Raw genomic sequence first — 44,210 nt, 5'->3', positions numbered from 1 at the left:
CAAGCGGTCTTAGGAAGACAAAACATTCTACCAACTCCTTGGCTCACAGAACGACATGGCTACGATCCGACTTTCAGGGACAGCGCCGGCCGCACGGGCGTCGGAGAAGTACCGGGCGGCGAAAAAATCCGCGCGGCGCTCGAGCAATCGCGCGCACTCGTCGTCGGCCAGCCGCTCGGCGCTTACAGCACCGTGCTCGAATCGGTGCGCGCGCAACTGTCGGCGGTCGACGACGGCGGCCGCGGCCTGCAAACCTTCGATTTACGCATCGGCGTGCATGCGGTGACCGCCATCGAAGCGGCACTGCTCGATCTGCTCGGTCAATATCTCGGCGTGCCCGTGGCCGCGTTGCTCGGTGAAGGCATCCAGCGCCGGTCGATTCCCGTGCTCGGCTATCTGTTCTATATCGCCGACCCCGGCAAAACCGACTTGCCGTATCTGCGCGAAACGGACCCGCGCGATGCATGGGAAGCGGTGCGCCGCAACGTGGCGCTGACGCCCGAGGCGATCGTACGGCTCGCCGAAGCCGCGCACGAACGCTACGGCTTCAACGACTTCAAGCTGAAGGGCGGCGTACTGCACGGCGACGCCGAAATCGAAGCGGTCACGGCGCTTGCCGAACGCTTCCCGCAAGCGCGTATCACGCTCGACCCGAATGGCGCCTGGTCGCTTGCCGAAGCGATCCGCCTGTGCCGCGACCGGCACGACGTGCTCGCCTATGCGGAAGACCCGTGCGGCGCCGAAAACGGCTTCTCGGGCCGCGAGGTGATGGCCGAATTCCGCCGCGCAACGAATCTGCCGACCGCGACGAACATGATCGCGACCGACTGGCGGCAGTTCACGCATGCGCTGCGTCTGAATGCGGTCGACATTCCGCTCGCCGACCCGCATTTCTGGACGATGCGCGGCTCGGTGCGCGTCGCGCAGACATGCGCGGACTGGGATCTCACATGGGGCTCGCACTCGAACAATCACTTCGATATTTCGCTTGCGATGTTCACGCACGTCGCGGCGGCCGCGCCGGGTCGCATCACCGCGATCGACACGCACTGGATCTGGCAGGACGGGCAGCGCCTCACGCGCGAACCGCTGCCGATCGAAGGCGGCCAGATTGCGTTGCCGCAGAAGCCCGGGCTTGGCATCGAGGTCGATCATGCGCGTCTGGAAGAAGCGCATCAGCTGTATCTGAAGCACGGACTCGGTGCGCGCGACGACGCGATCGCAATGCAGTATCTGATTCCAGGGTGGAAATTCGATAACAGGCGGCCGGCGCTGGTGCGCTGAGTCCCGGCAGTCTTCCGGGCGGAGGGGCGGATCTCGCCCGGTGCCCGGGGTCGGCGAAACGTTTTCTGGTTGCCTCCAGCTGGCGCGTGTTCCGCATGTCTGCGGCGCGCGCCTTTTTTTGTCCGGAAGCAGGCCCAGCGTTGGGCATCATGGCGACAGCGCCGGATAAGAACAAGCGACCCGCAGCCTTGCGCTGCGGGTCATCGCGATGATGTACCGCGCAACGGCCTCAGTGTTTGTAGCCTTGGCGCGCGAGCAGTTGCCACGCGCCATCGCTTTGCTTCTGCCACACCGTCAGCACATCGAAGTCGACGTCGGCGAGCTTGCCGCCCGAATCCGTCGTGCCGTTCAAATGATCGCGAATCACGGCATCGTTGCCGGTCACGGTCGTCACCGTCTTCGTCAGATCGATCCGCTTGTAGCGCGTCTTCCCGCTCGCGATCGTATCGATGAACTCGGCCTGGCTTTGCACCTTGCCGTTCGAATGACCGTAGGTCAGCGTGTCCGCCGTCAGTGCCTTCATTTGCTGTGCATTGCCGGCGATCATCGCCGCGCAAAGGCGGTTCATCGCATCGTTCACCGCGGTTTCGTCCGCGGTGTTTGCCCATGCGCCCGAACAGGCGAGTCCTGCCGTCAGCAGCATCAACAGCTTTTTCATGATTATCGAGTCCTTATGTCGTTGTGTCGTTGGTTTGCGATTGAGCGCAAAGCGCAGCGCACCGCGCCCGCCGGTTAGCGCGCAGCCACCGAGCGCGTGAGCACCATCCGCCTGATATCGCCGACTACGAACAGGTAGCAGAGCACCGCGACCACTGCGTTCGCCCCGATAAACACGAGCGCCGAATTGAACGAGCCGGAACCCTGCACCAGGTAGCCGATGACGATCGGCGTCGTAATGCCGGCCACATTGCCGAACGCGTTGAAAAGCGACGCGCACACGCCGCCCGCTTCGACAGGCGCGGTATCCGACACCACTGCCCAGCCCAGCGCGCCGATGCCCTTGCCGAAGAACGCGGCTGCCATGATCGCGACGACGAGAAACTCCGAATCGACGTAGTTGCACGCGATCATGCAAGTGGACAACAGCATGCCGAACACGATCGGCGTCTTGCGCGCGAAGCTCGCGCTATGCCCGCGCTTGAGCAGCGCATCGGAAATCACGCCGCCGAGGAACCCGCAGACGGCCGGAATCGACGCAACGAAGCCCGCCTTCAGAATCGACATATGGCGCTGCTGGACCAGATAGATCGGGAACCACGTCAGAAAGAAGTAGGTGAGGGCGTTGATGCAGTACTGCGCGATAAAGATGCCGAGCAGCATGCGGCTCGCGAGCATCTCGCGAATCGACGCGCCCATCGGCACCTCGGCGGGCTGGTTCGCGTGCGCGGCGAGGCTCGCCGCGCCTTGCGTTTCGCGCGTTTCGAGATCGACGAGCGCGCCGCCCGCTTCGATGTAGTCAAGCTCGGCGCGATTCACGCGCGGATGATCCTTCGGCGCATGAACGGCCTTGAACCAGACGCCGGTCATCGCGATGCCGAGCACGCCCATGGCGATGAACACGTACGGCCAGCCGAACTTGTGAACGATCCAGCCCATGATCGGCGTGAACAGCACGGCGGCGAAATACTGCGCCGCGTTGAAAATCGCCGCCGCGGTGCCGCGTTCCGCACGCGGAAACCATGACGATGTCATGCGGCTGTTGCCCGGAAACGCGGGCGCTTCCGCAAGGCCCATTGCGAAGCGCAGCGCGAACATGACGGTGACCGCCGACGCCGCGGCGAGGCCCGCGACAAGCCCCTGCGACAACGTGAAGATCGACCACGCGAGCAGGCTCAATGCATAGATGCGCCTTGTGCCGAAGCGGTCGAGCAGGCGTCCGCCCGGCAACTGGCCGATCACGTACGCCCACGCAAACGCGGAAAAGATATAGCCCATCGAGACCGGCGTGAGACCGAGCGCGTGCTGCATCGAGTTACCGGCGATCGACAGGCTTGCGCGGTCCGCGTAGTTGATCGTCGTGATGAAGAACAGCATGAACAGGATGAACCAGCGCACGCGGGTACGGCGGTCGTTGCCGGCTAACGCGTTGACCGCCGCCACGCGATTCGATGCGGCGATGGCGGCAGTCGACCTCGTGGCAGGCGAGTCTGACGGGTGGCCCAGCGGCGTGTCGGTATGCAAGCGCCTGGCTTGATCGATGTCCACTCATGTCTCCTTCAGATTTGTTCTTTGTGATAAGTCATCGTACAACAAATGCAATTATCATGCGTCACCATACGAAATTAATCATCGGGTTTACCCGTGAAATTTAGTGATTTCGCGCCGTTACATCGTCTATGTTGCTTCTCAGGTCGACGGACAAATCGATGCGTATATATGTCATCGTACAAGATCCATTGATCTGCAAAGCACGCGACGCGCGGCAAAATCGCGGCGACGCCTATCGGTTCCGCATGACAGCCGTCCCTTCTTCACGCGTGCTTTGCTCGTACGGCAGACGCTGCGTCCGTTCGCTGAACAACGCGCGTCAGCGTGAACCCGGAGCAGCGATTCGCGACGAGCGCTTCGTCAATCGCGAATGCCTTGACGTGCTTTGCCTGCACTCGAGGTATCGTCTAAAGCACGCGGAATATCCCCCACGGTCAAGCGTTAAACGGGATGAGGGCCGCGCGACACCACGTCGCAAGCGTCGCTCATTACCCCCGTTTGCACCATTCCGGTGGTCTGGATATCGCTATGTATTTCATTGCGTTCACCGCGCTGGCGGTGCTGTTCGTGATCGTCTGCTTCTGGCGCGAGCTTGCACCGGGGCTTGCCTGGCTCGCGCTGCAATATCACACGTCGCCGGAAGTGCTATCGACCTTGTACACGGGAGGGGACACGCATGTCGACGAAGCACGGCAGCGGGCCGCCATAAGGGCCGAGCAGGAGCTGCGTGTCGCGCAGGCGCCGCTCGTCGAAGAAGAAATCCGTGCAGGAGTCGAGAAAGACCTGCAGGCGAAGCAGCACGCTGCGCGAAAGAGGGAAACCGAACCCGTCTAATCGTTGCATGTGCAACGAACCGCGCGTGTAACGCAATCCGCAAGCCGAAGTTCAGCGTTTTCGACCGGCTCGCGTTTGCCGTGGCGGCGCAAGATTTTTGCGGCCCCGTTCGGCAAGCGCCGGCGCCAGCATCTCAAGACAGAAATCGATAAATGCGCTGACCTTCGCCGCCTGATGGCGACGCGACGGATAAAGCGCATACAGCGGAAAACGCTCGTCCTGCCATTCGCGCAGGATTTCCTTGAGCGCGCCTGCCGCCATCAGATGTTCGACACCGAGGTCCATGATCTGCGCGATGCCGGCGCCGGCCGTGCAACTGCCTAGCATCGTATCCACATCGGAAACGAGCAGCCTGCCGTTTGCCGGTATTTCAATCATTTGCCGGTTACGATAAAAAACCCATTCGAAAGGCTTCGAGGTCACCGGGTTGTAGAACAGAATCCGCTCATGTCGCGCGACGTCTTCAGGCCGCTGCGGCACGCCGCGCTCGTCCAGATAGCGCGGCGCCGCGACCGTCAGCACACGCGTGTCGAGCAGTTTGCGCGCGACGAGTGTCCCTTCAGGCGGCGGGCCAAAGCGGACCGCGAGATCGAAGCCGTCCGCGACAAGATCGCCGACCGCGTCGCGCATGATCAATTCCAGCGTCAACTCGGGGTAGCGGCGCAGCAGCTCGGGCAACCGCGCGGCGAGTACTGTGCGCGAGAAGAACGGATCGATATTGACGCGCAGCTTGCCGCGCACCGCGTTCGCGGCGCCCGACGCGGCGATCGCGGCTTCCTCGATGCCGATCAGGTGCGGACCGGCCGCTTCGTAAAGGCGCCGGCCTTCGTCGGTCAAGGTCTGCGAGCGCGTCGTGCGGTCGAGTACGCGCACGCCGATGCGCTTCTCGAGCCGCGAAATGGCGCGGCTCACTCCGGAAGGCGACAGCCCGAGCGAATCGGCCGCGCGCACGAAGCTGCCGGTCTCCGCGACCGCGGCGAGCACGGTCACGCCTGACAGCAGTTTTCCATCGAGTCCCATATGCGGTGTGTCAGTTTTGAGCGAATTCGTGATTTTAATCATCGCTCATTTGAACCGCTCGTACTTTATTCAACGGTTCCGAAATGCGACAGTGGCGCAAGCCGTGGTCCGGCCCCGCACTGATGTGCTCGCATGCGAACCCGCATCGAAGCGAAACGCGCAGACCGCGCCGCCATTCAAACACGCGCTCTTCGTCACAATCTTCGCCACCAAGGGACAACGATGGAACCGATCGACACGATTGAAACTCAGGGCATCCGCATGCCTCGCCTCGGCTTCGGCACCTTCCGGATGCCGGGCGCCGACTGTCAGCCCGTCGTCGAAAGCGCGCTGGCGCTCGGCTACCGCCATATCGACACGGCGACGATGTACGAAAACGAGGACGCGGTGGGCGCCGCGCTCGCAAGCGCGAACCTCGAGCGCGACAACCTGCACATTACGACCAAGGCCTGGCACGACAGCCTGCAGCCGGACGCGCTGCGCCGCTCGCTCGATACGAGCTTGCAGCGCTTGCGGCTCGACTACGTCGACCTGTTCATGGTGCATTGGCCATCGCGCGACATGAACCTGCCGGCCGTGCTCGAAACGATGCAGGCGCTCAAGGAAGAAGGGCGCACGCGCGCGATCGGCGTCTGCAACTTCACGATGCCGATGCTGAAGACCGCACTCGACGACGTACGCGCGCCGCTCGCCTGCGTGCAGGTCGAATATCACCCGTTCCTGTCCCAGGCGCGCCTGCTCGACTACTTGTGTCCGAAGCAGATTCCGCTGGTTGCCTACGCGCCGCTCGCGCAGGGCCGCGCGGCAAGCGACCCGGTGTTGGCTCGCATCGGCGAAAAACATCAGGCAACGGCCGCGCAGATCGCGCTCGCCTGGCTGCTCGATCAGGATGGCGTCATTGCGATTCCGAAGGCGAAGCGCACGGAAAGCCAGCAGTCGAATCTTGGCGCGCTCAAGATACGACTCGACGACGAAGACCGTCGCGCGATCGCGGCTTTGCCGAAAGACCAGCGTTATGTGTCGCCGCCGTTCGCGCCGAAGTGGGATGCCTGACGCGCAGCCGATACGCGAGCGTTGACGGATTACAACAACCGGAAGCACGGTAAGACTTGCTTTCGGCGACGCGCTTCAAGTAACGTGCACGGTAATTTGAACCCTGCGTGGCATGCAGCGGTCATTAGACACAAGGCCCCGCGAGTCTTTAGAAAAATCAGCGCAACTCGCGGACTTCGTGAACCGTGTCTTGAGGAGGAAAGCGCGCATGCACCGTCGCCGATTTATCGCCGTTACCCCCGTGCTGGCCGCGTCGGGCGCGCTTGCGCTCGCCGCGTGCACGACCACGCCGCCATCGTCGGATGCTTCGCCGCAGGCTAATGCAGGCAGACGCCGCACCATCGATGCGGACGTCGACGCAACGATGACGCGCCTCTATGAAACCGTGAAAGGCTCGCGCGAACTCGTCGCGCTGTCGGTTGGAATGCTCGTGTTTCCGCGCGTGATTGCGGCCGGCTTCTGGTTCGGCGGCCAGTATGGGCAAGGCGCGTTGCGTGTCGGCTCGCAAACGAGCGGCTATTACAGCATCACGGCCGCTTCGTTCGGGCTGCAGATCGGTGCGCAGTCGAAAGCGGTGGTCCTGCTCTTCATGACGAAGAATGCGCTCGACGAATTCGTCCGCAGTCAGGGCTGGGCCGCCGGCGTCGACGCGACCGTCGCGCTCGTGAAGATCGGCGCGAACGGCAATATCGACACGTCGACGGCGACGAGCCCTGTCGAGGCAATCGTCATGACGAACGCCGGCCTGATGGCCGGCGTGTCGCTCGAAGGTTCGAAGATTTCACGGCTGATCATTTAAGCGCGACGCCGTTCAGGCGCACCACGTGGCGCCGATCGCATCCGCGACGGCGACGGCGCCCGATTGCACCGCGCGCACTTCTTCGAGGCCGAGCGCATTGCCGCCAATGCCCCAGTCGCCCGGTTTCACGTCCTCGATAATGACCCAAGTGATGGGCCGCAGTCGCTCGCCCTCGAATTCAACCATCACATCGGTCAGTTTTTTGATCAGCTGACGTTTCTGTTCGGGCGTAAATACGCCCTCGATTCCTTTGACCGTCACGAGCGGCATCGCAAACCTCCTTGTTTCGGGCGTAGTAGGGAGAACGGTGCGGGAGCCGGCGCCCGAAGCTTCCGCACACGGCGTTCGGTACGAAGCCGCTGCGAACGCCGCCGTCAGCCGAGTTCGTCGAGGAATTCGATCAAGGCCGCGTTCACTTCGCGCGGTCGCTCCTGCTGCGTCCAATGGCCACAACCGGACAGGATCAGCGAGCGACGCAGCAGCGGCACGCGTTGCGCGAGCGTCGCGAGCACTTCGCTCATGCCGTCGAAATGCAGGACAAGGTCGCGCTCGCCTGCGATGTAGAGGGCCGGCACCGTGATCTGCAGGCCGTCGAACGGCGCGAGCAGCTCCTGGTTGCGGTCGATGTTCCTGTACCAGTTCAGCCCGCCACGAAAGCCCGTATGCGCGAACTGCTCGGCGTAATAGTCGATGTCTTCGTCGGTGAGCCACGCGGGCAGCGCGGGCGCGTCGGGCAGCGCCGCCGCCATCCCGCCATTGCGCGGCACCATGCCGAAACGGTGCGAGCCGCCATCGTCGCGGGGCGTCGCCTGTCTGTCGCCGCTCAACGAGTAGAGCATATTGCGCACGAAGCGGCGCACGTCGCGTTCGAGGTCCGCTTCGGCGACGCCCGGCTGCTGGAAATAGAGCTGGTAGAACATCTCGTCATCGGTGCGCGGAAATCGCGTCGACGGATGAACCTTGGCGCGCGGCCGGAACGGCACGCTCAGCGCGACGACACCGGAGAAGCGGTCCGGACGCAGCAGCGCCGCGTGCCAGGCGACCGGCGCACCCCAGTCGTGCCCGACGATCACGGCCTTGCCGACATCGAGCGCATCGAGCACGCCGACCACATCGCCGACCAGATGCAGCATCGTGTATTGCTCGATCTCATGCGGGCGATCGGTGCGCCCGTAACCGCGCATATCGACCGCGATCGCGCGAAAGCCTTCTTCTGCAAGCACCGGAATCTGATGACGCCACGAGTACCAACTCTCGGGAAAGCCGTGGCAGAGCAGCACGGCCGGGCCGTCTCCCTGTTCAACCACGTGAATGTTGATGCCGTTCGCGTTGACCGTTCGATGAATGAGTTCCGACATGGCGTGTGCTCCTCCGAGACTGGATGGCGTACGCGTTCGAGTAGTCGTGTGCGTGCGCCTTACGCGAATGGACCGCGTGTGTCCAAAAAACACTGGAGTACGCTTGCTTATTCCGATCCGGTCTGGACTAAAGCTGCGAACGCGGCGCTCAGGCAAGCGTTCGGGCACGCGCAGGCAAGCATAGCGGCGCGAAATCGCCTGAATGCGTTCGAGCCGGTTTGAATCGGTTCGAATCAGTGTGGATTCGTTTGACAATGACGCAACCGTCATCGGGTGAACCGTATGCCGAATTTTTCGTTTTCGATCGATGGTGAGCATTTCCTGCTCGACGGCACGCCGCTGCAGATTCGCAGTGCCGAGATGCATCCCGCGCGCATTCCAGCCGAATACTGGTCGCATCGCATCCGGATGGCGAAAGCCATGGGCATGAACACGATCGCGCTTTATGTGATGTGGAATTATCACGAGACGAATTCCGGCGCGTTCGACTTCGAGAGCGGCAATCGCGATATCGCGGCGTTTATGCGCGCCTGTCACGCGGAAAACATGTGGGTGCTGCTGCGGCCTGGCCCGTATGTCTGCGCGGAATGGGATCTGGGCGGCTTGCCGTCCTCGTTGCTGCGCGAGCCCGGCATGCGCCTGCGCACCGATTCCGCGAGCGAGCCGCGCTATATGGCCGCCGTGGCCGGCTATATTCGCGCGCTTGCGGCGCGCATCGCGCCGCTGATGGTTGCGGCCGGCGGACCGATTCTGATGATTCAGATCGAAAACGAGTTCGGCTCGTATGTGAACGACCCGGTGAACGACCCGGTGAACAACCCAACGAGCAACCCAACGAGCAACCCGTCGGGCAACCGCGCTTATCTCGACGAGATCCGCGCGCTGTGGGTCGACTGCGGCATCGCAGGGCCGTTCTATACCGAAGATGGTCTGGCGCAGCTGCGGCAGAACCGCACGATAGTCAGCGGCGGCGCGATCGCGCTAAGCAATGGCGATGCGGCCCAGATCGACGCCGCGCGGCACGCTTTTCCGGGCGTGCCGGTGATGGCCGGCGAGGTTTATCCGGGCTGGCTCACGCACTGGGGCGACGCGGCGATGCAAGGCACGACCGTCGACCTGTCCGGCACGCTCGACACCTTCATGCGGCGCGGCCTGTCGTTCAACCTGTATGTCGCGCATGGGGGCACGAGCTTCGGCTTTTATGCCGGTGCGAATCTCGATCCGGCGAATGGCGAGTATCAGCCCGACATCACGAGCTACGACTACGCGGCGCCGATCAACGAGCAGGGCGTCGCGACGCCGAAGTTCGTCGCCTGGCGGAACATCGTCGCGCGTTACCTGAATGAAGCGTTGCCTGACATTCCACCGGCGCCTCCGACCATTGAACGCCGCGGGCGCGATGCGTTGCAGCCTTGCCTGTTCGCGTCTCTTTGGGACAACTTGCCCGACGTACAACAGGTTGAGCACGCGGTAGACGCGGCGGCGCATCGGAGCGTCGTTGAACCGCAGACGTTCGAGCAGGCAGGACAGGCCTTCGGCTTCGCGTTGTATCGGCATGTGCTGCGGCGTGCGGAAGTGGGTAATTTGCGCGCGACTGCGCTCGACACCGGTTGCATTCGCGACTATGCGACCGTGTTCGTCGATGGGCGCTACGCGGGCGCAGTGTCGCGAGCGCGCGTGCATGCGGCGCTTGCGAAACCGTTGAACGTCGCGCACGGCGGCGTGGCGCTGCCGATGTCGCTGCCGTTTGTGTCGAAACCGTTGGAACCACCGTCGCGCGGCCGCGATGAGAACCAGGCCGAAGCGGTACTGGACATCCTCGTAGAGGGCATGGGGCGCGTCAACTACGGTGGCGGCGACGCGATGCTGGACCGCAAGGGTATTGTCGGCGACGTCGTGCTGCGCGATGCAGCCGGCGTTGCGCACACGCTCGCGGGCTGGGAGATGTTCCCGCTGCCGATGGACGATGTCTATATCGCGAATCTGCGCGGTGTGTGCTCGAACCCGCGCCGAAGCGGTCTGTTCTTTCGCGCAAGCTTCGGACTCGACACGCCTGGCGACACGTATCTCGACATGAGCGCGTGGACCAAAGGCGTGGTCTGGGTCAACGGCCACAATCTCGGCCGCTATTGGCAAATCGGCCCGCAAACGAGACTGTTCTGCCCGGCGCCGTGGCTAAAGCGTGGCGAAAACGTCGTCACGATCTTCGATCTGCATCAGACCGATGCTCGACCGGTCGAATTGAGGCGCACGCTGAGCTAGCGGTCCGGCTCGCTGCCCGCTGCCAGGTGTACCCGCCGGCCGGAGCAAGCGGCTGTAACTCGAGCGTTAGCACTTCGAACGGCGCGAGATCGATGGTTGGCGGACAATCCGCATCGATCTGCGAAATTGCGGCCATGCGGCTGTTTTCGGACCACGGCGTGCACGCCGCGAAGCGCGCCGGCAGACCGGCCGGCAACTCCAGTTGCGCGCGCAAATCGAGCACCACTGGGCGTGGGCGGCTATCGGGATTGCGCAGCGTGACAATTGCCCTCGATGGCGTCCACGCGGCCCAGCCGTAGACATCGAGCTCGTCGGGCGCGCCGCCGATCCAATGATTGTCGCGCAGCACGACGGCCGCGCCGCGCGCCCATATTGCCGCGGCGGCAAGCGTGTCCCATGCGCGGCCGCCGAGCAGCGAGGGCGTGACGTAGAGTTCCTGCAACTGCGTGCCGCTGCCGAAAAACGACCGCACATCGTGCACGAAGTCTTCGCCGTCGCTTGCATCGAGCCGCCTGTTTTCCTGCGCGCAGATGATGCCGTGCAGCATCAGCGAATCAAGCGGAAAGAGCGGACTCGCGAGCACCACGTTGCGGTAGATCTGCGTATCGCGATAGGTGATCCACTGCTCGCGCTCGCTGCCCGTGCCTGCAAAGCCGAAGTCCTCACCGCCGCGCCAGATCGTATCGGCATGGCGCAACCAGAACGGCGACGGCAGGGTGCCCGTCGACAGGTTGATAAAAGCGTCCGGCGCTTCGCGGCGAATATCGCCGATCAGCTCGATCGCCGCGTCCCAGTCGCTGTCGAAGCGGCTCCCCGGGAACACGCGATTCGCGTTGCCGGTGCCGTCGAACTTGAAATGACGGATGCCATGCCGGCGTACCAGATCCATCGTCACCTGATGAAAGCGGCGATAGTAGCGTTCGCCCGATAGCGCGAAGCGATTACCCACGGTTTCGAACCCGGCCGCCGCGCCGCGTGCGACGCGTTCGTCGCGCGGCGGGCCGTAGCCGCCCCAAGGCGATAGCCAGACGCCCGGCGCCGCGCCATAGCGCGCGTCCGCGTCGCGCAGCGGCTCAAAGCCGTGAGGAAACGCGTTGCTGAATGCCCAGCTGCCGCTGTAGTCGTCCCAGCCATCGTCGAACATAAAGCCGTCGATCGTCACGCCACGCTCGTCGTGCAGCGCGTGCCCGATGGCGGCGATCCGTTCGAGCGCCTGCGCTTGCGTATAGCGTGTCAGGTAACCGATATCGAACCACGAGTTGTAGTGCAGAAACGCGCGCGACGGATGCGCGCGCTCGCGTTCGAGATAGCTGGCGAAATCGCGGCGCAATTGCCCGTCGCGAGCGATGCCGGCAACCGTTGAATACACAACGGTCTTGCCCGGCTCGATCGGCAGCGCGCGTGCGACGTAAAAGCGCAGGCCGGTGGTCTCGCGTGTCAGGTCGCTTTGCGAGAGCGGATTTTCGCAGCCGAGATAGAGGTTGCCGACGCAAACAGGCGATCCGTCCACAATTCCGGTCGCGCGGGCATCGGATGCTTCTGTTTCGAGCAGCGAAACCGCATGCACATGCAGTGGTTCGACCGTCGCGCCAATCGCCAGATGCATTCGCAAATAGGGCGAGCCTTCGTGCTGCTCGACGCTCCATTCAATGCGCAGCGTACCGGCTACGTCTCGTAGCATGGCGGTGACGCGGACACCCGCAATCCTGCCGGCAACGCGCGACGCAAGAGGGTCGACAGGAAGCGGCTCGCAGCGCAGCGGCGCGATCGGTAGCAGGTCGGCTAGCCGCAGCGCGCGGCGGTCGGCGAAGCTCAACGTAAACGGCTCGGCGATGCGCAATGTGCGTGCGTGAACGCGATCGGCGAGCTCGAATGCGTGAAAGCGCTCGTCGTCGATGCGCCATTGCAGCGCAAGCGCTGCGTTGCCGAATGTGTGCCGGGCGCCCTCGATTCGCAGGACTGGACATCCGGGATCGGAGAAGTCCGTGGGGTTCGTCTGCATCGGAGCGCCTCGCTGGTGTCGACGCGTCCATCTTGCCACGGCGCCTCGAGCCGCTGCGGTTTATGGGACGCGAACGAATCATGCCGCGCGGTCATCAATCAAATGACTGTCATGCTATCGCGTAATGGCCGGCATTTCACCAGAATGGGTTTCAACGCAGCTCGCTCTGCATAACCTGAGGAAAGTGAAATGTACGCGATCACCGGAATTACCGGGCAAGTGGGCGGCGTCACCGCCCGCGCATTGCTCGCTGCTGGAAAGGACGTTCGCGCGGTTGTGCGCAACCGCGATAAGGCACAGGAATGGCAACGCGCAGGCTGCGAAGTCGCCGTCGCCGCGATGGATGACGCGCTCGCGCTCGAGCGCGCATTCAGCGGCGCCGAAGCGGTGTTCGTCCTGCTGCCGCCAGTTTTCGATCCGTCGCCGGGTTTTCCCGAGTCTCGCCATACGATTGCCGCGCTGCGCGAGGCACTCGCAAGCGCGCGGCCACAGCGCGTGGTGTGCCTCTCGACCGTCGGTGCGCACGCGACCGAGGAAAACCTGCTGACGCAGCTTTCGATCATGGAGCGCGAATTCGGTCAGTTGCCGATGCCGGTTGCGTTCCTGCGCGCCGCATGGTTTATGGAAAACACCGCCTGGGACATTGGGCCGGCAATGGAAACGGGCGTGATCGCAAGTTATCTGCAACCGCTCGATCGCGCGATTCCGATGGTGGCGACCGCCGATATCGGGCGCGTGGCTGCGCAACTGCTGCAGCAAACCTGGAGCGGCCGCCGCGTCGTCGAACTCGAAGGTCCCGGGCGCGTGTCGCCGAACGATCTGGCTGCGACGCTCGACGCCTTGCTCGGACGGTCCGTGATTGCGCAAGCCGTGCCGCGCGACACGTGGGAAGCGGCATTTCGCGCGCAAGGCATGCGCAATCCGTTGCCGCGTATGCAGATGCTCGACGGCTTCAACGCGGGATGGATCGACTTCGAACATCAGACGATCAAAGGGCGCGTCGATCTGCGTCTCGTGTTGAGCGGCCTGATCGAGCGTGCCGGCGGACGCACGCGCTGAAGCCTGAAGGTTCATTGGCGATGCGCTATGCGTACTTGCTGCGAAGCGGGCATGCGGGGCATTTGCTCGCGCATGTCTCTCAATCGATATCGGGGAAGTGGCCGACCCGTCTGGTTTCCTGAACGTCGCGCATGTGGCAAGCGCTGAGCATTGCGCACGGCGGCTGAATCGGGATTCCACCCTTGCGAAAGGCAGGTTGTTGGGGAACTGTCGGGTGGTGCCCGATACACTGTCGCTTTGTACGCCATCTCCCTCGCACGCTTTCAATGAACCCACGATTCGGCGCGATATCGACTGCGCTTGCCGCCGCTGCATTATTCGGTGCCGCCACGCCCCTGGCGAAAGTGTTGCTCGGGGCGATGTCGCCATTCATGGTGGCCGGGCTCTTTTATCTCGGCAGCGGCGTCGGGCTCTCGGCGATCGGCGTCGCGCGATGGCTGATAAAGCCTTCCGATGCGCGCAACAGCCATCGCGAAACGCGTGCTCCGGCCGGCTCGATCAGTCCGGTTAGTCGTGCCGAATTGCCGTGGCTGCTCGGCGCGATCGCCGCGGGCGGCGTCGCGGGGCCCGCGCTGCTGATGCTCGGCCTCTCGAGCACGCCCGCTGCAACGACTGCGTTACTGCTTAACCTCGAAGGCGTATTGACAGCCGCGATCGCGTGGGTCGTGTTTCGCGAGAATGTCGATATTCCCGTGTTTCTCGGCATGGTTGCGATCGTCGCGGGCGGTGTGGTGCTGTCCTGGCAGCCGGGCGAGACGGCCGTCCCGTTCGGCGCGCTGCTGATTGTCGGTGCGTGCCTGTGCTGGGCGATCGACAACAACCTCACGCGCAAGGTTTCGACCAACGATGCGATGGCGATCGCCCGTGTAAAAGGGTTGATCGCGGGCCCGGTCAACCTTGCAATCGCATTCGCGACCGGCGCTTCGTGGCCGCCGGCAGCGACGATAGCCGCCGCGATGGTGACGGGCCTCGTCGGTTATGGCGTGAGTCTCGCGCTATTCGTCGTCGCGCTTCGGCATCTCGGTACGGCGCGCACGGGCGCCTATTTTTCCGTTGCGCCGCTTTTCGGTGTCGTGTTGTCGCTGCTGCTATGGCCCGAGTGGCCGCATGTCGCATTCTGGGTCGCCGCCGCGCTGATGACGATCGGCATTGTTTTGCATATGCGCGAGCGGCACGAGCACGAGCATACGCACGACTGGATCGAGCACACGCATCGGCACGTGCACGACGAGCATCATCAGCATGAGCACGCGTTTCCATACGAAGGCAACGAACCGCATTCGCACAGGCACGTGCACGCGCCGCTCACGCATTCACACGCGCATTTTCCCGACGTGCATCACAGGCATCGGCACTGAAGCGCGCGAACGTAGCAAGCGCTCGAGCATGACGGCGCCTTCGGCGCCGCCCGCTCAACTACGCTTCACCGCGCGCGACAGCAGATGATCGATCGAGATCGCACCGGGCCCCCATGCGGCAATGCCCAATGCCATCGCTGCCCACGTGATGTGAATGGGCCAGCCGTCGGGTACGGTCAGTTCGATAATGCAGGTCATGAGCAACAGGCCAAGCGCCGCGAAGCGGGTGCCGAAGCCGAGCACCAGCAGCACCGGAAAACCGACCTCGCCGCATGCGGACAGAAAGGCGAACACCGCGGGCGCAGGAAACGGATACGGGCCGCCGGGCAGATGCAACTGGAATTCATCGGTGAAGAGGTCGATCGCCGTATCGTTCAGTTGCAGGAATCCATGCCATTTGAGAATGCCCGAGCGCCAGAACGGCACGGACAACGCGAGCCGCATTACGAGTTGCGTGAGCCAGGGCCGCGCCAGTTGCCGCACGAGGCCGCTCGCCTGGCCGATCTTCGTTGCCACGCAAGCTGCAAACGCGGGCTTTGCGTTTTCCAGTTCGGACATCGTCCTCAATCTCCACGTTGAATGGCGCTCAATACGCCGGATGTGATCATCCCGTTCAGACTGGACGGGAGATCGAAAGAAGGCGCGGCATCGAAGGCCGCCGCGACCGCGGCGCCCAACGATTCGCCTGCGATAAGCGCGTTCAGGAACACCGCGCCGCCATCGGGCAGGCGCGACACGATCACGTCGTGTTCGGGCCGCGTCACGAGCGCATCCTCGCTTGTGCCCGCATCGAGTGGTTCAAGCGGTTGGTCGGGGCCGTCGCGCCGGTTCATCGCGAAGATCGCAACCGCCGCGTAAGCGGAACGCACGACGCGCGCGGCCGGATGCGGCGTGAACCGCAGTTCGCCCAATTGCGCGGGGTCGATGCCTTCGAAGATCCGCATCGGCAGAACCGGCAGGTCGGCCGCATGATAGGCATCGAGCCACGCGCGTTCGATGCGCGCGACGTCCGCGAGCCACGGCATCGCTTTCGCGTATTCGTACTGCTCGATAAAGCCGGGAAAGTCGCGGCCGTATTCGAACAGCAGAGGCGAAACCGGAGGCGTCGCGCGAATGTGAAACCGCGCCATTGCCCTGAAAAAATCGACACCGGTAATGCGCTGCACGGCCGGATAGATTGCCGCGAGCGCGTCGATCAGGCTGACCGTGACGTTGTTGCGATAGACGTTGTAACGCTTTACGACGCCTTTTTCTGCGTCTTTCCCTGTGTCTTTCTGCACGCAGCCCGTGACGTCCAGTGGCGCCTGCACGTCGGGGTTCGTCAGGCCGCGCGCGAAGTCCGCTGCAAACCCCGCTGTGCGCATGTTGCGGCACTCTTCAGACGTCATCGAAGCGATCCGGCGTAACCGGAATCCGAGGCGGTTCCATGAGCTCCCTTGCTGCGAGTGCCTGCGCTCGTAGCACGGGCCACGCGGGGAGCTTGCTGTCCCATTCGATAAGCGTGGCGGTCGGGCCGATGCGCTCGATGACGTTTTCATAGAGTGTCCACACGGGATCGGCGACAGGGCCGTCGTGACTGTCGATCAGCAGACGCTCGTCTTCGTCGTCGAGCTGCTCGGCGTGACCGGCCAGATGGATCTCGTCGACATGGTCGAGCGGAAATGCATCGAGGTAAGCCGACGCGGAGTGACCATGATTCGTTGCCGACACGAATACGTTGTTGACGTCGAGCAGCAGCCGGCAGCCGGTACGGCGCACGATTGCCGCGATGAATTCGGTTTCGCTCATCGTCGCCGATCGAAAGGCGACATAGGTCGATGGGTTTTCGAGCAGAATCGGCCGCGCGATCGCCTGCTGCACTTCATCGATATGCCGGCACACGCGCGCGAGCGTGTCCTCGGTGTACGGCAACGGAAGCAGGTCGTTGAAGAACGTGCCCGCATGCGTGGACCACGCGAGATGTTCGGACACGAGCGCGGGTTCATAGCGCGCGACGAGGCCGCGAAAGCGCGCAAGATGCTCGCGGTTCAACGGCTCGCCGCCGCCGATCGACATGCATACACCGTGAATCGAAAGCGGATAATGCTCGCGGATGGCCGCGAGCATGCGATGCGGAGGGCCGCCGGCGCCCATGTAATTCTCCGCGTGAACCTCGAAGAATCCATGTTTGACACCGTCGGCGAGAATAGCTGCGAGATGCTCGTGCTTGAAGCTCGTGCCGACCCATCCGGCAGTCTCCGACGTCAGGTGACGGGGCCGCATGTCTGCGCGCATGGCCTGGGTGCCAGTCGATCCGCTCATCACAGTCCCCGTTCCCGATGCTGTCGATCAGGACTTGATCGGCGTCAGCGAGCCGTGATTGCCGGCCGGCGTAACGATGTTCGTGCACGTGCCCGCCGGCGTGAACTTCCACGAATTGCCCTGGAAGTCCGTCGTCGACGTACCTTGACACGTCGTGCCGGGACCTGCCGCGCAGTCGTTCTGTCCTTTCAGTGCGACGCCAAAGCACTTCTCCTTGTGAGCAGCCGTTGCCGCGCTGACTTCAGCCTTGGTGAGCGGCTCCGCGTGAGCAGCCGTTGCGAGCAGGGTAGCGACTGCGCTTGCGAGCAGGGCGGAACTAACAGCGGTCTTCTTTGCAGACATTGACATCTCTCCATTGAGTTGGACTGGCGTACCGCAATGGGTACGGTCGCCGATATAAGCAGGAGCTCGTACGATTGCAGTGGACCTTGCTTGGTCCCCCGGATCGGGCGTTCTCCTGATGAGGCCTTTAGCGAACCGCCCGAACGCACGCGTTCATTACAGGTTCGCATCGCCACACCTTGCGCGCCGCCCGCTTTGAGCGGCGCAATGTTGTAACCGGTAATCGCCCCTTGCATGGATGGGCAATTGACCGTTTATTTTTGACATGCTTGTAAAAATTGATCGATAATATCCGGACGTATAGTCGGAGATAGCAACGAACGAGGCATCCCGCGCTCACGTTGAACGGGGTATGAAATTCATCGCAAGCCCGTTCATGCAATAGCGCAGCCCGGTCGGTTGTGGCCCGTCGTCGAACACATGGCCGAGGTGCCCGCCGCACCGGCTGCAATGAACTTCGGTGCGTGTCATGTGAAAAGAATGGTCGGTGTGAGTCGCTACGGCGTGATCGAGCGGTGCATAGAAGCTCGGCCAGCCGGTATGGCTATCGAACTTGGTGCGTGACGAAAACAGTTGTAAAGCACAACCGGCACAGGCAAAAACGCCTACCCGGTGTTCATCGTTGAGCGGGCTCGAATACGGTCGCTCGGTCGCCGCTTCGCGCAGCACCGCGAATTGCGCGGGCGTGAGCAGGTCGCGCCATTGCGCTTGCGTGTGCACGACGTCGAAGTGTTCGTCGGCGGCGGCTTCATCGGCTGCTGCAGGTTCGTTCGATTCGGCCGGCGTGCCGCCGGCCGCACCGGGCAGCACACCGGCCAGCGCCCGCCACTGCGTGAGCGCGGCGAGCGCCGCAAGCGCGGTGGTTCCCGCCAGAAGAACGCGTCTACGGTATTTCAAGGCAGCCTCCGTACAGATCGGGCCGTCGTCCGCGTGTGGAACGTCCGTGCCGTTTCGAACATGTGGTGAGACTAACGGCTGCCCGGTGTCGAAGTCCTCACGGAAAGTTAAATTTATCGTGATAACTGCGCATCCGAAAGCCTGCACAATATCGCCGGTCGTCACTGTTCCCGTTCACATCCATGGCTCAAGCAAAGCGCGTTCTGATCGTCGAAGACGATGTCGATATTGCCAACGTGCTGGGTCTGCATCTGCGCGACGAACTCTACGAGGTCGTGCACTGCGCGAACGGCGACGACGGTCTGCGCCTGTTGTCGCAGGGCGGCTGGGATGCGCTCGTGCTCGATCTGATGCTGCCGGGCGTGGACGGCCTCGAAATCTGCAAACGCGCGCGCGCGATGGCGAGCTATACGCCGATCATCATCATCAGCGCGCGTTCGAGCGAGGTGCATCGCATCATCGGTCTCGAACTCGGCGCTGACGATTACCTTGCAAAACCATTCTCGGTACTCGAACTGATCGCGCGGCTCAAAGCGCTACTGCGCCGTGTCGACGCGATGGCGAAAGACTTGCGCACCCAGGCCGGCATCCGTACGTCGTTCGGGCTGTCGATCGATCCGTTGACGCGCGACGTCAGCATCGATGGCAGGCGTGTCGAACTCACGCCGCGCGAATTCGATCTGCTTTACCACTTCGCGAGCCACCCGGGAAAGGTCTTTTCGCGCATGGATCTTCTCAATACGGTGTGGGGCTACTCGCATGAGGGCTACGAGCACACGGTCAACACGCATATCAACCGGTTGCGCGCGAAGATCGAAGCCGACCCGACCGAACCGGTGCGCATCGTAACTGTCTGGGGGCGTGGATACCGGTTCGACGCGAACCCTGCATCGCAGGCGGGCAGCGGCTCGACCGGCGCCTGAAAGCCTCAAACGTAGCGAGAAAGGACACGAACGTGAATCTGTCGCAGCGCCTGTCACTGGTGTTTTCCGCATTGCTGCTCGCGTGCTGTGCGGTATCGGCAGGGCTGCAGATTCGCGCGAGCGATCTGCACGACCAGCAGGTTATTCAGGGCGTGTCGCGCGATCTCGCGTCGCATATCGCGCAGAACGGTCCGTTGATCGACCGGAGCGGACCGCGGGCCGACATGCTGCGCGCGCTGTTCAGCCAGTTGATGGCGGTGAACCCGAGCGTCGAGGTGTATCTCCTCGATGCAAATGGCGCGATCAGGGGCGACGATGCGCCGCCTGGTCATGTGAAGCGCAATCATGTCGACGTGCGCCCGATACGGCGCTTTCTTGCCGGCGATGCGCTGCCGATTTTCGGCGACGATCCGCGTAGCGTTTCCGGCCGCAAGGTGTTCAGTGCTGCCGCATTGCCCGGTGCGAACGGCGCGACGGCCGGTTACATCTATGTGGTGCTGCTTGGCGAAGCGCATGACAAATGGGCGGCGCGCATCGCGAGAAATGCCGTTTTGCGCACCACGCTGTGGTCGATGACGCTCGTCGCGCTGGCCGGCCTGATCGCCGGCCTGATTGCGTTTCGCCTGATCACGCGGCCGTTAGGCCGCCTGACGGAGGCGGTGCGCGATTTCGATGCCGGCGATGAAAGCGGCGCCGCGGCCAAACTGTCGTCGCTCGGCCTGTTGTCCGCGCAGGGCCGTGCGCGCGGCGAGATCGCGATACTCGAACGCGCGTTCCAGCAGATGTCGAACCGGATTGCACAGCAATGGCGCGAGCTGACCTACCGCGACCAGGAGCGTCGCGAACTGATCGCGAATATCTCGCACGACCTGCGCACGCCGCTGACGTCGTTGCATGGTTATCTCGAAGCGCTGTCGTTGAAGTTCGATCAGTTGCCGCAGCTCGAGCGTCGGCGTTATCTGAGCATTGCGCTGCTGCAAAGCGCGAAAGTAGGGCGCCTCGCGCAATCGCTATTCGAGCTCGCGCGGCTCGAGCATGGCCAGATCCAGCCTGCGCCCGAAGCGTTTTCTCTTGCGGATCTGCTGCAGGACGTATTCGAGAAGTTCGGGCTTGCCGCCGAGGCCCGCCGCATCAGTCTGCGCGCGCAGATTTCGACGCGTTTGCCCGACGTTTACGCGGACCTCGGCATGATCGAGCGCGTGATGACGAATCTGCTCGACAACGCGATCCGTCATACACCGGAAGGTGGAACGATCGAAGTCGAACTCGCCTCCGCGAACGGCAAGGTCATGGTGACGGTCAGCGACACAGGCCGGGGCATCCCGCCGGAACTGCGCGACAGCCTGTTTCAGCGGCCCGTCAACGTGGGTGGCGCACAGCGTGTGGGCGGACTGGGCCTGCTGATCGTGCAGCAGATTCTGCACTTGCATCGCAGCGCCGTTGCGCTCGTCGATCGCGAGGGGAAGGGCGGCACGTTCGTGTTCACGCTCGATACGGCGGTGGCGACTGCGGAGCGCTAGCGCGATAGTCAGGTGTTCCAGGCGCCGCATGGATTCGGGTGTGCGGCCCTCAACGAGCGGAACATTGCCGGACTTCAGAAGAGCCGCTTCGATGCGGGTGCGCATTGCCATGTCGGCGCGGCAGCGGAATAGATCGCGGCTTCGTCGTAGAAACGGTAGTCGCCGGTCAATCGATCAAGCGTATGCGTTTCGCCGTTGAATGCCGTACCCGACTGATCGCGCGACTGCGTGGTCCATTTGATTTCCGTGTCGGACACCTCGGCACGTGTACCGTTGACCGTATCGGCGTCGAGGTCGATAGCGAGACTTTGCGATACACGCTCGCCTTGCACGGTCGCATTGCACAGGAGTGAGAACTGATGCCGTGCCGCAACCGGTGCGGGAGTCCCGGCTTGCGCCGACGCCGGCGCTTGCACGGGCGCCGGTGCTTGCTCCGCTGCCTGCTGCCGCGCCGGCTCTGGTGTGGAAGCGGCCACCGCGGCGGCGGCAGCCGTCTCGTCGGGCCGCTTCACTTCGTAACCGGCAGCCTTGAGAACGGACATGGCCTGACCGACATCCATCGCCGGCTGCGCTTTTCCCGCGCTGCAGTCCTTCACATCTTCAGCGCGACGCTCGCAGCCGCTCAAGAGAACGGACGCAACGACGACGAAAAGCGCGACTTTATGCATGGCCTACCCCGAAGGCTCGTTGTACGTTGCGGGTCGAACCTGCGGTCGACTCAGATCAGATACGGGCTGCGGTCCTTGACGTTCCTGATCCACGCGGGAGGACGCGCATGGCCGCTCCAGGTGGCGCCCGTTTTCGGGTCGCGGTATTTCGGCGGCAGTTTGCCTTTTGCCTGAACGCTGACAGTCTGCTTGCGAGCGGCCTTGCCGTCATCGATCAGAAAGCGCGTGCGGTCCTTAACTCCCGCAATCCATCGCGGCGGCCGCGCGTGGCCGCTCCACGTTTCACCGGTGGCGGGGTTCATATACTTCGGAGGCAGCTTGCCTTTGCCTTGACCCGAGGCACGCGCGACATTGCCTGCGCGCCGCGGAATGCGACCATCGCCACGCTTTTCGCCAAGATGCGCCGCCACATCGGCGACCGTCAGATCGTGCTTCTCCATGATGCCGCGAATGCGCTCGATCACTGCCGAGAGCTGTTTTGTCGCGGCTTCTTCGGCCTGTGCCCGCAAGCGTTCAATCTTTCTCTGGATTGTTTCCAGCGTGGCCATCGTCTTCTCCGTACGCAAATGGCCGCACTTTGCCACAGAACATGCTCAAAGCGCCATCTTTTGTTGGCTGCTTCCGGCCAGCCACATGATTGAAACTCAAAGGGCCTCGTGACAGAGCGTCATCATTCTTTGCACCATCGTGCTCGCCTCGTTGAGCTCCATTTCGTCGGTGAAGAGGGCCGACACGCTCGATAGGCGCACCGCTATGCCCGCGTTTTCGAGGTCGTCGCGCGCGATCTTCAGCGCAAGCTGACCGATATGTACGCGCTCGAGCCAGCGCATTCTGGTGTCGTTCTTGCAAAGCCATTGGCGACAGCATTGCACGACATGGTCGACGCGCCACTCCTGGGTCAGCGCGTACGAAGCCGCGGCAACTGCGACGAGGAAACACAACAGCTCCGCTCGCGCAGGGGTCGCCGGGGTCGATTCGGTGAATTCGCGTTCCATTTCAGTTGATGTCCCTATTTTCCGCTCCGCATTCGGGCTTCATGCACGGATACAGCTTGCGCCCGGCACACGACACATGCGGACGTCGATGCGAGATTCAATCGGCTAATGGTAGCAGCAAGTATTGAAGCGACGCGCCAATTACGGCTGACCGCGCGTTGAACTCAGTAATTTTTCCCGGCGTTTATACGCTGTTTGCTTGCGGCGCATTCGCCTGACGGTCGCTGCGATCTCGCGATCGCATCACGTCAATTCCTGAAACATACCGTGTGGACTGCCGCGCCGCACCTAATCTGCAATGCGGCTTCGAAGGCACTACACTTGCTCAATCGACCTGGTTGCCCGCTGCGGCATCTGGTGTGCCGCAGCACACTCTGATAAGGGAGTCGTCGCTTATGTCCTCTGCACCGAACCTCGATCGCCTCGCCATCGACACCATCCGCACGCTGTCGATGGATGCCGTCCAGAAGGCCAATTCAGGCCATCCCGGCACACCGATGGCGCTAGCCCCGGTCGCGTTTCATCTATGGCAGAACCATCTCAGGTATGACCCCGACGCGCCGAACTGGCCGAATCGCGACCGCTTCGTGCTGTCGGTCGGGCACGCATCGATGCTGCTGTATTCGCTGCTGCATCTGTACGGCGTAAAAGAAGTCGATGCGCAGGGCAAGCCGACCGGCAAGCCCGCGGTGTCGCTCGACGACATCAAGCAGTTCCGGCAGCTCGACAGCAAAACGCCGGGCCACCCGGAATACGGCATGACGACCGGCGTCGAAACGACGACAGGTCCGCTTGGCCAGGGACTCGGCAACAGCGTCGGCATGGCGATGGCCGCGCGCTGGAAAGAAGCGCACTTCAATCGGTCGGACGCGACGCTGTTCGATTATCGCGTCTATGCGCTATGCGGCGACGGCGACATGATGGAGGGCGTCTCGCACGAGGCCGCTTCGCTCGCGGGTCATTTGCAGCTCTCGAATCTGATCTGGATATACGACAGCAACCGCGTGACGATCGAAGGACATACCGATCTCGCGTATAGCGACGACGTCGAGGCGCGTTTTCGCGGCTACAACTGGAACACGCTGCACGTCGACGACGCGAACGATGCGGCCGCGTTCGAATCGGCACTGCAAAAGGCTAAAGCGACAACCGGCCGGCCGACGCTGATCGTCGTGAAAAGCATTATCGGCTGGGGCGCGCCGCATAAGCAGGACACCTCGGGCGCGCACGGCGAGCCGCTCGGCGAAGAAGAAATCAGGCTCGCGAAGCGTGCCTACGGCTGGCCCGAAGATGCGCAATTCCTCGTGCCCGACGGCGTCATGGATCACCTCGCGAAGGGCATGGGTGCGCGCGGCAAAAGCGCACACAACGAGTGGCAAAAGCGTTTCGATGCATACGGCAAGCAGTATCCTGAACTTGCAAAGGAATTGTCGCTGATGCTCGAATCGAAGCTGCCCGATAACTGGGACGCCGACATTCCGACCTTCGAGGCCGACCCGAAAGGCATCGCCACGCGCGAATCGTCGGGCAAGGTGCTCAATGCGATCGCACAGCGTATTCCATGGATGATCGGCGGCGCGGCCGACCTCTCGCCGTCGACGAAAACGAATCTGAAGTTCGAAGGCGCGGGCAGCTTCGAGCACGGCAGCTATGCGGGTCGCAATCTGCACTTCGGCATACGCGAGCATGGCATGGGCGCGGTCGCCAATGGCCTCGCGCTGTCGGGCTTGCGGCCTTATGCATCGACGTTCCTGATTTTCAGCGACTATATGAAGCCGCCGATCCGCCTGTCGGCGATCATGGAAGTGCCGGTGGTCTATGTGTTCACGCACGATTCGATCGGCGTCGGCGAAGACGGTCCCACGCACCAGCCGATCGAGCAGCTCGCGTCGCTGCGCGGTGTGCCTGGGCTCACGACGCTGCGGCCGGCCGACGCAAATGAAGCCGCCGAGGCGTGGCGAGTCGCGCTCACACATCCGCACGAGCCCGCCTGCATCGTCGTGACGCGCCAGCCGCTGCCGACGCTCGATCGCAAGAAATACGCGCCGGCCGAAGGCGTGCGGCGCGGCGCTTATGTCCTCGCGGACGCCGAAGGCGGCAAGAAGCCCGAGGTGCTGTTGCTTGCAACCGGCAGCGAGGTGTCGTTGTGCGTCGAGGTTTACGAGAAACTGAAGGCCGAAGGTGTGGCGGCGCGCGTCGTGTCGATGCCGTCGTGGGACATCTTCGAAAAGCAGGATCAGGCCTATAAGGAGTCGGTGCTGCCGCCCGACGTGCATGCGCGCGTCGCGGTCGAGCAGGCCGCGACGCTCGGCTGGGACCGCTACGTCGGACGTCTCGGCTCGCAAATCGTTATGCATACGTTCGGCGCCTCGGCTCCGTTGAAGGCCTTGAAAACGAAGTTCGGCTTCACGCCGGAGCGCGTCTACGAGGCAGCGAAGAAACAGATCGAGCGAGTGAAATCCAACGGCAAGGAGTGACACATCATGCAGATCGGAATCGTGGGATTGGGGCGCATGGGCGGTAATATCGGACGCCGGCTCATGCGAGGAGGGCACCAGTGCGTCGTCTATGACCACAATCCTCAGGCGACCGAAGCGCTTGCGAAGGAAGGGGCGACCGGGGCGAAGGATCTCGGCGATCTGGTCGCGAAGCTCACGGCGCCGCGCGTCGTGTGGCTGATGCTGCCGGCCGGCAGGATTACCGAAGATACGCTGGGCGATCTGCGCAAGATTCTCGGCAAGGACGACGTAATAATCGACGGCGGCAACACGTTCTACAAGGACGATATCCGGCGCGCCGCGCAGTTGCGCGAGCAGGGGCTGCACTATGTGGACGTCGGCACATCGGGCGGCATCTGGGGACTCGAGCGCGGCTACTGCATGATGATCGGCGGCGAAGACGACATCGTGAAGCGCATCGATCCGATCCTGTCGGTGCTCGCGCCGGGGGCCGGCGATATTCCGGCCACGCCGAACCGCGAGGGACGCGACAAGCGTGTCGAGAATGGCTATATGCACGTGGGGCCGGTCGGCTCCGGGCATTTCGTGAAGATGGTGCACAACGGCATCGAATACGGACTGATGCAGGCGTATGCCGAAGGGTTCCACATTCTCGAGCACAAGGGCATGGCGGAACTGCCGGAAGGCCAGCGATACCAGATCGATCTCGCCGACGTCGCGGAAGTGTGGCGGCGCGGCAGCGTCGTGTCGTCATGGCTGCTCGACCTGACGGCCGGCGCGCTCGCGCAGGACAACACGCTCGAGCATTTTTCGACCGAGGTCGCGGACAGCGGAGAAGGGCGCTGGACCATCGAAGCGGCCATCGAGGAAGCGGTGCCCGCGCAAGTGCTGTCGGCGGCGCTCTATACGCGGTTCCGGTCGCGCGATGCGGCGGCGTTTCCTGAACGGATGCTTTCAGCGATGCGGTTTGGATTCGGCGGGCATAAGGAATTTCCGGTCAAGTAACAATGCGGGAGGGCGGTTCCTGCGGCGGTTTCCGATTGAAGATCGGCCTCAAGACGTTCGACGCGTGGCCGATATAGACGGTATCGACAATCCGGCGATGGAGGCGGCCCTGCGCTCCATCGCCTGCTCATCAGGACACCGCCCATGAGACCGGCACTACCGGCGATCGCCGTAGCTTGCGTTGCGCTTTGCTTTTCCAGCTTCGTGCCCTATGCGTGCTGGGCTGCCGCTCCGATCGGCTCCGTGTCGGTACAGGAAGGCAACATCGTTTACACGGCGCCCGGCGGCGCGACCGAAGTATTGACGGAGACGGGCGCCGACGACGCGCCCGCAATCTCGCCGGCCGGCGACGCGGTCGCCTTCACGAGGCAGACGCGAGGCGTCGACGAGGCGAACGATAGTCCGGCCGTACGCGATCTGTGGGTCATCCACCTGAAAGATCACAAAGCAGTCCGGCTCGTGACGGGCAAGTCCAAGGGAAAGGAAAAACCGGAACGCGTGCTTGCGGACATCGATCATCCGATTTTTTCGCCTGACGGCGCGACTGTTTATTTTTTGACCGCGGCCACGGATTCGACCGCGGCCATCCATGCCGTACCGACATCAGGCGGTCCGCAACGGTTCGTCGCCGACGGCAATGCGCTGAGCGTGGTATCGCGCGGCAAGTATCTTGGCGCGCTGCTCATCGAGCAGCATCGGGAGATGAGCGGGCATGGCTCGTGGGATCCGTCGGTACTCGTCTCGTCGACCGGGAAGACGATCAAGGTGGTTGGCGAGGATCCGTACGCGCTGCGCAGCGTCGAAGCGGAGAAAAACTGACTTCCCGTTTGAGATTGGCAGCGGTTGGCTTCTTTGCTCGCGCTTCTTTGCGCGCTTCTTTCAGTGCTTCTTTCCGCGCCGCCGTTCGCAATTGCCGGCGATCAGTTCGCCGGCCGTTGTCGTCCTGACGCTGCGGACTGCCGCGATTTTCAGGCAACACAAAGTTGCCTGCGGCAACTGATTCCCCTATTAACACCTATTTTTCTCGCATAAATTCGACACGACCAGTCGAAGGCGAAGCTGCGGCTTGACGCCAGCATCGACGGCTTCAGTAAAGTCCGGTTAAGTCAACATGAGTCTTGAATTCGAATGCGAGCAGCCTGCAGCGCACGCCGGCCGAATCATTGTGCTGGACGACGAAGTCAGGCGGCTCGATACGGTGCGGGGGCTTCTGACTTCACAAGGTTTCGAAGTGCGGACGGTCGGCCACAGCGCGCGCCTGTATCGATGTATCGAACTCGAACCATTCGATCTGCTGATACTGAACACCACGATGCAACCGGACGAGGGGTTGTCGGTGCACGAACGCCTGCGCCTCGCGGGGCGAGTGATCCCTACCTTGATGCTCACTGCCGGCGGCAGTCCGATCGGTCGTGTGAACGGCTTTGCAGGCGGACCCGACGACCTTCTCGCGTGGCCGTTCCTGCCCGATGAACTGATGGCGCGCATTCGCGCAATTTTCCGAAGAAAGAAGTCCGTGCATGGCGACCAGCGAATCGGCCGCAAGAACGATCTCATCTTCGGACGGTTCTACTTCGACATGGCACTTGGTCAGCTGACGAAAGACGGCAGCGTAGTCGACCTCAATACGGCAGAGGCGAGGCTGCTCGCGGCACTCGCTGCCACACCAAACCGGGCCGTGAGCCGCGAAAATCTGCTGATCCGGGCGAGAGGGCGCGACTACGGCGCATCCGGCCGCAGTATAGACGTACGAATCCGGAGACTTCGCCGGCTGCTCGAGGACGATCCGTCCAGGCCAAGATTGGTCAGGACGGTCCGGGGCCTCGGGTACATGTTGGTAGCGGAGGCGATGACTTGATAGCTTGCGGAGGGATCCTCCTTCAGCGTCGCATGCGGTATCTCAGATCCACCGGAAGCACTCCGACATGTCACATCGCCTCAATCGGATAGCGCGAAAACTACTGACCGGGACCCACGCATTGGAACCGGAGATTTCCTCCCGGATCGTCGATATGGACTCGAGCGGACGTGTTCCCGACTCGTTGATCGATTCGCTACGGACAATCGGCATATTCAGGATGTTCGTGCCGGCCGAGGCGGGTGGCCTCGAACTCGATCTTCCGTCGGCGCTTACGATTATCCGCACAATCTGCAGAACCGATGCGTCGATCGGCTGGCTGTGCGGCATTAGCGGATTGAACGCGATCTTCGCGACCCATGTGCCGCGCGGGCTTTATGACCGGGTCTACAGTCGGGGACCCGACGTGCTGATCGCTGGAGCGGCTCAGCCGGCAGGTCGCGCGGAACCCGACTCAGGCGGTGGCTTCAGGGTGACCGGCAGATGGCCCTACGTGAGCGGATGCGTCCATGCCGACTGGATTCAGGCATTTTCCGTGGTGGCGGACGCGCGCGCCGATGCCGCGAAGAAGCAGAGCGATGTGCCCGACGCACCGGTCATAACGGGGCTCATGGCGCCCGCGAGTCGCTGGGGCATCGACGACACATGGCATGTCCTCGGTATGAAGGGAACCGGCAGTCACCATATTTCACTGAACGATCAGCATTTTTCCGACGAATACTTTTTCGATCCGGCTGGCGGCGCCTTGTTCGACGGGCCGCTCTATCAGTCACCGTTGCATTTCCTGCCGCTACTGCACGCTGCCATGTCGATCGGCGTAGCGGAAGCCGCGATGGACGACCTCGTGCATCTGGCCAATACGGGCCTACGGCAATGGCGTGCTGCAAAGCCGCTCGGAGAGTCCGAGCAGTTTCAGATCGAGCTGGGACGGCTCGAGGCCGGCATCAACGCCGCTCGCGCTTATTACGAGGCACAGCTCGACGTGCACTGGCAACGCGCGCAAGCTAAAACCCTGAACGACAAAAGCCTGCACACGCGGGGAATCCAGGCTGCCGCGTGGATCGCCGCGAGATGCGTAAAGATCGCGGACACATGCTTTGCGCTCGGTGGCGCGAGCACGGTGTATGAAGCGTCCCCTTTGCAGAGAAGACTTCGAGACCTTCGCGTGATGACGCAGCACGCCATCGTCCAACCACGCCAATACGCAAGCGTCGGAGAGCTGTTGCTTTCCACATCGCGTCCGGCGGCACAAGGTTGATGCGCCGGCCACTGTAACCAAAGCGCTACTGGCGACGAACTGATCTCTATGCCGGCCTGCGCCGCGTGCGGACGCGGGACGAACGCGGCTTAAAGCGACGCAAGCGGCCTGAGCGGCGGCCTGTCGCGCCTTCGCCGCGCACTAGACGAGCCCAACATGACCGTCAACATCACTCCCTTTCGCGTCGACGTTCCCGACACGTTGCTTGACGACCTGCAGCGACGCCTGCGTGCGACGCGCCTGCCCGATGATCCCGGCAACGACGACTGGCGTTACGGCGTTAATGCGCGCTACCTGTCCAAACTGCTCGATTACTGGCGCGATGAGTACGACTGGCGCGCGGCGGAGGGTCGTATCAATGCGCTGCCTAATTTCCGCGCCGTGGTCGACGGCACGCCGATCCACCTGCTGCACATTCGCGGACGCGGCCCCGCACCGGTCCCGTTGATCATCACGCACGGCTGGCCGTGGTCGTTCTGGGACATGCACAAGGTGATCGGCCCGCTGAGCGACCCGGCCGCGTTCGGCGGCGATCCGGCCGACGCGTTCGACGTGGTGGTGCCGTCGCTGCCTGGCTACGGATTTTCCGGGCCGCCGCCGCAGTCCGGCGTCAACTTCTGGGAGACTGCCGAGTTGTTGCACGAACTGATGACCGCTGGTCTCGGCTACTCGCGCTATGCGGCGAGCGGCGGCGACTGGGGTGCGTTGATCACGTCGCAGCTAGGCCATCGCTACGCGTCGAGCCTCTATGGCATTCACCTGATGCATGCAATGCTGCTCGATCAGTTCGGCACGGACCGCCCCTGGGATGCGACCGCGCGTGCCTGGGACACGAACAGCGCCAGGCGGGCGTCCGACCGGACGCTCGAGCAGCGCAACGCATTGCTGATGAGCCAGGCGAAGTTTGCCGCGCACTATGCGGTGCATGTACTCGACCCGCAGACGCTCGCCTATGCGCTAAACGATTCGCCGGTCGGCCTGTTGGCGTGGCTGCTCGAGCGCTGGCGCAATTGGGGCGACAGCCAGGGCAACGTCGAACGCGTTTATACACGCGAGCACATGATCACCACCGCGATGATCTACTGGGCGAGCGGCACGGCCGGCTCGTCAATGCGCGCCTACGCGGACGCGGCACGCCGACCCTGGCGGCCCGCACATTCGCGCACGCCGCCGGTCGAAGCGCCGACTGGCATCACGTTCCTCGGCGGGGAAAACCCACCGGGCGTGACGGTCGAACAGCGAGCCGACGTGTTTCGCAGCGGTCCGCGTGCGGCGTTCTTCAATCTTGCGTATCTGAACGCGCATGCAGGGGGCGGGCACTTTGGCTACTACGAAAATCCGGACGCGGTCGTACATGACATCCGGATGATGTTTCGTGCGATGCGCTGACGTTTCCCGGCGAGATTCAGGACTGTCAGTCAACACTCTTATTACCTGCCGGCCTGAGCGTGACACTATCCGCGTTAAACAAGAACAGATGAAATATATAACGCCGGTAACCGGATAACGCGTCTTTTTCACGCCCGATTCTATTCAAATTTAATAGTAAAACTACGGCAAAAACCAGGAGAATGGTGCTTCGCTTTCGAGACGACTCGCCTCGTGTTCCGTTGCGATTTCACATCAAGAACAGGATCAATTGAAGCGTCGCAATAGCTCACGGCAGCATGTCATGAAGATCAGTTGCAGCGTAATAATTTCTGATTCTGCGTTAGCAACTCAAGCCGAACAAGGATGCATAAGCCATGAGTACTTTTGATATACGAAGGGCTAGACCCGGTGATGAGAGATGCCTTTCGTTTTTAGGGCAGGCGACAATGCTGCAAACTTACGCTGGCATAATCAGCGCTCAAAATCTTAATGACCTGATCGAAACGGAGCAGACACGGGAAGATTACAGGGCGCTTCTCGACGACCCCAATGTCTCTATCTGGCTTGCGGAAATCGAGCGTGGCCAGGCCGCAGTCGGTTACCTCGCTCTCGCGCCCCGATTGGGTGGCGAAACGACCGGCGGCGAACGCGGAAAAGCGGTGCTTGAGATCAAGCGACTTCATGTTCTTCACCGATTCCATCGAAACGGCCTGGGCAAACGACTCGTTAACGAGGCTATCAAGGAAGCTCGGCTACGCAAGGCCGACAGGGTAGTGCTGGTCGTGAACGCGCTGAATCATGAAGCGATCGAGTTCTATCGGACATACGGCTTTCTAAAAACCGGAGACACCAGCTATAGAGCCGGTGACATGGACTACCCTTGTTACCTTTTCTCACTCGATATCGGCCGTCCTGCGATTGGCTAGCAGTCGAACGTCTGGATTCGGGTTCGAGGCGTTCTCCGAGGTCAACGGCTAGCACCGGGCAAACAGCATGTGGCGAGTGGCTTAGCCTTCTACGGGCGCGAAGTCCACGTCCGTGTGAGCGACATTGTTCAGGTAGTTCGTGAAAATGATGTGCGCGACCACGGCGACCGTCTCAACCATCCTGCTATCGCTCAGGCCCGCCTCGCGCGCTTCGACGAGGTCCGCATCGCTTAGGCGACCGCGTTGAAGTGCCAACTTGCTGGCGAAAGACGCGATTCCACTGCCTTCACCTTTGCGTGAAGCGCGAATCGCGTCGTCGGACAGGCCAGCTTGATTGGCGAACACGGTGTGCGCTGCAAGACAGTATTCACTGTCGCTTACCTGCGATACCGCAAGCGCGACGATCTCACGCTCCGCTTCAGTCAATTCGCCTTCCGATAGCTGTTCCTGCGCTTGCAGAAAGGCTCGCAGCGCAGCCGGTGAATTGGCGAAAACTTTATAAACATTGGGCAAGAAACCCATTGCTTTCTCCACTTTATACAATGACGTTTCAGCGGAAGCGGGTGCCTCACCGATCGAGAGAGCGAGAATGCGTGCCATGAGAGTAGTCCGCGGGAACAATAATTTGCGGCGCGCCGCCGGCAAGACAGCGCGCGCATTTCGCCGAATATGTCGCTGCCGTATGTAGTCGGAACGTCGGTCCCTGGGCGCAGGCTTCTACAGATTGATCAAAGTCTGATCGATCGTCTGCTGCGTCTTGATCGTCTGCGCGTTCGCCTGATAGTTGCGCTGCGCGGTGATCAGATCGACGAGCGAATTGGTCAGGTCCGCGTTGGACGACTCGATCGCGCCTCCCTGAATCGAGCCGAGCGTCGACGTGCCGGCCACGCCCACTTGCGGCTCGCCCGAATCGTTCGTCTGCGCGAACTGGTTGTTACCGAGGTTCTGCAGGCCGTTCGGGTTCGTGAAGGTGGCGAGCAGCACCTGGCCGAGCACCGCGGTGCGGCCGTCGGAATACGTGCCGGTAATGGTGCCGTCAGCCCCGATTGCGAAGTTCGTGAGTTGCGAGGTGCCGAAGCCGTCCTGCGAGGGTGCCGCGGTCGCCGCGCTGCCGGTGCCGTCGCCGCCGAACTGTGTCGTGCCCGACAGGTCGACCGTGATGGTCTGCGCCGCTGCGCCGTCGGTATTGGGAATCGCAAGACTGAACGAGCCGGCCGGCGTGATGGGGGTGCTCGCCGGGGGCGGGCTCGCCGAAGCAGTCAGCGCACCCGACGAATCGAACGTCATGCTGCCGAGGTCGGTGGGCGTGGCGCCCGACGGACCGCCGAACACTTCCCACTGGCCCGACGTGGCCGACTTCACGAAATACAGGTTGACCGTAGTCTCGGCGCCGAGCGAATCGACGGTCTTGATCGACGTGGAAAAGGTATAGCTGTCAGGGTCTGTCGGGTCGAACGTTGCATCTTTCGGTTGCGCCGCGGCGGCATCGAGATTGAGGGTGAACGTCGCCTTCGTCGTCGCGACGGGCGGCAGCAGGCTCGAATTCGGAATCCGGATCGGCACGACCTGGCCCGTCTGCAACTGGCCTTGTGCATTCGCCTGATAACCCATCACCTCGTCGCCTTCGGCGTCGACGATAAAGCCCGCCTTGTTCTCGACGAACTGACCGTTGCGCGAGTAGGTGACCGAGCCGTTCGGATTCAGCATCTGGAAGAAGCCGTTGCCGTTGATCGCCATGTTGGTCGGCACGTCGGTCGTCGTCACTTCGCCCTGCGAGAAATCCTGCTGCACGCCGGCGAGACGCGTACCGATACCGATCTGGTTGTTGACTGCGGTTGCGATCGAATTCGCATACAGATCGGCAAACACCGCCATACTCTGCTTGAAGCCTGCTGTTTGCGCGTTCGCGATATTGTTGCCGACCACGTCGAGGTCGTTCGATGCGGCCGCGAGACCGCTCAAAGCTGTTTGATAACCCATGTTGCGCTCCGTATCGAATGCATTCAAGAAAATCGATGCGCCGCTTGCAGCGCGCTCGTCTTACCGTTAAAGCAACTTGATCCCGCTATGTGGCCGACCTGCGTGACAGCGCTCGCAGCTGCGCTCCCGGAAGTCGATCGATGCGTACTTATCCGGACGCGACAACGCGGCGCCCGGAAAAGCATTTTGGGAACATCTGCTGCTAGCGGCTTTAAGGGGTTACTAGCCGGTCTTTCAGTGTCGCTCACGCTGATATTCGGATAGCGAACACATTTTATCGGTTTAGTTGCGGGTTTATTCGAGGAATAGCAGGTTAAGTCGACCGTATTTCTATTGCGGAATCTGTTTTCACATTTCTTTATAAAACTATTTTCAAAATTGTCTCGCATTCGAGCGTTGCAATCGAATGAACAAGTAATGTTTATTTCACCGCGGGCGTATGACCTGTTGTGGATGGCAACAACTCCCGAAGCTTCGTTTTCACGTCATGCCAGATGAGTCGATTACATATCTGAAGCAATGAAATTGAACGTGATTCTGGACTATCGTTCAATGATCGTTTGATAGATACGATGGCGATATGGAGGGGATTACCGCGTGGACGCGTTACTCCAATGCCCGGGGCTCGGAGATTGCAGGGTCGGTCTCAACAGCGGCTGCCTCAGGCGCACTTGGTCGGCTTGATGGCAGCGTATCGAAGGCGAGTTTGAAAAGCTGGTTCATGATGGCAGGGTCGACAAGATGGGATTCGGCGATTTCGAAGCCGCTTTCGTGCGAGCGTCGACGCGTCACGCGTGCGGGCGAACGATAGACAGGTCTGAGGCGGCGACGAAGCGCTGTTGATTGCGCAGGTTATTTGACATAATATAAAGCGTTACCGCCCTGATTTTTGGTGCTGCTTGCGTGCGCGGGCGAGGGCGTCACAAAATTAGTGACAATGGCGAAGACGAGGGCCGCGCTAATGCCCGTCATCTTCGGCAAAAAAACCTCCCACAGCGATTGCTGCCCCGCCTTTTCGGCCCTGTCCATGTCGGCCGCCATGATGATGGGTAGCGGATTATCCATCCCGAGTTCGAGCGCAACACGCAGGCACAGGTCGTTCTCCATGACCCGGTTGCCGTGCCTGTAGTTGGAAATCGCCCCTTTCGAGCATCCGAGGTATCGCGCTAGGTCTGCATCCGAGTGCAAATTCTTTTGTGTTCCGAGTGCGTCCAAGTATTTGATGCTCTTCATTCAAGGCCTCTTGACAGTATTCGGTCCGTGAACTATTGTTCACACGCTGTGAACGTTCACACGTGTGAACAGCTGGAAGTCTATCAGTAAAGTCAAAAAGGTAAACCCCGTAAGTCGGGGAAATGTAAGCCAGCCAACGGGGTTAGTTGTGCCTGCATATCGAGTCCACGTTTATACGTTGCATGCGCACACGCGTGTGGCGACGATTGAAGTACGCAGCGCGCGTGACAGTGGTCGCGCTCGCGACAAGGCCCGCGCTGAACTGTATCGGCGGGGTCGCCAACCCAATTTTCTTACGCTGGTGCCGGTTGAAGTCGGCGCACCGGCCGATCCTTTCCGAATCTGACCGTGGCCAAGTGCGCTGACGATGTGTGCACGCCGGACCTATTTGATGGCCGTGTGTCGTCGCCTCGTCGCGCGATGCCGTTGGACGTGCGGTGCAATAGTGTTAGTGCGGTTGCTGTGCAGGTTGCAAGTGAGTTGTGCGCATGGTGCGGGGTTGACCGTGCTGGCGGTTGTGGTGCCTGTAGTGATGTCAAAACTGTGAATCGATGATATTGCCGATAATCGGCTTTTTTATTTTGTCAAGTGACTACGCGTAGTAGTCCTAATCTGGAGAAATGCAAATGGCGACGGAAAAAATTCGGGTTCTGAAAATCGACCATCAGGATGTGACGAGCAAAAAGAGCGGTCAGGTGCGCAAGATGCGCGTGCTGCATTGCTGGATTGAGCAGTCGTATCAGGGGCCGGACGGGGAGCTGGTTGACGGCTCGTTTGTTGCGAAGACGTCGCTCTTTGACGAAAAAATCCAGATTGAGGCCGGGACTGAGTACCTTGTTGATTATCGGCTGGGGGAGGGTTACGGAGTTGATGCCGGTCGCCTGGTGCCGCGCATCGTGTCGTGGACGCCTGCGAATCGTCCCAAGCCGGTCGGCAAGGCTGGCGCGGGTGTGACGGCACCGGTCTGAGCGTATGGAGACTACGATGTTGAGCTGTCCGTTTGACGCGTTGGACCGTATCGCTGCGTGCCTGCTGCTGGCTACGTCTGCGCTGCTTGTGCTTTTGTTCGTTCTCGCCGGTCGCTGGGTGCTTGATTCGGCGTTCATGCGCTGGTTAAAACGGCGCGGGTGATGTGATGAGCGTGGGTATCGACGTGGCGGCGTGTGTGGCTTCGGCTTCAGCGGTATCAGCCGTGACGGTGAATGGCGCTGCGGTGGCGTGTACGGCGAGTGATGGCACTGCAGGAACGGTCGCGGTCACGCACCTGTCGCTGGTCGATGACTCCGCTTCTGTGCCCCCGTTCGATTACGCGCAGGCGTTCGGATTCTGGGGGCTGGCCTTTACGTCGGTAGTCGCGCTCTATTTCGCGTGTTTAGGAATTGGAACGGTCGTCAATTTCATCCGGCGGTCGTGACATGCGCGCCGGGCGCTTCCCGGTTTTAGAACCTGAGAGAGGTAGTCATGTTTGATCGTATCAAGGCGGGTGTTACGCGTGCTTTTGGTGTCGTGGTTGCGGTCGCGGCAGTGCCGATGGTGGCGCATGCGCAGACGAGCAGCACGGGTGGTCCGGATTTTTCGGCGCTCACGGGTGGCGTCGATTTTACGACGACCATTGCGGCGGTGCTGGCGGTCGCTGCGCTGCTGGTTGGCCTGTTCCTCGCGGTACGGGGTGCAAAGATCATCATCGGCATGGTTCGCGGTGCTTAAGCGGTAGCGTTTCGCGAACGGTTGGGCGGGCTTCATGTCCGCCCTTTTTTTATGTGTGTGGTTTTGGGGCTGGCGATGGACACAAACAGCGCGTGGTATCTCGTGATGTTTCTGTGGGGCCTGCTGTCGGCGTGGGCGGTGATTCAGGGTATGCGAGGGTGATATGCGATTCGGTTCGTGTGTGCTGATGACCGGCGCGTTGCTGTTCGGCCTGGTGTTCACGGGTCCGCGTCAGGTTGCCGTGGCGGCTACGTCGTCGCCTCCGTCGATGGCTGCGGTCATTGGCGCGCTGGTGGGCGCGAGGGCGCTGGATAACGGTTTCACTCCGTTTGACCCGCGTGTCGCTGAGACGGTGACGGCGATTGGAGCGGCGGCGAGTTCGATAGCGGCCGGAATTGCGGCATCTGCCGGCGAAGCGTTGGGGTCGGTATCGTGGCTCGCCGTGGGTGTGGGAGCGGGCCTTGGTGCGGCGCTTGGTGGGGTGCCAGTCACGCTCGGCAACGATACGCTCACTCAGTGGCAGCTGAATCACGATGGCACCGTGACGCTTACTTCCAATGCTGCGTCGGGCGGCTCGTTACCCGTGTTTTCGCCGCTGGTTGCCGGTGCGGCTACCTGGTGTGTATCGGGTGTGTTTTGCGGGTCCAGTGCGCTAGCGGCTGCGTGGGCGAATGCGCAGCATTTCAACGCGGCGCACTCTGATGAGGGCATTTCTGACATTTCCTGTTCTGCTGCTTCGTCTACCGTAGATAACTGCGTCAACACGCTGTCGGTCGCTGGTTCGTCCAGTGGTACTGCGCAGCCCTCGTTTCAGGTTGGCATTTCTGGCACCTCTGCGGTTGCGTGTGCGAGTGGTATGGAGAGTGCGGGCGCGTGCATTGCGTTGCAGGCGCTTTTTGGGTCTGCTGCTTCTTCGCCGCCTGCGCCGGTCACTGAATCGCTCGCTGCAGCCATTGCCGGTACGTCTGCGGCAGACGATGGGGACGTGATGAACGCGCAGCTGCTGGCGGCGCTGGTTAATTCGTTGTGGGGCACGGCTGCGCAGGGTGAAGGGTATGCGGGCCTGCCGTTCCCGGTGAACGCACCTGTGCTGCCGTCTGATGTGCAGTCCATCGAGGGGAATTTCGGTTCGTTGGCTCCTACCGTGGGCAGTGCGATTTCGGGAGCCGGTTCGCTGTCGGGTGCGTCGAGCTCGGCACCGTTCGCGATTGCCCCGTCCACAACATCGGGCGCGGGTTCTTCGAGCTCGGCCTCCTCGGTGTCGGTGCCGGTGGCGACCGATCCGGGTAGTGGTGCACAGGTCAACCTTGGCCCCGATCCGGGTATTGGGTCGCCCTCGCTTGAAGAGACGCCGACCGCACAGCAGATCCTCGCGCCTATCCTCGGGCTGCTGCCCGATCTGCGCAATTACGTGCTTCCGGCGCATACGGCTCAGTGTCCGCAGCCGTCGATCACGCTGTTCGGCTCGACCGTTACATTGACTGCGCAGTGCACGCTCGCTGAACAGTTCCGGTCGCAGATACAGGTGACCTTTGCGCTGGTCTTCACGCTCGTGTCGCTGTTCATTGTTCTGACTGCCTAGGGAGCATCAATCATGTTCGGGATTCTGGTTAGCGCGTTTAACGTGGTGTTGGGCTTCGTGATGCGCTCCGTGATCGCGAAGTTTTTTGCGTACTTCGTGATGTGGTTCATCACGACCGAGTTCGTATCGGTGCTGCAAAGCGCAGGAATCCTTCCGACCGCTTCTGCACTGGCCGGTGCATTCGGTAGCATCGGCTCGGACGTCTGGTACTTCATGGACCTGTGCTCGTTCAGCTTCGGTGCGCCGCTCGTGATATCGGCCTACGCGACGCGCTTCATCATCCGGCGTATTCCGGTGATCGGGTGATGTGATGGCAATCAACGCGTATTGCGGGGTCATGGGTTCCGGCAAGTCGTATGAGGTCGTGTCCGGTCCGCTGCTCGATGCTGTCGCGCGGGGGCGTCGCGTCGTGACGAATATCGACGGCGTAAGCGCCGAGGCGATTCACAGCTACCTGCACGAAAAGCGCGGCATACCGGATGACATGCTCGGTGAAATCGTGCACGTGCGCACCGATGACATGCTGCGCGAGGGCTTCTTTCCGGTCGAGGTCGAGGGTTCGGATGGTGCGACGGTGACACCGGGTTTCGTGAAGCCGGGTGACCTGCTGGTGGTCGATGAGGCATGGAAGCTGTGGGCGACGGATAAAAAGATCAGCAAGGAACACATGGCGTTTTTTCGCATGCACCGTCACTTCGTGCATGAGGAAACCGGCGTTGCCTGTGATGTAGTACTGATGATCCAGAGCATTGCGGACCTGCACCGGTCGATCAAGGCGGTGATCGAGCTGTCGTTCCGCATGGTCAAGCTCAAGAGCCTCGGACTGTCGAGCGGCTATCGCGTTGAGATGTACGAGACGTACAAACAGACGAAGGGCACACAGACTGGCACGTTCATCCGCAAGTACAGGCCGGAGATCTTCCCGCTGTACAAGAGCTACGCGGGCGCGGGCGGCAAGGAAAGCACGGTTGACAAACGACAGAACGTGCTTGCGCGCAAGACGCTGTGGCTGCTCGTCGCCGGCGTCGTCGTGATGGTCGTTATCGCATGGTCGTTTGCGTGGCGCTTCTTCCATCCACCGGCGAAGAACGCGCACACGGTGAAAAAGGCTTCGGCGCCGGCCCCGGGTGTGTCTGCCTTGTCACCGGCTGCGAGTGCTTCTCCTGCGGGGCCGCGTACTTCGGATGTGTGGCGGGTGGTGGGCGCGTATACGGCCAATGCGCGGTCATGGGTGGTACTGGCTGACGCGTCTGGCCGGTTGCGGGTCGAGTCGCCGTCTGAGTTCGCGGGCGATGGTGTCAGCCGTGCCGGGATGGTCGAAGGGCAGCGGGTGACGATGTGGTCGGGGGCGATGAAGGCATCAGCGCCGTCTCCAATTGGCGGGAGCGCGAAATGAAGTGTTCGGCATTCCTGCTGCTGTGCGTGGCGTTCGGTACTCGAGCTGCGGATATGTCGACGGATGCGCCGGGTGTGCCTCCGCTGCCACCTGGAATGCCGCAGGTCGCGCCGGCTGCTGTGGCGAAAGCGTCGTTGCCGATCAGTGCGTTGCCGCGCGTGTCGGGGTCGAGCATTGATCTGCGGTTCGTGCCGGTGGCGCAGGTGGTTGACCTGATCTATGCGGACCTGTTGCAGGCGCCGTACGTGATTGATCCTGATGTGCTCGCGGACACCCGGCCGGTGTCGTTCCGTTTCGACCGCACGCAGGGTGATGTGCGCGTGTTTCTTTCGTCGTTTCTGGATTCGCTCGGCTACTCGGTTACTGATCGCGGTGGCGTGGCGTACATAGAGAAATCGAAGCTGTCGAGGGAGGAGGCGGACCAGCAGACCTTCGTGTATGCGCCGAAGTACCGGGATGCGGACTACCTTTCCCGGATCGTCTCACCGGTTGTGCGGGGCCGTTTCACGGAAAACCGTTCGGTTGCTGCGCCGGAAGGGGCGAAGGTGGCAAGCGATGTGCCGGCCACCTCAGCCGCGGGGCTCATTGACCAGTCGGCGGACGTGCTGGTGTTTGTCGGTTCAGCCCGTGAGGTCGGGATGCTGAAGAGGCTGCTGCCCGAGCTCGATACGCCGGTGGCGAATGTGTCGGTGCGGGCGTGGGTGTATGAGGTGACCGATACCGGCACGAATAATTCCGCGTTCCAGCTTGCCTTGAGCGTGCTGGATGGGCGCGTAGGGGCCTCGCTGAACGTGGGAAGTATTAGCGAGACGGACAACGCGATCCGGCTGAGCGTGGGCGGTTTTAACGCGGCGCTGTCGGCGCTGAACAGTGATTCGCGCTTCAAGGTGCTGACTTCGCCCAACCTGCGTGTGCGCTCGGGCGATACGGCCAGTCTGAACGTGGGCGAGTCGGTGCCGGTGATTGGCTCCGTGTCGTTTCCGAGCTCGACGGCGGCTCCGGTGCAAAGTGTCGTGTATCAGGATGCGGGCGTGATTTTTCAGGTGAAGCCGACGGTCAAGCGCGATGCGATCGATCTCCAGCTGGTCGAGGAAATCAGCAGCTTCGTGAACACGACAACCGGCGTGAACAACTCGCCTACCAAGAATACGCGCAAGGTCGAAAGCTCGTTCAGCCTGGCCGATGGCGACGTGCTGCTGATTGGCGGGCTGACGCAGGATCAGGACACGCATGCGAATTCAGGCCTGTCGTTCCTGCCGCGCTGGGCGTCCGGTCATACGGTGTCGACAGCGAAGACGGAGATCCTGCTGATGCTGCAGGTGCAAAAGCTTTGACGTGATTGGTGAGGCCTTATTGGGTCCACTCCGACGATGTTCTGACTGTGAGTGGACCGTGCGTTAATTTGGCCAGCGGTGATTGAGGTTAGTCGTCGTCATCTTCCGAAATAAGGGTTACGTTGCTCCAGTCGTTATGCGGCTGTGGTTCGTGGCCTGACGTGATCGTCACGCCGACTGGTTGCCCTAGAGAGAGTGATGCAACGAATCGGTGGTGGCCGTCTGTGATCTTGAGGTTATTTTGCGCTGTTACGGACACGGCAATCGGCGCGGTTGGTTGGCCGTGCATGATCTGGTCGCGATACATGTCGACGTCTTCCCGTACGACGGTAGGTTGGTCTGGCAGGATGTCATTGAAAGCCGTTTGAAGGATGTTCATGGGTTGGGCTGGAATGTATCTCCCATGGGTCACGGTCGCGCCGTCTGGCAGCGTTTGCCGGGGAAGTGTTTGCAGATGACCGTAACGTGCTCGGAATGTCTGGGGGTCCTGTGGCCTGCGTGGTTGGAGTTGGTGGTGACCAGCAAGATGGGCTGGCGTATTTTGGGTTTGAGTTGTTGTCGTGGGCGTCGGCTGATGTTGTGGTTGATTAGCGTATGTGTAGCCCGTGTGGAAAGATCCGGGTTGGTTCGATGGAATGTGCGACATGGTGTCCTCTATTGGTTGACTGCTGCAGTGAAACGCTGTCGATGTTATTTAGTGCCGTCCCGGGGTCCGGTTGACGCTGCGAATTTTTTTGGCCTTATGCGAAATGGGTGTTTTTTCTCTACGCGTAATGAGATCGGGTGTCTAGCGTCGGGAGTGTCCAGCTCGTAGCCGGAGTGACGTACGGCTGCGGCGTGACTGCGGAGTGGTGGCGGTTGTCGCGCGGCTTAGCGCGGCCGGCTGGACCGAGTAGCGGGTAACGGCGTGGTGATCGAACGCAGGCGAGGGCGATGAACGCGCCAACCCCTCACTGCAAAGCTGCCTTGATGGGCATGTGCATGTCGCTGCGGCGCGCATGGGGGGGGCTGGCGGGGCTGGCGGTAGGTGTAACGGGTGTGGTGATGGGCGCTGCGGCAAGCGGCCCGCCTGCCCGCAGCGGAGCGAGGACAGCCGGGGCGCGCGCAGCGCGCCCTAAACTTGTACCTCTAACACTTAACGGAAACGGCGCTGGCAGAGGCGCTAGCAGGACCGCAGGAAAAGAAAAAGCCCCGCAATCGTTCGCAGCGATCCGGGGCCGTGACCAACATCGGATAAAGGGGTTATCCAACGTGAGTTCGGATATTGTAGGCGGTAACCGTAGGACCTTCCAGGACGTTCTCAACGAGTACGGTTCGCCGCAGGCGCTTAACGTGGCTTGTGTGCGCGGTGAAGCGATTCCGGACTGTGATGATGCGGGCTTTCCGTTCAGCGACGAGTACATCGTGCGCACAAAGCGCTTCGTGGATGGCCAGCAGGAGGTTGTCGCGTTCAGCACGCGGGTGCTGCGTCACTTCAATGAAATCCGCTTGCGTCCGAGAGGCGTAAGAGGTCGACGTGTCTCGCAGGAGGGCGAGTCTGACGCTGATGTTTCAGTGAGGTCGGACAAGTCGCTGCGGACTTCGATAGAGCGGTCGAAGCGGATGATCCGTCAACGCTGCAAGGCGATTGGTGCGGATCGTATGCTGACTTTTTCGACGCGTTCGAATGAAAGTAGCATCGAAGTGTGGGCGAAATGGTGGGATGCGTTCCGTCGACGGATGAACAGGCTCAAGGATTTCCACTATGTCGCAGTGCTCGAGCGTCAAGAGCGCGGCGCGTGGCATATCCATGTTGCGGTAAGCGGTCGGCAGGACTGGAAGCTACTGCGGTCGATCTGGCTGTCGGTGCTTCGGGATTCGAACACGGATGGCACGACTTACGACAGTATCAAGGACTTCGAAAAGTATCTGGTGCGTCGGCAGTTGAGCGGCAAGGGGCGTGCAATGCGTCATCTGATCGCGACGTACATCGCGAAGTACGTTGGGAAGAGTGCAGGCGCGACGGCGTTCAACAAGAAACGGTACTGGACCAGTAAGGGCATTGTTTTGCCCGAAGTCGTTCCGTACGCGCACCTCGGTTCTGAGTGTGACCGGGGCGATGCGATTCAGGCTGCGTATGACTGTGTCGGTGCCAATGGTGCGCACTTCGATAGCGCGCAGCTTTTCTGGAACCGTGGCATCGGCGTGTTCTGGATGGCGACTGGCAACACCGTTAGCTCTTCGGAATCAACGTAACAGACTGTCAAAGTTTGTGGCGCGTGCTTCGGCAGTTGGGCGATGATTCGTGCTTTTTTGGACGGGTATCTATGATCGGGATCGGGCTTGTTCTGGTGGGAATCGTCGTGTTCGGCTTTGCCGTGTTGTTGAGCCGCGCAAAGAGTGGGAAGCGTTCGTCGTCAGGTTCGGTCAGTTATGTGCGTCGCAATTTCATGACTGCAAGGGAGTTGGAGTTCTTCGGCGCATTACGTTCTGCGTTGCCTGAGGCAACCATCCATTCGCAGGTAGCCATGGCTGCGCTGATCGACGTGAAGGGCGGCAACCGGTCGTCGCGTAACTCGTTTGATCGGAAGATCTTCGATTATGTGGTGTGTGCGGCGAATGGGTTCGTTCTGTACGTAATCGAGCTGGATGATCGTAGCCATAGCGGTGATGCTGGTCGTCGGCGCGACGCGGTGAAGGACGGCATTGCGAAGGCGGCCGGACTTCGGGTGTTGCGGTATCAGAGCGTTCGGACGGATTCGCAGGTGTTGCGTCGCGATTTCGATGCGATGGTGTTACTCGTAGATTCAGCGGCTAAGGGTTAGGTGTCGTTGCGTCATGGTGCAGTTCGAACTGTGGGAACGGGATACGCTGACGCCCGAGGAGCTGGCGGCTGTTGCGCGCGAGATGCGGAATCTGTACTGGTTCATCCGCACGTCGCGGCGCGGTATTCACGATGCGCGGCGTAGGCGTACGTATCGTAAAATCGCTGGTCATAAAAAACGCCTGCTCGAGGCAGGCGTTGGGAAGCGGGAGGTGTTAGATTTGCTAGCTTGCTGCCGGTCTAAGCAGTGCATTGGAAAAGGCTGTCTGGATTGCGTCGAGCATCGCTCGGATGCGGCTACGTAATTTGACATAATATAAATTATCACCGAATCGTATTGTAGTGGCTAAGTTGTAATGTCCGCTTTTAGCCAAGTTCAGATGTCCGCTTTTCGGACCATCGTAAGCTGACCGGC

General features: G+C 61.7%; 44 protein-coding genes. 25 read left to right on the top strand and 19 right to left on the bottom strand.

All coding sequences use genetic code 11. The features are described 5' to 3' along the window. Positions 1–1,284: enolase C-terminal domain-like protein (locus QYH69_RS32680; protein ID WP_308835807.1), on the top strand; the 1,284-nt coding region annotated here is incomplete at its 5' end. 229 nt (positions 1,285–1,513) lie between these two features. Here the strand turns inward: QYH69_RS32680 and QYH69_RS32675 are convergent. Together QYH69_RS32675 and QYH69_RS32670 are read right to left on the bottom strand one after the other, a co-directional pair. Continuing rightward, complete coding sequence (locus tag QYH69_RS32675; RefSeq protein WP_308835806.1) at positions 1,514–1,942, bottom strand: nuclear transport factor 2 family protein; 429 nt, start codon at positions 1,940–1,942, stop codon at positions 1,514–1,516. A gap of 74 nt (positions 1,943–2,016) precedes the next feature. Further along, positions 2,017–3,318, bottom strand: coding sequence for an MFS transporter (locus QYH69_RS32670; RefSeq protein WP_308835812.1), 1,302 nt, complete (start codon positions 3,316–3,318; stop codon positions 2,017–2,019). A 702-nt stretch (positions 3,319–4,020) separates the two neighbouring features. On the opposite strand from QYH69_RS32670, the gene QYH69_RS32665 reads away from it, so the two are divergent. Further along, a complete protein-coding gene (locus QYH69_RS32665; protein WP_308835805.1) occupies positions 4,021–4,326 on the top strand; it encodes a hypothetical protein in 306 nt (101 codons plus the stop codon). Between the two features lie 51 nt (positions 4,327–4,377). On the opposite strand, the gene QYH69_RS32660 is transcribed toward QYH69_RS32665, so the two are convergent. After that, positions 4,378–5,346, bottom strand: a complete 969-nt coding sequence (locus tag QYH69_RS32660; protein ID WP_308835811.1) for a LysR family transcriptional regulator — start codon at positions 5,344–5,346, stop codon at positions 4,378–4,380. Between the two features lie 222 nt (positions 5,347–5,568). On the opposite strand from QYH69_RS32660, the gene QYH69_RS32655 reads away from it, so the two are divergent. Further along, entirely contained in the window at positions 5,569–6,399 is an 831-nt protein-coding gene (locus tag QYH69_RS32655) for an aldo/keto reductase (RefSeq protein WP_308835804.1), read from the top strand. Positions 6,400–6,607: 208 nt separating this feature from the next. Then, complete coding sequence (locus QYH69_RS32650; protein ID WP_308835803.1) at positions 6,608–7,198, top strand: YSC84-related protein; 591 nt, start codon at positions 6,608–6,610, stop codon at positions 7,196–7,198. Positions 7,199–7,210: 12 nt separating this feature from the next. Here QYH69_RS32650 and QYH69_RS32645 read toward each other — a convergent pair whose 3' ends face one another. Beyond that, positions 7,211–7,468 (bottom strand): 4-oxalocrotonate tautomerase family protein, encoded by a 258-nt coding sequence (locus tag QYH69_RS32645; RefSeq protein ID WP_308835802.1) that lies wholly within the window; start codon positions 7,466–7,468, stop codon positions 7,211–7,213. A gap of 104 nt (positions 7,469–7,572) precedes the next feature. After that, entirely contained in the window at positions 7,573–8,556 is a 984-nt protein-coding gene (locus tag QYH69_RS32640) for an alpha/beta hydrolase (protein ID WP_308835801.1), read from the bottom strand. Between the two features lie 282 nt (positions 8,557–8,838). On the opposite strand from QYH69_RS32640, the gene QYH69_RS32635 reads away from it, so the two are divergent. Next, positions 8,839–10,818, top strand: coding sequence for a beta-galactosidase (locus QYH69_RS32635; RefSeq protein WP_308835800.1), 1,980 nt, complete (start codon positions 8,839–8,841; stop codon positions 10,816–10,818). Here the strand turns inward: QYH69_RS32635 and QYH69_RS32630 are convergent. Beyond that, a complete protein-coding gene (locus QYH69_RS32630) occupies positions 10,754–12,820 on the bottom strand; it encodes an enterotoxin (protein ID WP_308835799.1) in 2,067 nt (688 codons plus the stop codon). The genes QYH69_RS32635 and QYH69_RS32630 overlap by 65 nt on opposite strands. A 189-nt stretch (positions 12,821–13,009) precedes the next feature. On the opposite strand from QYH69_RS32630, the gene QYH69_RS32625 reads away from it, so the two are divergent. Beyond that, complete coding sequence (locus QYH69_RS32625; protein WP_308835798.1) at positions 13,010–13,879, top strand: NmrA family NAD(P)-binding protein; 870 nt, start codon at positions 13,010–13,012, stop codon at positions 13,877–13,879. A 266-nt stretch (positions 13,880–14,145) separates the two neighbouring features. Then, entirely contained in the window at positions 14,146–15,237 is a 1,092-nt protein-coding gene (locus tag QYH69_RS32620) for an EamA family transporter (protein ID WP_308835797.1), read from the top strand. A 54-nt stretch (positions 15,238–15,291) separates the two neighbouring features. Here the strand turns inward: QYH69_RS32620 and QYH69_RS32615 are convergent, their stop codons facing one another. The 5 genes from QYH69_RS32615 to msrB all read right to left on the bottom strand — a co-directional run bounded on the left by QYH69_RS32615 (position 15,292) and on the right by msrB (position 18,777). Continuing rightward, positions 15,292–15,795 carry a DoxX family protein gene (locus QYH69_RS32615; protein ID WP_308835796.1) on the bottom strand — a complete coding sequence of 168 codons (504 nt, stop codon included), beginning with the start codon at positions 15,793–15,795 and terminating at the stop codon, positions 15,292–15,294. A 5-nt stretch (positions 15,796–15,800) separates the two neighbouring features. Then, complete coding sequence (locus QYH69_RS32610) at positions 15,801–16,625, bottom strand: DNA-binding domain-containing protein (RefSeq protein WP_374992548.1); 825 nt, start codon at positions 16,623–16,625, stop codon at positions 15,801–15,803. Next, the gene (locus QYH69_RS32605; protein ID WP_308835809.1) at positions 16,615–17,511 is read right to left on the bottom strand and encodes a DUF692 domain-containing protein; all 897 of its coding nucleotides are present in this window, start codon (positions 17,509–17,511) and stop codon (positions 16,615–16,617) included. Before QYH69_RS32605 ends, QYH69_RS32610 begins: the two co-directional genes overlap by 11 nt. A gap of 54 nt (positions 17,512–17,565) precedes the next feature. Next, on the bottom strand, positions 17,566–17,880 hold the full coding sequence (locus tag QYH69_RS32600) for a DUF2282 domain-containing protein (protein ID WP_308835795.1): 315 nt from the start codon (positions 17,878–17,880) through the stop codon (positions 17,566–17,568). Between the two features lie 336 nt (positions 17,881–18,216). Then, the gene (gene msrB, locus QYH69_RS32595; protein WP_308835808.1) at positions 18,217–18,777 is read right to left on the bottom strand and encodes a peptide-methionine (R)-S-oxide reductase MsrB; all 561 of its coding nucleotides are present in this window, start codon (positions 18,775–18,777) and stop codon (positions 18,217–18,219) included. A gap of 182 nt (positions 18,778–18,959) precedes the next feature. Between msrB and QYH69_RS32590 the strand changes: the two genes are divergently transcribed. After that, positions 18,960–19,700 (top strand): response regulator transcription factor, encoded by a 741-nt coding sequence (locus tag QYH69_RS32590; RefSeq protein ID WP_308835794.1) that lies wholly within the window; start codon positions 18,960–18,962, stop codon positions 19,698–19,700. A gap of 32 nt (positions 19,701–19,732) precedes the next feature. Next, positions 19,733–21,220 carry a HAMP domain-containing sensor histidine kinase gene (locus QYH69_RS32585; RefSeq protein WP_308835793.1) on the top strand — a complete coding sequence of 496 codons (1,488 nt, stop codon included), beginning with the start codon at positions 19,733–19,735 and terminating at the stop codon, positions 21,218–21,220. 74 nt (positions 21,221–21,294) lie between these two features. Here the strand turns inward: QYH69_RS32585 and QYH69_RS32580 are convergent, their stop codons facing one another. The 3 genes from QYH69_RS32580 to QYH69_RS32570 all read right to left on the bottom strand — a co-directional run bounded on the left by QYH69_RS32580 (position 21,295) and on the right by QYH69_RS32570 (position 22,883). Then, positions 21,295–21,762, bottom strand: a complete 468-nt coding sequence (locus QYH69_RS32580; protein WP_308835792.1) for a hypothetical protein — start codon at positions 21,760–21,762, stop codon at positions 21,295–21,297. A 176-nt stretch (positions 21,763–21,938) separates the two neighbouring features. Continuing rightward, positions 21,939–22,436, bottom strand: coding sequence for an H-NS family nucleoid-associated regulatory protein (locus QYH69_RS32575; protein ID WP_308835791.1), 498 nt, complete (start codon positions 22,434–22,436; stop codon positions 21,939–21,941). A gap of 96 nt (positions 22,437–22,532) precedes the next feature. Then, complete coding sequence (locus tag QYH69_RS32570) at positions 22,533–22,883, bottom strand: hypothetical protein (RefSeq protein WP_308835790.1); 351 nt, start codon at positions 22,881–22,883, stop codon at positions 22,533–22,535. Between the two features lie 395 nt (positions 22,884–23,278). On the opposite strand from QYH69_RS32570, the gene tkt reads away from it, so the two are divergent. The 7 genes from tkt (at position 23,279) to QYH69_RS32535 (ending at position 31,760) form a co-directional block, all read left to right on the top strand. Then, the gene (tkt, locus tag QYH69_RS32565; protein WP_308835789.1) at positions 23,279–25,360 is read left to right on the top strand and encodes a transketolase; all 2,082 of its coding nucleotides are present in this window, start codon (positions 23,279–23,281) and stop codon (positions 25,358–25,360) included. A gap of 6 nt (positions 25,361–25,366) precedes the next feature. After that, complete coding sequence (gnd, locus tag QYH69_RS32560; protein ID WP_308835788.1) at positions 25,367–26,347, top strand: phosphogluconate dehydrogenase (NAD(+)-dependent, decarboxylating); 981 nt, start codon at positions 25,367–25,369, stop codon at positions 26,345–26,347. A gap of 144 nt (positions 26,348–26,491) precedes the next feature. Beyond that, a complete protein-coding gene (locus tag QYH69_RS32555) occupies positions 26,492–27,166 on the top strand; it encodes a hypothetical protein (protein ID WP_308835787.1) in 675 nt (224 codons plus the stop codon). Positions 27,167–27,458: 292 nt separating this feature from the next. Then, complete coding sequence (locus QYH69_RS32550) at positions 27,459–28,205, top strand: winged helix-turn-helix domain-containing protein (protein ID WP_308835786.1); 747 nt, start codon at positions 27,459–27,461, stop codon at positions 28,203–28,205. 67 nt (positions 28,206–28,272) lie between these two features. Then, positions 28,273–29,463: an acyl-CoA dehydrogenase family protein gene (locus tag QYH69_RS32545; RefSeq protein ID WP_308835785.1), complete on the top strand. Its 1,191-nt coding sequence runs from the start codon at positions 28,273–28,275 to the stop codon at positions 29,461–29,463. A 156-nt stretch (positions 29,464–29,619) separates the two neighbouring features. Then, positions 29,620–30,852, top strand: a complete 1,233-nt coding sequence (locus QYH69_RS32540) for an alpha/beta fold hydrolase (RefSeq protein WP_308835784.1) — start codon at positions 29,620–29,622, stop codon at positions 30,850–30,852. 356 nt (positions 30,853–31,208) lie between these two features. Then, positions 31,209–31,760, top strand: coding sequence for a GNAT family N-acetyltransferase (locus QYH69_RS32535; RefSeq protein ID WP_308835783.1), 552 nt, complete (start codon positions 31,209–31,211; stop codon positions 31,758–31,760). Between the two features lie 81 nt (positions 31,761–31,841). Here the strand turns inward: QYH69_RS32535 and QYH69_RS32530 are convergent, their stop codons facing one another. The 3 genes from QYH69_RS32530 to QYH69_RS32520 all read right to left on the bottom strand — a co-directional run bounded on the left by QYH69_RS32530 (position 31,842) and on the right by QYH69_RS32520 (position 34,973). Further along, positions 31,842–32,360 carry a carboxymuconolactone decarboxylase family protein gene (locus QYH69_RS32530; protein ID WP_308835782.1) on the bottom strand — a complete coding sequence of 173 codons (519 nt, stop codon included), beginning with the start codon at positions 32,358–32,360 and terminating at the stop codon, positions 31,842–31,844. 117 nt (positions 32,361–32,477) lie between these two features. Next, entirely contained in the window at positions 32,478–33,740 is a 1,263-nt protein-coding gene (gene flgE, locus QYH69_RS32525; protein ID WP_308835781.1) for a flagellar hook protein FlgE, read from the bottom strand. Between the two features lie 852 nt (positions 33,741–34,592). Further along, positions 34,593–34,973 carry a Cro/Cl family transcriptional regulator gene (locus QYH69_RS32520; protein WP_308835780.1) on the bottom strand — a complete coding sequence of 127 codons (381 nt, stop codon included), beginning with the start codon at positions 34,971–34,973 and terminating at the stop codon, positions 34,593–34,595. Positions 34,974–35,599: 626 nt separating this feature from the next. Between QYH69_RS32520 and QYH69_RS32515 the strand changes: the two genes are divergently transcribed. From QYH69_RS32515 to QYH69_RS32485, 7 genes are all read left to right on the top strand, one after another. After that, positions 35,600–35,941 (top strand): hypothetical protein, encoded by a 342-nt coding sequence (locus tag QYH69_RS32515; RefSeq protein ID WP_308835779.1) that lies wholly within the window; start codon positions 35,600–35,602, stop codon positions 35,939–35,941. 167 nt (positions 35,942–36,108) lie between these two features. After that, positions 36,109–36,387, top strand: coding sequence for a hypothetical protein (locus QYH69_RS32510; protein WP_308835778.1), 279 nt, complete (start codon positions 36,109–36,111; stop codon positions 36,385–36,387). 47 nt (positions 36,388–36,434) lie between these two features. Then, the gene (locus tag QYH69_RS32505; RefSeq protein WP_308835777.1) at positions 36,435–36,680 is read left to right on the top strand and encodes a hypothetical protein; all 246 of its coding nucleotides are present in this window, start codon (positions 36,435–36,437) and stop codon (positions 36,678–36,680) included. Positions 36,681–36,879: 199 nt separating this feature from the next. Next, on the top strand, positions 36,880–38,262 hold the full coding sequence (locus QYH69_RS32500) for a hypothetical protein (RefSeq protein ID WP_308835776.1): 1,383 nt from the start codon (positions 36,880–36,882) through the stop codon (positions 38,260–38,262). 12 nt (positions 38,263–38,274) lie between these two features. Next, on the top strand, positions 38,275–38,568 hold the full coding sequence (locus QYH69_RS32495; RefSeq protein WP_308835775.1) for a DUF2523 domain-containing protein: 294 nt from the start codon (positions 38,275–38,277) through the stop codon (positions 38,566–38,568). A gap of 4 nt (positions 38,569–38,572) precedes the next feature. Further along, positions 38,573–39,658, top strand: coding sequence for a zonular occludens toxin domain-containing protein (locus QYH69_RS32490; RefSeq protein ID WP_308835774.1), 1,086 nt, complete (start codon positions 38,573–38,575; stop codon positions 39,656–39,658). After that, the gene (locus QYH69_RS32485; RefSeq protein ID WP_308835773.1) at positions 39,601–40,992 is read left to right on the top strand and encodes a type II secretory pathway protein; all 1,392 of its coding nucleotides are present in this window, start codon (positions 39,601–39,603) and stop codon (positions 40,990–40,992) included. The genes QYH69_RS32490 and QYH69_RS32485 overlap by 58 nt, the downstream gene beginning before the upstream one ends. Before the next feature lie 88 nt (positions 40,993–41,080). Here the strand turns inward: QYH69_RS32485 and QYH69_RS32480 are convergent, their stop codons facing one another. After that, the gene (locus QYH69_RS32480; protein ID WP_308835772.1) at positions 41,081–41,371 is read right to left on the bottom strand and encodes a hypothetical protein; all 291 of its coding nucleotides are present in this window, start codon (positions 41,369–41,371) and stop codon (positions 41,081–41,083) included. An 872-nt stretch (positions 41,372–42,243) separates the two neighbouring features. On the opposite strand from QYH69_RS32480, the gene QYH69_RS32475 reads away from it, so the two are divergent. Together QYH69_RS32475 and QYH69_RS32470 are read left to right on the top strand one after the other, a co-directional pair. Continuing rightward, positions 42,244–43,227: a hypothetical protein gene (locus tag QYH69_RS32475; RefSeq protein ID WP_308835771.1), complete on the top strand. Its 984-nt coding sequence runs from the start codon at positions 42,244–42,246 to the stop codon at positions 43,225–43,227. Between the two features lie 71 nt (positions 43,228–43,298). Continuing rightward, on the top strand, positions 43,299–43,796 hold the full coding sequence (locus tag QYH69_RS32470) for a DUF2726 domain-containing protein (protein ID WP_308835770.1): 498 nt from the start codon (positions 43,299–43,301) through the stop codon (positions 43,794–43,796). 223 nt (positions 43,797–44,019) lie between these two features. Here the strand turns inward: QYH69_RS32470 and QYH69_RS32465 are convergent. Continuing rightward, positions 44,020–44,210 (bottom strand): hypothetical protein (locus QYH69_RS32465; RefSeq protein ID WP_308835769.1); only part of this gene is annotated, 191 nt, incomplete at its 5' end.

It is taken from the genome of Paraburkholderia sp. SARCC-3016, assembly GCF_031119615.1.
Lineage (GTDB): Bacteria > Pseudomonadota > Gammaproteobacteria > Burkholderiales > Burkholderiaceae > Paraburkholderia.
The sequence above is the reverse complement of the archived record's forward strand: the minus strand, read 5'-3'. Positions and strand labels throughout refer to the sequence as shown.

Excerpts from the sequence above, each read along its gene's own strand:
- QYH69_RS32675 (WP_308835806.1), bottom strand. The coding sequence starts at position 1,942 with ATGAAAAAGCTGTTGATGCTGCTGACGGCAGGACTCGCCTGTTCGGGC.
- QYH69_RS32670 (WP_308835812.1), bottom strand. The coding sequence starts at position 3,318 with ATGCTGTTCTTCATCACGACGATCAACTACGCGGACCGCGCAAGCCTG.
- QYH69_RS32665 (WP_308835805.1), top strand. The coding sequence starts at position 4,021 with ATGTATTTCATTGCGTTCACCGCGCTGGCGGTGCTGTTCGTGATCGTC.
- QYH69_RS32660 (WP_308835811.1), bottom strand. The coding sequence starts at position 5,346 with ATGGGACTCGATGGAAAACTGCTGTCAGGCGTGACCGTGCTCGCCGCG.
- QYH69_RS32655 (WP_308835804.1), top strand. The coding sequence starts at position 5,569 with ATGGAACCGATCGACACGATTGAAACTCAGGGCATCCGCATGCCTCGC.
- QYH69_RS32650 (WP_308835803.1), top strand. The coding sequence starts at position 6,608 with ATGCACCGTCGCCGATTTATCGCCGTTACCCCCGTGCTGGCCGCGTCG.
- QYH69_RS32645 (WP_308835802.1), bottom strand. The coding sequence starts at position 7,468 with ATGCCGCTCGTGACGGTCAAAGGAATCGAGGGCGTATTTACGCCCGAA.
- QYH69_RS32640 (WP_308835801.1), bottom strand. The coding sequence starts at position 8,556 with ATGTCGGAACTCATTCATCGAACGGTCAACGCGAACGGCATCAACATT.
- QYH69_RS32635 (WP_308835800.1), top strand. The coding sequence starts at position 8,839 with ATGCCGAATTTTTCGTTTTCGATCGATGGTGAGCATTTCCTGCTCGAC.
- QYH69_RS32630 (WP_308835799.1), bottom strand. The coding sequence starts at position 12,820 with ATGCAGACGAACCCCACGGACTTCTCCGATCCCGGATGTCCAGTCCTG.
- QYH69_RS32625 (WP_308835798.1), top strand. The coding sequence starts at position 13,010 with ATGTACGCGATCACCGGAATTACCGGGCAAGTGGGCGGCGTCACCGCC.
- QYH69_RS32620 (WP_308835797.1), top strand. The coding sequence starts at position 14,146 with ATGAACCCACGATTCGGCGCGATATCGACTGCGCTTGCCGCCGCTGCA.
- QYH69_RS32615 (WP_308835796.1), bottom strand. The coding sequence starts at position 15,795 with ATGTCCGAACTGGAAAACGCAAAGCCCGCGTTTGCAGCTTGCGTGGCA.
- QYH69_RS32610 (WP_374992548.1), bottom strand. The coding sequence starts at position 16,625 with ATGACGTCTGAAGAGTGCCGCAACATGCGCACAGCGGGGTTTGCAGCG.
- QYH69_RS32605 (WP_308835809.1), bottom strand. The coding sequence starts at position 17,511 with ATGCGCGCAGACATGCGGCCCCGTCACCTGACGTCGGAGACTGCCGGA.
- QYH69_RS32600 (WP_308835795.1), bottom strand. The coding sequence starts at position 17,880 with ATGTCTGCAAAGAAGACCGCTGTTAGTTCCGCCCTGCTCGCAAGCGCA.
- QYH69_RS32590 (WP_308835794.1), top strand. The coding sequence starts at position 18,960 with ATGGCTCAAGCAAAGCGCGTTCTGATCGTCGAAGACGATGTCGATATT.
- QYH69_RS32580 (WP_308835792.1), bottom strand. The coding sequence starts at position 21,762 with ATGTCCGTTCTCAAGGCTGCCGGTTACGAAGTGAAGCGGCCCGACGAG.
- QYH69_RS32575 (WP_308835791.1), bottom strand. The coding sequence starts at position 22,436 with ATGGCCACGCTGGAAACAATCCAGAGAAAGATTGAACGCTTGCGGGCA.
- QYH69_RS32570 (WP_308835790.1), bottom strand. The coding sequence starts at position 22,883 with ATGGAACGCGAATTCACCGAATCGACCCCGGCGACCCCTGCGCGAGCG.
- tkt (WP_308835789.1), top strand. The coding sequence starts at position 23,279 with ATGTCCTCTGCACCGAACCTCGATCGCCTCGCCATCGACACCATCCGC.
- gnd (WP_308835788.1), top strand. The coding sequence starts at position 25,367 with ATGCAGATCGGAATCGTGGGATTGGGGCGCATGGGCGGTAATATCGGA.
- QYH69_RS32555 (WP_308835787.1), top strand. The coding sequence starts at position 26,492 with ATGAGACCGGCACTACCGGCGATCGCCGTAGCTTGCGTTGCGCTTTGC.
- QYH69_RS32550 (WP_308835786.1), top strand. The coding sequence starts at position 27,459 with ATGAGTCTTGAATTCGAATGCGAGCAGCCTGCAGCGCACGCCGGCCGA.
- QYH69_RS32545 (WP_308835785.1), top strand. The coding sequence starts at position 28,273 with ATGTCACATCGCCTCAATCGGATAGCGCGAAAACTACTGACCGGGACC.
- QYH69_RS32540 (WP_308835784.1), top strand. The coding sequence starts at position 29,620 with ATGACCGTCAACATCACTCCCTTTCGCGTCGACGTTCCCGACACGTTG.
- QYH69_RS32535 (WP_308835783.1), top strand. The coding sequence starts at position 31,209 with ATGAGTACTTTTGATATACGAAGGGCTAGACCCGGTGATGAGAGATGC.
- QYH69_RS32530 (WP_308835782.1), bottom strand. The coding sequence starts at position 32,360 with ATGGCACGCATTCTCGCTCTCTCGATCGGTGAGGCACCCGCTTCCGCT.
- flgE (WP_308835781.1), bottom strand. The coding sequence starts at position 33,740 with ATGGGTTATCAAACAGCTTTGAGCGGTCTCGCGGCCGCATCGAACGAC.
- QYH69_RS32520 (WP_308835780.1), bottom strand. The coding sequence starts at position 34,973 with ATGAAGAGCATCAAATACTTGGACGCACTCGGAACACAAAAGAATTTG.
- QYH69_RS32515 (WP_308835779.1), top strand. The coding sequence starts at position 35,600 with ATGGCGACGGAAAAAATTCGGGTTCTGAAAATCGACCATCAGGATGTG.
- QYH69_RS32510 (WP_308835778.1), top strand. The coding sequence starts at position 36,109 with ATGAGCGTGGGTATCGACGTGGCGGCGTGTGTGGCTTCGGCTTCAGCG.
- QYH69_RS32505 (WP_308835777.1), top strand. The coding sequence starts at position 36,435 with ATGTTTGATCGTATCAAGGCGGGTGTTACGCGTGCTTTTGGTGTCGTG.
- QYH69_RS32495 (WP_308835775.1), top strand. The coding sequence starts at position 38,275 with ATGTTCGGGATTCTGGTTAGCGCGTTTAACGTGGTGTTGGGCTTCGTG.
- QYH69_RS32490 (WP_308835774.1), top strand. The coding sequence starts at position 38,573 with ATGGCAATCAACGCGTATTGCGGGGTCATGGGTTCCGGCAAGTCGTAT.
- QYH69_RS32480 (WP_308835772.1), bottom strand. The coding sequence starts at position 41,371 with ATGAACATCCTTCAAACGGCTTTCAATGACATCCTGCCAGACCAACCT.
- QYH69_RS32470 (WP_308835770.1), top strand. The coding sequence starts at position 43,299 with ATGATCGGGATCGGGCTTGTTCTGGTGGGAATCGTCGTGTTCGGCTTT.